Origin of the sequence: Actinomadura madurae (assembly GCF_047130825.1) — a bacterium.
Taxonomy (GTDB): Bacteria; Actinomycetota; Actinomycetes; order Streptosporangiales; family Streptosporangiaceae; genus Spirillospora; species Spirillospora madurae.
The window spans coordinates 4,026,250-4,081,522 of the sequence record NZ_CP083237.1 but is presented as its reverse complement, the minus strand read 5'-3'; the positions used below and the strand labels follow the sequence as shown (position 1 = coordinate 4,081,522).

Below are 55,273 nucleotides of genomic sequence, written 5' to 3'. Positions count from 1 at the left end.
CGGCGGGCGCGGCGCCGTCCGGGGCGGGCGCGGCGCCGAGGATCATGGCGGCGCCGTGCTTCGCCAGCGCGGCGGCGATGACCAGGACCAGCGCGAACGCCGCGGCGGCGGCCCAGCCGAGGCCCGCGCCGAAGGCGGCGCGGGCGATGCCGATCTCGGAGGCGAAGAGGCTGAACGGCGGCAGGCCGAGCAGCGCCGCCAGCCCGAGGCCGAACGCGGCGGCGAGCGCCGGCCAGCGGGCCGCGAGCCCGCGCGCGCCGGCGATCCGGCTCGTCCCGGTGGCGGCGAGGATGTGGCCGGCGCCGCAGAACAGCACCGCCTTGCCGAGGCCGTGGCCGAGCAGGTGCAGCAGGACGGCGCTGGTCGCGAGCGGGCCGCCCGCGGCGGCGCCGAGCGCGGCGAGGCCCATGTGCTCGATGGAGGAGTAGGCCAGCATCCGCTTGTAGTCGCGCTGCCCGATCAGCAGCGCGGCGGCGACGGCCAGCGAGAGCAGCGCGGCGGCCACCAGCAGCGCCCGCATGTAGCCGGGGCCGAGCGCGGCGTCGGCGATGGCCTTGTACCGCAGGATCTGGGTGAAGGCGACGGCGAGCAGCACCCCGGACATGAGCGCGGACACGGGCGCGGGCGCCTGGCTGTGCGCGTCGGGCAGCCAGGCGTGCATCGGCGCGAGCCCCGCCTTGGTGCCGAAGCCGAGGACGGCGAGCGCGGCGGCCAGGCGCAGCACGTCGTGGTCGAGGCGGGCCGCGTCCTGGCTCAGCGCGCTCCAGTCCAGGGCGGCGGACCCTTCCGCGCCCGCGTGCAGGGACGCGATGTTGAGGCAGACGGTGGCGAGGAACGCCAGCGCGATGCCGACCGAGCACAGCACCATGTACTTCCAGGCCGCCTCCGCGCCGGCCCGGTCGCGGCGGTGGCCGACGAGGAACGCGGTGACGATGGTGGTGGCCTCCAGGGCCACCCACACCAGGCCGAGGTTGTCGGCGAGGACGGCCGCGGCCATCGCGGCGAGGAACAGCTGCACCAGGACGAGATGCCGCCGGACGGCGGCCGGGTCGCCGCCGGGCGCGAGGTCGTGGGCGGCGGACCAGGTGGCGATGACGGCGACCGCGCCGATCACCAGCACCATGAACGCCGACAGCCCGTCGGCGCGCAGCGGCCCGGAGGCGAGCGGGCCGTCCTGGACGACGGCGGTGCCGAGCGCGATCCCGGCGGCGAGCTGGGCGAGTGCGGACGCCGTGCTCGACCACCGGGCGGCCCGGGCGGCCCACGCCGTCCGGCGGGGGTGCCCGGCGAGCGCGCAGAGGGCGGCCACGGCCACCGGGACGGCGATCGGGGCGTACAGGACAGGGGTCATGAGTCGCGCAGCTCCCGCAGCTCGTCGAGGTCGGCCACGCCGTGCGCGGTCCGCAGCCGGGTGGTGAGGACCTGGAGGACGAGGACGGCCAGCAGCACGTCCAGCGACACCCCGAGCTCCACGATGAGCGGCACCCCGGAGGTGGCCAGGAACGCGGTGGCGGCGATGCCGTTGTCGACCAGCAGGAACCCCGTGATCTGCGACAGCGCGCGGCGGCGGGTCGCCAGGGCGAAGAACCCGATCAGCATGACGGCGAGGCCGGCGGGCGCGGCCCGCCCGCCCGCCGGGTCCGCGAGCCGCACCAGCGGCTGCGCGGCGGCGTAGGCGAGCAGGACCAGCCCGGCGGCGGCCAGCAGCGAGGCGGCCACGTTCACCAGCGGCGCGGTCTCGCGGGGCCGCCCGTCGCCGGCGAGCGTCCGGCGCAGCAGGCGCGGCACCACGACGGCCTTCAGGGTCGCGACGACGACGGCGACGGCGGCGAGTTCGGCGTCGCGCTCGTGGGCGGCCAGCAGCGCGACCATCGCGGCGAGCGCGGCGCCCTGCGCGGCGAGCAGCCGGATCAGCGCGGTCAGCTCCCGCCGCCACAGCACCCCGACGGCGGTCAGCAGGAAGGCGCCGGCCGCGAGGTCGAGGAGCTGTTCGAACAGTGCCTGGTTCACGGGGATCGGTTCTCCGGTCAGACGAGCATGAAGGAGGCCATGACGGCCAGGAGGGCGAGCACGAACGACCCGGCCAGCAGCTCCGGGACGCGGAACAGCCGCACCTTGGCCAGCCACACCTCGGCGGCGGCGAGGCCGGCGGCCAGCAGGCCCGTTTTCGCGGCGAACGCGGCGGTGGCCGTGAGGAGCGCGAGGGGCCCGGTGCCGGTGGCGACGCCCCACGGCAGGAACAGGGTGGCGAGCAGGCCGAGCAGCAGCGTCGTGCGGGCGGCGGCCGCCCACTCCACGAGCGCGAGGTCCCGTCCGGAGTACTCCAGGGTCATCGCCTCGTGGACCATGGTCAGCTCCAGGTGCGTGGCGGGGTTGTCGACGGGCAGCCGGCCCGCCTCGGCGAGCACCGCGATGGCGAGCGCGGCGGCGGCCAGCGCCCCGGCGGGGGAGACGACCCGGGACGGGTCGTGCACGCCGGCCTCCACGATCGCGCCGAGGTTGGTCGTCCCCGCGCGGACCGACAGCGCGAGCACCGACAGCAGGAGAGTGGGCTCGACCAGCGCGGCGATGGTCATCTCGCGGCTGGCGCCCATCCCGCCGAACGCCGTCCCGGTGTCCAGCCCGGCGAGCGCGAGCGCGACGGTGCCGAGGAGCAGCAGCCCGACGACCGCGATCAGGTCGATGGAGCCGTCCAGCGGGGTGCGGGCGGACACCAGCGGGATCACCGCCGCGGCCAGCAGGCTCGTCGCGGCGAGGACGGGCGGCGCGGCGGTGAAGAAGACCCCGGAGCCGGGCGGGCTGATCGGCTCCCGGCGGGCGAGTTTGCGCAGGTCGCGCCACGGCTGCAGGACGCCCGCGCCCGCCCGCCCTTCGAGCCGGGCCCGCACCTGCCGCATCAGCCCGATCAGCAGCGGCGCCCCGGCCGCCACCAGGATCACCTGGAGCGCGAGCGCGACCGTGCCTGTCATCGGGCCTGTCATCGGACCACCCCCGCCGCCAGCACGACCAGCAGTGCGGTGAACATGTAGACGAGGTAGCGGTGGACGCTCCCGGTCGCGAGCCCCCGGGCCGCGACCCCGCACGCGCGGACGAACCGGAGGAGCGGCCGGTACAGGTGCGCCTCGATCCGGTCGGGGACGGCCCTCCTGTAGCCGACGCTCTTCACCAGGTAGTCCGATTCGACATGGTGGGTGACGTCGATGTCCTGCTCGGGGCGCATCACGTCGTCGAACACCCGCTGCAGGGGTTCCGCGAAGCTCGTCGCCGTGTACTCCATCCGGGCCGTCAGGCCTTCGTAGCCGCAGTCCCACGCCCGCCCGGCCGCCCGCCGCCGCGCGCCGAGCAGCCGCGCGCCGGTCGCGATCGCGGCGACCAGCACGGCGAGGGCCACCGCGATCCAGGCCGGGCCGAGCGTGCCCTCGATGCCGTCCAGCCGCAGCGTCGTACCGGAGCCGTCCAGCGGGTCCCCCATGCCGAGCGTCCCGCCGATCCGTTCGAGGGCGGGACCCGTCAGGGCGGGTGCGACCGCCAGGACGGCGCACGCGGCGGCGGCCAGGCCCATCCCGGCGAGCATCGGCGCCGGGGCCTCCCGGGCGGACGCGGCGGCCTCGCCGCGCGGCTTGGCGAGGAACCCGGTGCCGAGCGCCTTGACGAACGTCGCCACCGCGAGCCCCGCCGACAGCGCGATGACCGCGACCGCGACGGGCGCCGCGATCATCACCACGAGATGCCGTCCGGACAGCCCGCCCAGCAGGGACTGCAGCAGCAGCCACTCCGACACGAAGCCGTTGCCGGGCGGGAGCGCCGCCGCGGCGAGCGCCCCGGCGGCGAACAGGCCCGTGGTGGCGGGCATCCGCGCCGACAGCCCGCCGAGCCGGTCCAGGTCGCGCTCCCCGGTGCCGTGCACGACCGACCCGGCCGAGGTGAACAGCAGCGTCTTGAACGCGGCGTGGTTGAGGGCGTGCAGGAGCCCCGCACCGAGCGCGACGCCCGCGAGCGCCGGGAGGTCCAGCGCCGCGAACGTCCCGCAGGCGGCGACGCCGAGGACGATCAGCCCGGCGTTCTCGCAGGTCGAGTAGGCGAGCAGCCGTTTCAGGTCGGAGGCCAGGACGGCCTGGAGGATGCCGTAGAGGGCCGACACGGACGCGAGCGCGCCGAGGACGAGCCACCACCAGACGGGACCGCCGCCGAGCAGGTCGAGCCCGACGCGGACCAGCCCGTACACGCCGAGCTTCACCATCGCCGCGCTCATCAGCGCGGAGATGTGGCTCGGCGCCTCGCCGTGCGCCTTCGGCAGCCAGGGATGCAGCGGCACCAGCCCGGCCTTGGACGCGAACCCGGCGGCGGCCAGGAGGAACACCCCGGCCCGGACCGGTTCCGGCAGGTCCGGTGCCGCGGCGCGGATCGCGGCGAAGGACTCCCCGCCGCAGGCCGCCGCCAGCCACGCGAGACCGATCAGGATCGCGACGAACCCGGCGTGCGTCATCGCCGCGTACCAGACGCCCGCGCTCCGCACCGACGGCCTCGCGCGGTGCTCGGCCACCACCAGGACGAGGGACGCGACCGCCATCAGCTCCCAGAGCCACAGGAACGTCGACACGCTCGCCGCCAGCGGCACCGCGGCCATGGCGGCGGTGAACAGGGGCAGCACGGCGAGCTGGCCGCGCGAGGACGTCCCGTGCCCGCCCGTCCCGGCGTAGCCCGCGGTGTAGACGCCCACGGCCGCGGTGACCGCCCCGACGAGCAGCAGGAACCAGCCGGCGAGCGGGTCGGCGGCCAGCCGGGCGCCCGCGAGCGGAAGCACGTCCGGCCACCATGCCGTCCAGGACCGTCCCGGCCAGCGCCGCCGCCCCGGCGACGGCGCCCGCGGTGCCGGACAGCGCCACGGCCGCGCCCACCAGCCGGGCGCGGACGGTCCGCGGCGCCATCGCGGCGAGGACGCCGGCGGCCGCGCAGGACGCCGACACCGCCAGCGCGATCGGGACGGGGTTCAGGGCCGCGCTCACCGGCCGGTCAGGCCGCGCAGCGCGGCGATGATCCGGTCCGGCGGGGGCGGGCAGCCCGGCACCTCGGCGTCGACCGGGAGCACGTCCCCGACCGCGCCCTGGACGCCGGCCCCGCCCTTGAACACCCCGCAGTCACGCGCGCAGTCGCCGAGCGCGATCACCAGCCCCGGGCGGGGCATCGCGTCGTGGCAGGCCGTGAGCGCGTCGGCCATGTTCCGGGTCACGGGCCCGGTCACCATCAGCGCGTCGGCGTGCCGGGGCGAGGCGACCAGCCGGGCGCCGTACCGCTCCGCGTCGTAGACGGGGGAGAACGCCTGGCCGACCTCGATCTCGCAGCCGTTGCACGACCCGGCGTCCACATGCCGGACCAGTACCGAGCCGCCCAGCCGCCGGACGTCCCCGGGGACGGGCGAGGCGGGCGCGGGCGGTGCCTCCTCGGCGATCCGCCCCGCCGCCTTGATCCTGCTCCACAACCCCATCGCGCCCGCCGGCCCCCATACGTGATTCAGTACATTGACAGTTGCGAATATTAGCAAGTGCGCAGTAGTGCGACATCGGGCGCCTGCCGGGCGAGACGGGCGGTCCGGGTCAGCCGGCGGACGAGCGCAGGTCTTCCAGCAGCTCGGCCTGCCCGGACAGGACCCCGGTCAGGATCCGGCGGGCGACCGCCAGGAGCTCGGCGACATGCGGGCTGGTGAGGGAGTAGTACACGGCCGACCCCTCCTTGCGGGAGACGACCAGGTTCGCCCGGCGCAGCACGGCGAGCTGCTGGGACAGGTGCGCCGGCTCGATGCCGACCTCGGGCAGCATCTCCGAGACGGCGTGCTCGCGCTCGCTGAGCAGCTCCAGGACCCGGATCCGCGCGGGGTGGCCGAGCGTCTTGAAGAACTCGGCTTTCAGCTGGTACAGCGGGGTGCTCATGCCGGCCGACCCCCATCCGTCTGCTACTTCCGGCCGCCGCGGCGGAATCCCCGGGCGCTTGCCGATTTTAGCAATCCGTTGATCGCACCTCCCCTGCGAGCCTCTGGCAGCTTCCGACCAAGGGCGGGGGAGCGGCTGGGCAATCGGTGATATTTATCCGCTTTGCCGTAAATGTCACCGTCGCAGTGCCGCCGTTCCCGATCCCCCGCCGGGCGCCCCGCCCCGGCCGGGAACGGCCGCGGAAGGGCTCCCCCGATGCGACGCCTGCCGCTGTTCCTGCTCCCGGCCGCCCTGGGCGCGGCGCTGATCGGCGCCCTGGGCGCGCCGGCGTCCGCGACACCGCCGAACATCCCGTCCGCCGCCACGGCCGCGAGCCGCCTGGCCACCCTCACCGTCGCCGCCGAGTCGCACGCCGACTCCTACGACCGCGACCTGTTCCCGCACTGGATCACCATCTCCGGCGCGTGCAACACCCGCGAGACCGTCCTGAAACGGGACGGCACGAACGTCGTCACCAATTCGTCCTGCGCCGCGACGTCCGGCTCCTGGTACTCGCCCTTCGACGGCGCCACCTGGACCGCCGCGTCCGACCTGGACATCGACCACATGGTGCCGCTCGCCGAGGCGTGGGCGTCCGGCGCCTGGGCCTGGACGACGTCCCGCCGCCAGACCTACGCCAACGACCTCGGCGGGCCCGAGCTGTGGGCCGTCACCGACAACGTCAACCAGTCCAAGAGCGACAAGGACCCGGCCGAGTGGCAGCCGCCGCGCGCCGCGTTCCGCTGCACCTACGCCCGCGCGTGGATCCAGGTGAAGTGGTACTACGACCTCAGCGTCGACAGCGCGGAGAAGAGCGCCCTCACGTCAATGCTCAACACCTGCTGAGCCGTCAGCCGCCGGCCGCCCGGTGATCCGCCGGGCGGCCAGGTGCGCTCCGGCGACGCCGGCGGCGGCGAACGCCAGGCCCAGTGCCGCGTCCCGCGTCCGGGCGGGACGCAGCACGCCCCGGCGCCGCAGCCGGGCGCGGGCCCACACCGTGTACGGGACGACCACCAGGGCCGAGGTGACCGAGCCGGGCGTGTACCGCCGCAGCGCGGCGGCCTGCCCGAGATGGACCAGGCCGTGCAGCCCGAACCCGGCGAGCGCGGTCTGGTACGCGGCGGACCGTCCGCCGGTGCGCTGCCCGTCGACCGCCGCCCCGGCGACGAGCGCCCCCATCAGGGCGACGGCGACGGCGAACTCGCGCTCGTCGACCGACTCCATCCACCGCCACACGGCGTCGGGCGCCTGCGGGAACCGCTCGCGCAACTCGGGCAGGTGCGTCCGGATCCAGCGCGGCCCGGCCGCGATCTCCTCGGCGTCGTGTACCGCCCAGGCGATGAGCAGTCCGATCCCGCCATCTCGCATCACGCCGCCAGTCTGGCAGTTCGGTAACGGAACCGGAGAAGGTAAGTAGAGACTTGTTCTAGAGAAGCTCACTGTAAATCACTACGATGCCCCGGTATGAGCGAGGTGCGGGTCGCCGTCACCGGCGGGAACCGGGGTGTGGGACGCGCGGTGGCGGGCGAGGCCGCCCGGCGGGGGCACCGGGTGGTGATCGTGGCGCGGCGGCCGGACGCGGGGGCGGCCGCCGCGAGGGAGATCGGCGCGGAGCTGGTCGTGGGCGACCTGTCGTCCGTGCGGGCCGTGCGGGAGCTGGCCGGTGAGCTGTCCGAGGTCGACGTGCTCGTCCACAACGCGGGCGTCTGGCCCAGCCGGCGCGTGCTCACCGAGGACGGGTTCGAGCAGGCGTTCTTCACCAACCATCTCGCGCCGTTCCTGCTGAACCGGCTGCTGGAGAAGCGGCTGCGGCGGGTGGTGCAGGTCAGCGCGGGCCTGTACGTCGCCGGGCGGGTGGACGCGGACAGGACGCCGACCGGGGACGACTTCCACGCCGTCCACACCTACGCGAACACCAAGCTGGCGAACCTGATGATGGTCCCGCTGTTCGCCGAGCGGTGGAAGGGCGCTGGGGTGACGATCGACGCGGTGCATCCCGGAGTGCTGCGGACGGATCTCGGCGCCCGGACGGGCCTCTTCGGGGCCATGCTGAAGGCGGTCAAGTGGACGCTGAAGCCCGCCGCGAAGAGCGGGCCGCCCGTCGCGGACCTGATCACCGCGGAAGGGACGGGCCGGTACTTCAGCGTGAGGAAGGAGACGCCGCTGAAGGCGAAGGCCCTCGACGCGCCCTTGGCGGCCAGGCTCTGGAGCGACGCCGAGAAAGTGCTCGATGTCGCCTAAGCACCGGGGCACGGACGAGACCGTCGCGCGGATCCTGGCCGAGGCGCTCCGGGTGCACGCCGGACGCGGGCACGAGGGCTTCACGATGAAGGCGGTCATCGCGGCCACCGGGATGAGCAGCGGCAGCCTCTACCACCATTTCGGCTCGTTCGACGGCCTCGCCGCCGCCCTCTACGCGCGCTGCATGGCCGAGTTGCTCGACGCACTCCTGGACGCGCTCGACGGGGTCACCGGCCCGCGGGCAGGCGTGGAGGCGGTGACGCGCGCGTACCTGCGGTTCACCCGGGAGCGCGGCGACGCCGCCAGGTTCATCCATGCGTCGGCGTACGCGGCGTTCCTGCCGGACCATGCGGCGATGCTCGCGGAGTCGAAGGCGCCCCGCATCGCGCGCCTCACCGCGTGGATGGCCCCGCACGCGGCCGCCGGCCGCGTCGCCCGGCTGTCGCCGGTGATGACGGAGATGCTGCTCATCGGCCCCGTCGCCGAGACCGCGCGGCGCTGGCTGTCGGCGCCGGAGGCCGTCGATCTGGACGAGGCCGCGGCCGTCCTGCCGCCCCGGATCTGGCGCTCGCTCCAGCCGTGACGGCCGAAGCCGCCCCCGCCGGGGTGGCGGGGGCGGCGACGCCGGGGTCCGGAGGGGTTTAGTACAGGCCCCACAGTTCGTAGCTGGCCCAGGGAGCGGAGCGCTACCGGTTCTCGGCGCGCCGCCACATCCGCAGGTACGCCTCGGCGCCGCGGGCCATGTCGTCGACGAGCCCCTGCCCGGCGACGGTGCGCATGTCGGCGAGCCAGTCCGGGACGAGCCCGTAGTTCGCGACGCCCTCGGTGTTGAGGTCCCAGGTGCGCAGCCCGGTGCGCTGGCGGTCGAGCGTCACCGACGGGTCGATCGGCGACGTGAACGGATAGCGCAGCGGGTTCTCGCCGTTGTTCTCGCGCGGCGGTGGAAGAGCGCCCATGCCGTTCGCGTCGAGCCCGTAGCCGTAGCCGAACAGGTAGCGGGGGTCGCGGTGCTCCTTGTTGCGCCTCCATTCCGCGGCGAACCGGTCAGCGGCGGTGCCGTAGCCGGTCACCATGCCGCCGAGCGCGTAGATGCGGCTCAGGTACGTCTCGTCCGTCCAGCTGTGGGACGAGATGACGCCGGAGTAGCGCGCGTCCTCCAGGAGGCCGAGGGTCGCGTCGGCGGCCTTGACGCTCATGTGGTCGACCTCGACGATCATGTGGCGCTCCATCATGCCCCGCACCATGTGCTCGCCGAGGGCGCTGAGCCCGTGGACGTTGCAGTGCGGGCCGCTCGGATACACCGGCAGCGTGATCCCCGCCAGGCCGAGCAGGCGCAGCAGCTCCGCGAACGTGTCGCCGAGCCCGCCCGCGGGCGCGATCGTGTTGTCGTGCGCGGCGCCGGTGCACTTCTCGACCTGCCAGAACCGTCCGGTTCCGAGGAAGTTGCCGACGTTGACGAACGCCCCTGTGGTTCCGCCGTCGAAGCGCACCCCGCACAACGCGTTGTCGTACTTGTGGCAGACGAACATGGAGGCGACGCCGAGGTTCTGCATCTCGTCCAGCCCGCGGTCGATGTCCTGGCGCGTGCACTGCGGCTTCCCGCCGATCACGCGGCAGCCGAACGGCTCGGACGTCTCGACGCCGAGGACGACGGCGAGCTTCCCGTCCTCGATGACCTCACGGGCCTGCGCGGAGTCGCGCACGACCCGGAACCAGCCCTTGCCGGGGCCGCCGCTGCGCGCGTCGATGTACGCCTGCATCTCCTGGATCCGCAGCGCCTGGAGCCGGATGACGTCCATCTCGTCGCAGGCGTTCCCCTTCAGCGGGTAGATCTCGCAGAGCTGGCGGTTGGCCACCAGGTGGTTGACGAGGATGCGCTGCCCGGCGCGCCAGGACCGCTCCAGCCACGTGTGGTAGGCCTGCTGGTGGGTGCGCGAGTCCCAGGCCGGCCAGTCCTTGAACGTCGGCCAGCCGGTGGGGTCGTGGGTGCCGAACGGAGTGCCGTGCCTGGTGAAGTTCTCCCAGATGGCGAGCGCGCCGTTGCCCGCGTGGTCGGGGCAGTCGCGCAGGGCCGCCTGGATCCCGGCCGGGTCGAACGGCTTGCCGCACATCAGCCGTCCGCCGAAGGCCTCGTACGCCATCAGATGGGTGTGGGCGTCGAGGTAGCCGCGCACTTCCCCGGTCGCGGGCGCGCGTGCCGGCGCCGAAGCGCGGGCGGCGGGGGTCAGGAAGGAGAAGAGGAGGGCGAGTGCGAGCGGCACGGACGCCGCGCGCCGGAGGGCATGGCCGAAGGACATCTGGCACCTCGGGGGGCAGGTGGGAGCGGTCCAGAAGCTGAGGGAGATATGCCCCGATCTGAGGAAGAATGAACTTTTCTCACGTTAATTGCAGCGGACGATCCGGCTCCCGTCGGGGCGGGTGATCGTCGGGCACGGCGCGGGCCCGCGCGTGGTCGGCGGCGGCGCGGGCGTGGAGGTCACCGGTGCGGGCCCGGAGCCGCCGAGAACGGTGACCGCTGGCAGCGAGCCCTCCACGTAGGCGCCCACGGAGGCGGCGGAGTGCCGCTTCCCGCCCTCGCTCTGGATGTTCGTGACCGCCAGCGGGACGAACGGCGACACCAGGTACCGGCCCGGCCGCACGGTTCCGGCCGGGACGGTCGCCGTGTGAACGAGCGTCACCCTGGTGATCGTCTGGCCACCGGGCTGAGGGTCCGACTGATCGCCGGTCAGCTCCATCCGGCTGACGATGACCGTGCCGTCGCCCTCCGGCAGCTTTCCGGGAGCCGCCGGCGGCGTCGGCCAGAAGCTCATGCGCGTGTCCGTGTTGCGGTCTTCTCCCACGAAGAAGATGAGCGAGCCCGGGGCCGCGTGGGTGACCTTCACAGTGATCTTGAGGGTGGCTCCCGGGGCCACGTTCGCCGGTTCGACCGTGAGGTCGTAGGCCGCGCGCGGGTTCGGGCCGGCGCCCAGCGGCCCGGGATTGCGGAAGCCGACGCGCAACCGGCCGGTGGCCTGCCCCCCGGCGGTGGCGGTCGCCGTCGGGCTGCCGCCGCCGCCCGCGCGGGTGCTGGGGCTGACCTCGGTCGAGGTACCCGACCTCCGGTCCGCGATGACGAACCCGCCCGCGATGGCCGCCGCGGCGCCGATCGCGGCGGCCGCGGCGATGACGGTCTTCGTGCCGCCCGCGCGCCGGACGAACCCGCGCCCGTGCCGCGCGACCGCGTCGGCGGAGTGCGAGGCCGCGCTCTGCTGGATGGGGACCGCGGCGGACGTCGCCGGCGCCGCGGGCATCGCGCCCTCGGCCGCGAACGAGCCCAGCATCGCGAGCGGGACGGCGGACGCGAGCGCGGCCACCGCCGCGGCCAGTGCCCGGACGCCCCGCCGTTCCCAGTCCGGGCCGTAGGCGGCGATGGCGTGCCGCTCCAGCTCGGCGACGAACTCGCCGGCGTTCCACAGCCGCCGGCCGGGGTCCTTGGCCAGGCCGCGCGCCAGCAGCGGGCGCAGCGGCTCCGGCGCGTCCTGGAACGGGACGGGGGCGTTGAGGTGCTGCGTCATGAGCTGGGCGATGGTGCCGCCGCGGTACGGCTTCGCGCCGGTGAGGCACTCGTAAAAGACGCAGCTCGCGGCGTAGAGGTCGGTGGCGGGGGAGGCCGGGCCGCCCTGCCACTGCTCCGGCGCCATGTAGGCGGGCGTGCCCGCGCGGGAGCCCTGGCCCGTCAGGACGGCGATGCCGAAGTCGATGAGCTTGCTGGCGCCGTCCGGCTGGACGACCACGTTCGCCGGCTTGTAGTCACGGTGCACCACCCCGACGGCATGCGCCGCGGCCAGGCCCAGCAGCGAGCCCTTGAGGACGGTCAGCGCCGCCTCGGGAGCCAGCCCCTGGCCGTCCTGCTGGTCCAGGACCTCGCGCAGTGACGCGCCCGCGACGGCCTCCATGACGATCGCGGCGCCCTGCGGATTCTCCACGTACTGGTATAAGCGGGCCACGTTCGGGTCGCCGACCCGGGCGAGCGTCTCGGCCTCGCGCCGGAAGACCGCGAGGCTCCGCTCGTCCGCCAGCAGCGCGGGCGCCAGGTACTTGATCGCGACCCGCGCGTTCCCGGCGCCGTGCGGGACGGCGAGCACCACGCGCCCCTGCGCCCCCGCGCCCAGCTCCCTGACCTCGTCGAACCCGTCGACCCGCCACCCGTTCACTGGCACCTCCGGCCCCCGCGCCGCGGTCCTGTGTTGCACAACCCCCTAGAAAGTAAAGGCGCGGGCATCGAAAATCCACGGGGTTATCAGCCTTCGCCCGCGAGACCGTGTACCGGTCACCGGGACCGTCCGGCCCGGCGCCGGTGCGGATCGGGATGATGGGCTCTCATGAGCGAGCTGACGATTCCGGGTTTGCTGGCGCGCGCGGCGGAGGAGTTTCCCGACGCGGAGGCGGTCGTGGACGGGGACGTCCGGGTCACCTACGCGCGGCTGCGGGAGCGCGTCCGCGAGGCGGCGGGCGCGTTCATCGGCGCCGGGGTCGCGCCGGGGGACCGGATCGCGATCTGGGCGCCCAACGGACTGTCCTGGATCGTCACCGTGCTCGGCGCCATGGGCGCGGGTGCGACGCTCGTGCCGCTCAACACGCGCTTCAAGGGGGACGAGGCCCGCTGGCCGCTCTCCAAGGCCGAGGTGAAGGTCCTCTTCGTCGAGGACGGCTTCCTCGGCATCGACTATCCCGGCATGCTCGGCCTGGACGAGGCCGGTGCGGTCCCCGGGCTGCCCGCGCTGGAGACGGTCGTCACGTTCAACGGGGCGGCGCGTCCGGGGGTCGTCACCTGGGACGAGTTCGCGGGCAAAGCCGTGTCCGGCGAGGAGGCCGACGCGCGGGCCGCGGCCGTCCGGCCGGGCGACATCGCCGACATCCTGTTCACGTCCGGGACGACGGGCAAGCCCAAGGGCGTCATGTGCACGCACGAGCAGAACGTCCGCACCTACGAGGCGTGGACGGGCCGCACGGGCGTGAAGGCCGGCGACCGGTACCTCATCGTCAACCCGATGTTCCACTCGTTCGGCTACAAGGCGGGCGTGCTCGCGTGCGTGCTGAAGGGCGCCACGATGGTCCTGCAGCGCACGTTCGACGTCCCGGAGACGCTGCGGCTGATCGAGCAGGTGAAGGTCACCGTCCTGCCGGGCCCGCCGACCATCTACACCTCGCTGCTGGACGCCCCGGGCCGGGACGAACACGACCTCTCCTCGCTCCGGCTGGCCGTGACGGGCGCGGCGGACGTGCCGGTCGCGCTCGTCCGGCGCATCAGGGCCGAGCTGTTCCCACAGGTCGTGACCGCGTACGGGCTGACCGAGTCGTCCGGCACGGTGACCGCGTGCTCGGTGGACGACGATGACGAGACGATCGCGACCACCTGCGGCCGGGCCATCGCCGACGTCGAGGTCGCCATCGTCGGCGCCGCGGGCGAGCCCGTGCCGCCGGGGACGGACGGCGAGGTCATGGTCCGCGGCTACAACGTGATGAAGGGCTACCTGGGCGACCCCGAGGAGACCGCGCGGACGATCCGCGACGGGTGGCTCGACACCGGTGACCGCGGGCGCCTGGACGAGCGCGGCAACCTCACCATCACCGGCCGGACGAAGGAGATGTTCGTCGTCGGCGGCTTCAACGTGTACCCGGCCGAGGTCGAGGACGTCCTCGCCCGCCACGACGCCGTCGCCGAGTCGGGCGTGGTCGGCGTGCCGGACGCGCGCATGGGCGAGGTCGGGCGCGCCCACGTGCGGCTGCGCCCCGGACGGGAGGCGACGGCGGACGAGCTGATCGCGCACTGCCGTGAGCGGCTCGCGAACTTCAAGGTCCCCCGGGAGGTCGTCTTCGTGGACGACCTCCCGAAGACCGCGTCCGGCAAGGTCCGCCGCGTCGACCTCAAAGACGTCAGCTGACCAAGCCGGCTTTCAATGCACGTCGTGCGGCTTCGCTGAGCACGCCGACGTCAACGCAGCCCGCAATATCGCCGCACGCGGCGCCGCGAGCTGGGCAGTGAGTCACGCTGCCGACGACGCGGCCTGACCCATCACATCCAGCGGTGGCGAAGAGCTGCGAGCTCGGTCCCTTCAAGGCCGAGAAGCTGACAGCGCGGACATGACCCGCGCCCGGTGCCCGGCGACCGTCCCCCAGGCCGAGTACAGGGCGCGCGCCTTGCGGATCCACAGCGACGGGTCGTACTCGTCGGTGTAGCCGATCGCGCCGTGCACCTGGAGCGCGGTCTTGGCCAGCCCGTAGCACGCCTCGGACGCGGCCACCTTCGCGGCGGACACGTCCCGCGCGAAATCGGGCGTCCCGTAGGACAGCGCCGCCCCGTAGACGAGCGGGCGGGCGAACTCCAGCTCGACCATCGCGTCCGCCAGGTGGTGCTTGACGGCCTGGTACTCGCCGATCGGGCGCCCGAACTGCCGCCGCGTCCTGGCGTACTCCACGGACACGTCCAGCAGCGCCTGCCCGAGCCCGATCTGCTGGGCCGCGCACAGCAGCGCGCCGAGGTCGGTGAACCCCGCGCCGCCGGGCACCCGGAACAGCCGCCGCGCCGGGTCGAGCGAGGCGACCGGCTCCCCGGCGGCCTCGCGCCCGGCGCCGTCGGCGGTGAGCACCAGGTCGGCGACGTCGGCGTCCAGCGCGTGCGGGACGGCGAGCGACACGATCGCGTCGCCCTCCGCGATCCGGGACGGCCACGGCGTCCCGGCCAGCAGCTCGGCCGCGGCGAGCGTCTCGACGTAGGGCCCCGGCGCGGCGGCGCGCCCCAGCTCCTCCATCGCGACGGCCAGCTCGACCGGCAGCGGCCCGGCGCCGCCGGCCTCCTCCGGCACGCCCACCGCGAACACCCCGGCCTCCGCCACCGCCGACCACAGCGCCCGTCCCGGCCCGTGGTCGCCGGCCGCCCACGCGCGGGCGGCCCGCGCGGTCCCGGTGTCGGCCAGCAGCTTGCGCAGCGTCTCGCCGAACATCCGCTGCTCGGCGTCCAGGACGAACCTCACCGCGACCCCCTCGGCAGGCCGAGCAGCCGCTCGGCGATCACGTTGCGCTGGATCTCGTTGGTGCCCGCGTAGATCGGCCCGGCGAGGGAGAACACGTAGTTCTCCAGCCACTCCGACTCCAGCTCGCCGTCCGGGCCGAGCAGGTCGAGGGCCGTCTCGTGCAGCGCCACGTCCAGCTCCGACCAGAACACCTTGTTCAGGCTGGACTCGGCCCCGATGTCGTCGCTGCGCGAGATCGTCTCGAAGCCCTTGAGCCGGTACGCCCGCGACCTGATCCACACGTCCGCGACCCGGTCCCGCAGGGCCGTGTCGGACGGGTCGCCGCGCTCCTTCCACAGCTCCACGAGCCGTTCCGCCGCGGCCGTGAACCGTCCGGGGCTGCGCAGGGTGAGGCCGCGCTCGTTGCCGGCCGTGGCCATCGCGACGCGCCATCCGTCCCCGGCGGTCCCGATGACGTCCTCGTCCGGGACGAACACCCGGTCGAGGAACAGCTCTGCGAACGCGGGCTTGCCGTCCAGCCGCCCGATCGGGCGGACGGTGACGCCCTCCGCGTCCAGCGGGAACATGAGGTACGTCAGGCCCTTGTGCCGCGCCGACTCCGGATCCGACCGGAACAGCCCGAACCCGCGGTCGGCGAAGGCGGCACGGGAGCTCCACGTCTTCTGGCCGTCCAGCAGCCAGCCGCCGTCCGTGCGCGTCGCGGTCGACCGCAGCGCGGCGAGGTCGCTGCCCGCGCCCGGCTCCGACCACGCCTGCGCCCAGATCACCTCGCCGGCCGCCATCGGCGGCAGGATCCGGGCGAGCTGCCCGGGGGTGCCGTGCTTCATCAGCGTCGGCGCCAGCAGGTTGATGCCGTTCTGGCTGACCCGGCCCGGCGCGCCGGCCGCGTAGTACTCCTCCTCGAAGATCAGCCACTGGAGGACGGAGGCGCCGCGCCCGCCGTACTCCTCGGGCCACGAGACCACCCCGAGCCGGGCGCCGCCGAGCGTCCGCTCCCACTCCCGATGGGCCGCGAACCCCGCCTCGGTCTCCAGCGAGGGCAGCGGCTCCGCCGGGACGTGCCCGCGCAGCCACTCCCGCACCTCGGCGCGGAACGCCTCGTCCGCCGCCCCGACCTCAAGATCCATGCGATGCCGCCTCGGCCGCCATTGTCGCCACCCCATTTTCTAACAACTGTTTGGTAGGGTAGCGGCCCCGGTCGCGCCCGGCCGCCGCCTCCCGGACAGTGGGACGCGGGCGGGCACGAGTCAGGCGGGGGAGAGCAGACCGTCGTCGCGGATGCCGCGCAGGACGTCCCGGGCGGCGTCGAGCGTCCGGTCGACGTCCTCCCGGGTGTGCGCGGCGGAGATGTGGTTGCGCTTGAGCGAGAGCGGGAGCATCAGGAAGCCGCGGTCGGTCATGCGGCGGTGGAACGCGACGTAGGCGTCGTCGTTGTTGCGCATCAGGTCGCGGTACCCGCGGACGGGGCCCGCGGCGAAGTACAGGCTGAACACGCCCCCGAAGCCCGCGGCGGTGGCCTCGATGCCGAGTTCCTCGCAGATCCCGGCCAGCCCGGCGCGCATCCGCTCGCCGAGCGCGTGCGTCCGCCGGTAGAAGTCCGGATGGTCGAGCAGGTACCGGATGGTGGCGATCGCGGCGGCGGACGAGACCGGGTTGCCGTTGAACGTGCCGGCCAGCAGGACGTCGCCGCCCGCGGAGCTGAAGCGCTCCATCAGCCGGCGGGGCCCGGCGAGCCCGGCGATCGGGTAGCCGTTGCCCATCGCCTTGCCGAACGTGGTGAGGTCCGGCCGGACGCCGCAGACCTCCTGGTAGCCCCCCGGCGCGTGCCGGAACCCGGTGATCACCTCGTCGAAGATCAGCAGTGAGCCCTGCTCCTGCGTCAGGGCGCGCAGCCCCTCGACGAACTCCGCGGACGGCACCAGCGCGCCGACGTTGTGCGGGATCGGCTCCATGATCACGGCGGCGATCCGCTCCGGGTGCGCCTCGTACAGCGCGCGCACCGAGTCCAGGTCGTTGAACTCGGCGATCAGCGTCGCGCCGAGCGCCTCGGGCAGGATGCCCTCCGACAGCGGGTCGGCGCCGTAGGCGCGCTCCGGCGCGGAGATCACGTTGCGGGCGACGGCGTCGTGCCAGCCGTGGAAGCCGCCCTGGAACTTGACGATCAGCGGCCGGCCGGTGACGGCGCGCGCCAGCCGGATCGCCTGGGCGGTGGCCTCGCTGCCCGACATCGCCGAGATCATCTGCTCGGCGGACGGGATCGTGTCGGCGACCAGCCGGGCCAGCTCGATCTCGGGCTCGGTGACGCCCCAGCCGACGAGGTCGATGCCGCCGATGGCTGCGCGGACCGCGTCGTCCACCTCGGGCGCGGCGTGGCCGAGCAGGATCGCGCCGAACGCCGCGTGGTAGTCGAGGTAGCGGCGCCCGTCGGCGTCGGTGACGTAGGCGCCGGACGCGGCGGTCAGCGCGTGCGGCCGCCCCACCAGGCGGGTGGCGGAGTTGACGCCGCCGGGGATCACGGCGCGGGCGGCGGCGAGCAGCCGCGCGCCGCCGGAGGTCTGCCCGGCCAGCTCGGCGGTGGTCATTCTGATGGCCCCCAAGGTCCTTGACGACTTTCGGCCGAATAGTTCATGGAAAGGTGTTCCATGTCAAGGTCGAACTTGAATGAAAGGTGTCTGAGCAGCCACGAGTCGAGATTTTTCTTGAACACCCCTTGACACATGAATGACCGGTCGCTCAGGATCCGTCGACATGGAATCCGATTCCGTGCCGATGCCGACGCTGGTCGTCGGCACCGGCTTCATCGCCGCGCAGCACGCCGCCGCGATCCATGCCGAGCCGCGGCTGGCACTCGCCGGGGTGGTCGACATCGACCCCGGCCGGGCCGCCGCCGCGTCCCGCGCGAACGACGGCGTGCCGTGGTTCACCGACCTCGCCGCCGCGCTGGCCGAGTCCGGGGCGTCCGGCTGCGTGGTGTGCACTCCGAACGACACCCACGCGGACCTCACCGTCCAGATCGCCGAGGCGGGCGCGCACCTGCTGATCGAGAAGCCGCTCGCCGTCGACGTCGCCGGCGCCCGGCGCGCCGTGGAGGCGTTCGCCGCGGCCGGGCGGGTGCTGATGCCGGCGCACAGCCACCGCCACTACGACTACGCGCGGACGGTCAGGGACGTCGTCCGGTCCGGCGAGCTCGGGACGGTGGAGCTCGTCCGGCTGTCCATCCTCGGCGGGTGGATCTGGCCGGACTGGCGCGGCTGGATGCTCGACCCCGCCCGCTCCGGCGGGCACGCGCTGCACAACGGCGTCCACCTGCTGGACCTCGTCACCTGGTGGACGGGCGGCACCCCCGAGACCGTGTACGCGCGGGGCCGCCGCCAGACCGCCGCCGAACTCGGCATCCACGACTACCTGGAGATGACGGTCGGGTTCGCGGACGGCACGGCCGCCGTGTGCGAGATGAGCCGCGGGCACCGCCCCGCCTCCTTCGCCCGCCGCGACGTCATGGTCGCCGGCACCGGAGGGATCCTCACGATCCCGTGGGACGCCGAGGCCGGAACGGTCACCGACGAGTCCGGCACCGCGCTGCTCCCGCCCGGCGGCACCGACGGGTTCGCCGCCCAGATCGCGGCCTGGGCCGACGCGGTCACCGGCGCGCCGCCCGCGGTGACCGGCGCGGACGGCCTGCTCGCCGTGGCGATGGGCGTCGCCGCCGAGCGTTCGATCGCGAGCGGCCTGCCCGTGCGCGTGACCGACGTCCTCAAGGAGGCGCCGTGAGGAACGGGCGTGCCATGCGCGTGCTGAAAGTGCTGCCCTGGGGGTCCAGCGGGTTCGGGACCCAGGACCACCAGCACGACATGTACCTCCCCGCGTTCCACGAGCATCCAGGGTTCACGGTCGTGGACTCCGCCGCGTCGAGCCTCACGGCCGCCGCCCGCGAGACGGGCGCCGACGTCGTCTGCGTGTGCGCGCCGCCCGCCGAACGGGCCGCGCGCGTCATCGAAGCCCTGCGCGCCGGCTGCCACGTCCTCGCCGACAAACCCCTCGCCCTGGAGACGGCGGACGTCGAGGAGATCGCGGCGGTCGCCGCCGAGACCGGGCTGGTCTGCATGCCCGCGCACCACCACCGCTTCGGCGCCGCCGTCCAGTCCGCCCGGGACGCGCTCGCCTCGGGACGGATCGGGCTCCCCTGGAACGTCCAGGCCGACTTCCTCGTCGACGGCGGCGACCCGTGCCCGGACGGCGAGCTGGTCAACTTCGGCCTCTACCCGGTGGACGTGGTGCGCGCCCTCACCGGGCAGGCCGTCCGCCGCGTGCACGCCCTGCCGGGCCGCGACCGCGCCCGGCTGACCGTCCTGCTGCTCGACCACGAGCACGGCCTGACCAGCACGATCACGGTCGGCCGGCTGCGCGGCACCGCGGACGCGCCGGGCATGGCGCTGCACCGCTACCGCGTCAGCGGATCCGGCGGCGTCATGGACGTCGACGCCGCCCGCCCCGGCGCGTCCGTCCGGACGGTGGCCGGGAACCGGCACGCCTGGCACGGCCCCGGCACCGTCGGCCGCATGCTCACGGCGCTGCACGCCGCGATCGTCACCGGGCGCCCGCCCGAGGCCGGTCCCGCCGACGCCCTCGCCGCGCTGCGCGTCACCGCTGCCGCGGCCCGCTCGCTCGCCCTCGGCACGCCCGTGCCGCTCGACTCCCCGGAGGTCTGAACGATGAAGCTCGCCACCTACCGCCTGCCGGACGGCGAGGTCCGGCACGGCGAGGTCACCGGCGACCGGGTCACCGACCTCGGCCCCGGCGACCTCGGCGCGGTGATCGGCGCGCTCGGCGCGATCCCGTCCGGGACCGGCACCGCCCACCCCCTCGACGAGGTGACCCTGCTCGCGCCGCTGCGGCGGCCCGGCAAGATCCTCGCGGTCGCGGCCAACTACCAGGAGCACGTGACCGAGACCGGCGGCGACCGGCTCGACAAGTCGCGGATCTCGCCGCGGCTGTTCATCAAGCCGGTGACCGCCGTCAGTGGCCCCGGCGAGGAGATCGCGCTCCCGTCCGTGAGCCCGAGCGTCGACTGGGAGGCCGAGTTGGTCGCGGTGATCGGGCGCGGCGGCAAGGACATCCTGGTCGGGGACGCGCTCGGCCACGTCGGCGGCTACACGATCGGCAACGACGTGTCCGCCCGGAAGATGGACTACGGCCACGAACGCGACACCGAGGACCCCGCGGTCGCGTTCTTCGACTGGCTGAACGGCAAGTGGCTCGACGGGTTCGCCGCGCTCGGCCCCTGCCTCGTCACGGCGGACGAGGTGCCCGACCCGCAGAAGCTCGAGGTGGCCCTGGAGGTCAACGGGCGGGTCCGGCAGCGCGGCGACACCGGTCAGATGATCTTCAACGTCGCGGAGCTGGTGGCGTTCGCGTCCCGGCTGATGACGCTGGAGCCCGGCGACGTGCTGTACACCGGCACGCCGTCCGGGGTGGGGCTGGCATCGGGGGAGTTCCTGTCCGCAGGCGACGAGATGACGGTCCGCGTGACCGGGCTCGGAAGCCTGGTGAACCGCGTCCGCTGAGCGGACCAGTGGCCGGGCGGCGTCCCGGCCACCGCCGAGAAGAGGCAAGTCATGACCATTCGTTCCGGCACAGCGAGGGCCGGCGGGGCCGGCAGAGCCAGGGCCGGCCGGGGGGCCGCGCGGCGGGGCGCCGCGGCCGTGCTGGGCGGCGTGCTCGCGGCGGGCGCGCTCGCCGCCTGCAGTTCCGACCCCACGCAGAAGTCCTCCGGCGGGGACGCCGGCGTGCTGAACATGTACCTGTACCAGAAGCCGAAGACCTTCAGCCCGCTCGCGCCCAACAACGGGCCCGACCAGCTCGTCATGTCGTTCGTCTTCGACTCGCTGTACGGCGCGGACGCGTCCTACGGCCTGAAGCCGCACCTGGCCGCCGCCGCGCCGCAGGTCTCCGGCGACGCCAAGACGATCACGATCTCGCTGAAGCCCGGCCTGAAGTGGAGCGACGGGACGCCGCTCACGGCGAAGGACGTGGTGTTCACCTACACGGCCCTCGCCAACCCCGCGACGGGCAGCGCCCAGGCGGGCAAGTTCGCCGCCGTGACGGGCGCGAAGGACCTCGCGGACGGCAAGGCCGACGCGCTCAAGGGCGTCACCGCGCCGGACGCGACCACCGTGAAGATCACGACGAGCCGGCCGGCGGCGGGGCTGCCCGGCCTGATCGGGAACACGCCGATCCTGCCCGAGCACGTCCTCGGCAAGGTCCCGGCCAAGGGGCTCGGCGACAACGCGTTCTTCACCAAGCCCACCGTCGGCGCGGGCGCGTTCACGTTCGTCGACTACAAGACCGACCAGTACGTCGAGCTGAAGGCCAACCCGAACTTCCGGGACCCCGTCTCGATCAAGAAGGTGTTCCTGAAGCCGGTCACCTCGGACGTCGCCACCGCCCAGCTGCGCACCGGGGAGATGGACCTCACCCAGGTCTCCCCGACCGACCTGCCGACCGTCCGGACGATGGACGGCGTCAAGGTCGTCTCGGCCAAGAGCCCCGGCTTCACCCGGATCGCCGTCAACCAGTCGCGGAGCCGGTTCAAGGACGTGCGGGTCCGGCAGGCCCTGCTGACCGCGATCGACAGGAAGGGCCTGGTCGGCAAGGTGCTCGGCGGCGCCGGGACGGTCGTGAACACGAGCTTCTACGGCGATCTCGCCTCGTCCGCGGGGGAGCAGTACGCCTACGACCCGGCGAAGGCCAAGAGCCTGCTCTCCGCGGCCGGCTGGGACGCCTCCGAACCCGTGACGCTGTCGTGGATCCCCGGGCAGCGCGACCGCGACACCGCCGCGACGGTGATCCAGAGCCAGCTCAAGGCCGTCGGCGTGAACGTCGAGCTCAAGCAGGTGCAGGCGGACGAGCTGCTCTCGTCCTACGAGAAGAAGAGCTTCGACCTGGCGCTGTTCGGCGGCGGCAACTACGCGACCGAGCCGTCCACCGTGGCCACCATCGACGCCTGCGACCAGGCCTACCCGGCCGGCGGGAACATCGGCCGCTTCTGCGACAAGGGGCTGGACGGCCTGCTGGCCAAGGCCGACTCGGTCGCCGCGCCGGCCGAGCGCACGAGCCTGTTCCAGCAGGCGGCCAAGACCGAGAACGCGCAGGTCCCCTACCTGTGGCTGTACAACCCGGACACGGTCTGGGCCTACCGGACCCGGCTGTCGGGCTTCGAGCCGTCCGGCATCCCGACGAACGAGGTCGGGTTCTGGGACTTCGCGAACTGGAAGCTGAGCTGACCCGCCCGGCGGCCGGGGGCGCGCGCCCCCGGCCGCCGGCCGGTACGGACGGAAGGAGGTGAGGCGTGGCGGCCTACGTCATCCGGCGCCTGCTGGTGAACGTGCTGGTGTTCGTGCTGATCAGCATCGGCATCTTCGTCCTGGTGCGGGTCGCTCCCGGCGATCCGGTCCGCATGATGGTCGACCCCGAGCAGATGCGCGGCGGCGGCGCGGCGTTCATCGAGGCGAAGCGGCACGAGCTCGGCCTGGACCGGTCGGTCGTCGTCCAGTACTGGCACTGGCTGTCGGGCGCGCTGCACGGCGACTTCGGGTACTCCTACGTCGGGCACCGCCCCGTCTCGGCGGTGCTCGGCGAGCGGCTCGGCCCGACGCTGCAGCTCATGGGCGCCGCCCTGGCGGTCGCCCTGGTCGTGTCGGTCGCGCTCGGCGTGGCCGCGGCGCTGCGCCGCAACACCGCCGTCGACTACGGCGCGACCGTGCTGGGCCTGGCCGCGGTGTCGGTGCCGCCGTTCTTCCTCGGCATCGTCGGGATCTACCTGTTCTCGCTGAAGTGGCAGCTGCTCCCGTCCGCCGGGATGACCACGCCGGGCGGGGGCGGGCCCGCCGACCAGCTACGGCACCTGGTCCTGCCGGGGCTGATCCTGGCTTTCGTCACCGCGGGGCCGTTCACCCGGTACGTGCGCGGCGGCCTCGTGGACGAGCTCGGCGCCGACTACGTCCGGACGGCCGAGGCCAAGGGCGCGTCCCCGGCCCGGGTCGTGCTGCGGCACGCGCTGCGCAACTCCCTCATCCCGCTGATCACCGTGGTGATGTACCAGATCCCGCAGATGCTGGCGGGCGCGGTGGTGATCGAGCAGGTCTTCGCCTGGCCCGGCATGGGCCAGCTCGCGGTCAGCTCGATCGGCCAGCACGACTACCCGGTCATCGTCGGCTTCGCGCTGTACGTGGCCGTCCTGGTGCTGCTCTGCAACCTGATCGCGGACGTCCTGTACGCCGTCGTCGACCCGAGAGTGAGCCTGCGATGAGCGCGACACCCGCCGGCACGGCGATGCGGAAGACCGGCGATCCGGGCGCGTCCGCGTCGCCGCGGGCGCGGGCGGTGCGCCGGTTCCGGCGCAACCGGCTCGCCGTCGCCGGGAGCGCCGTGCTCGCGGCGGTGGTGCTGCTGACGCTGCTGGCGCCGCTGATCGCGGGCCATCCGCCGAACGCCGTGGACCTGGACGCCGTCCGGCAGGGGCCGTCCGGCGCGCACTGGTTCGGCACCGACGCCTCCGGCCGCGACGTGTTCGCCCGGACCCTGTACGCGGGTCGGGTCTCGCTGCTGGTCGGGCTGACCGCGGCCATCGGCGCGATGGTGGCCGGGACGCTGCTCGGCGCGGTCGCGGGCCTGTTCGGCGGCATCGTCGACAACGCGATCATGCGGATCGCCGACATCGTGATGTCGTTCCCGACCGTGGTGGTGATCCTCGTCCTCGCCGGGATCGTCGGGCCGAGCGTGCCGGTGCTGATCGCCGCGATCGGGGTGACGCAGTGGCCGGTCGCCGGGCGGGTGGTGCGCGGCGTGACGCTGTCGCTGCGCGACCGCGAGTACATCCAGGCCGCCGAGGCGGCCGGGGCGAACGGGTGGTGGCTGATCCGCAGGCACATCGTCCCCGCGGCGCTGGCGCCGGTCACGGTGACCGGCACGCTGGCGGTCGCGCAGGCGATCATGCTGGAGACCACCGCGTCGTTCCTCGGCCTCGGCGTCCGGCCGCCCCGGGCGAGCTGGGGGAACATGCTGAACGACGCGCAGAACCTGACGCTGATCCAGACGATGCCATGGCTGTGGATACCGCCGGGCGTCGCGATCGCGGTGACGGTCCTCGCCGTCAACTTCGTCGGGGACGGCCTGCGCGACGCCGTCACGCCGGGAGGCCGGACATGACCCGGCCGCTGCTGGAGATCGAGGACCTGGTCGTCGAGTTCGACGGCGACGAGGAGACCGTCCGGGCCGTGGACGGCGCCGGCTACAGCGTCGCGCCGGGCGAGACGCTCGGCGTCGTCGGCGAGTCCGGGTCGGGCAAGAGCGTCACCGCGATGTCGGCGCTCGGGCTGATCAAGCCGCCCGGCCGGGTGGTGTCGGGGCGGGTCGTGTTCGACGGCTCCGACCTGCGCGCGATGCCCCCGCGCGAGCTGCGCGGCCTGCGCGGCGGCCGGATCGCGATGATCTTCCAGGATCCGATGACCGCGCTGAACCCGGTCGTGCCGATCGGCGCGCAGATCCGCGAGGCGCTGCGGCTGCACCAGCCGGGCATGTCGCGGGGCGCGGCCCGCAAGCGGGCCGCCGAGCTGCTGGAACTCGTCGGGGTGCCGGGGGCCGCGCGGCGGCTGAAGCAGTACCCGCACGAGTTCTCCGGCGGGATGCGGCAGCGCGCGATGATCGCGATGGCCATCGCCAACGACCCCGACCTGCTGATCGCGGACGAGCCCACGACCGCGCTGGACGTGACCGTCCAGGCCCAGGTGCTGGACCTGCTGCGGCTGACGCGGCGGGAGACCGGCGCCGCGACCGTGCTGATCACCCACGACCTCGGGGTGGTCGCCGAGCTGGCCGACCGGGTCGTGGTGATGTACGCCGGGCGCGTCGTCGAGCACGGCCCGGTCGCCGCGATCTTCGAGGCGCCCCGGCACCCGTACACGCGGGGCCTGCTGGAGAGCCTGCCCACGCTGGACGGCGACGCCGGCGACCTGACCCCCATCCCCGGCTCCCCGCCGACGCCCGGAGAGATCCCGCGGGGGTGCGCGTTCGCGCCGCGCTGCCCGCTGGCCCGCGACCGGTGCCGCGTGGAACGCCCCGACCCGACCCCGGCCGGGACGGGACGCGCGAGCGCCTGCCACTTCCACCATGAGCTGGCCGAGGAGGACATCGATGGCCGAGCCTGACGAGATCCTCGCCGTCTCCGGCCTGGTGAAGCACTACCCGGTGCGGTCGGGTCCGCTGCGCCTGCGGACCGGCGCCGTCCACGCGGTCGACGGCGTCGACTTCTCCCTGCGCGCGGGGCGCACGCTCGGGCTCGTCGGAGAGTCCGGCTGTGGCAAGACGACCACGGGACGCATGGTGGTGCGGCTGCTGGAGCCGACCGCCGGGCGGATCGTCGTCGCCGGGCGGGACGTCACCCGCGCCCGCGGCGCCGAGCTGCGCGCCCTGCGCCGCGACCTGCAGCTGGTCTTCCAGGATCCGTACGCGTCGCTGTCGCCGCGGATGACCGTCCACGACATCGTCGCCGAGCCGCTGCGCGTGCAGGGCCGCTACGCCGAGGGCGGTGAGAAGCGCGTCGCCGAGCTGCTCGACATGGTGCGGCTCGCGCCGTCGCACGCCCGCCGGTACGCGCACGAGTTCTCCGGCGGGCAGCGGCAGCGGATCGGCATCGCCCGCGCGCTCGCCCTCGGCCCGAAGGTCCTGGTGCTGGACGAGCCGGTCAGCGCGCTGGACGTGTCGATCCAGGCGCAGGTCGTCAACATGCTGCGGGAGCTCCAGCGCGAGCTGGGCGTGGCGTACCTGTTCATCTCGCACGACCTGTCGGTGGTGCGGCACGTCTCGCACGAGATCGCCGTCATGTACCTCGGGACGATCGTCGAGCAGGGCACCCGGGACGAGATCTTCCGGAGCCCGGCGCACCCGTACACGCAGGCGCTGCTGTCGGCGGTCCCGTCGCCGCGTCCGGGCGGGCGCGGCGGCCGGGAGCGGATCACGCTGACCGGCGACGTGCCGAGCCCGATCGACCCGCCGTCCGGCTGCCGCTTCCGCACCCGCTGCTGGAAAGCGCGGGACGTCTGTGCGACCGAGGCGCCGCCGCTGGTCGCGCGCCCCGGCGCCGGGCATCCCGTCGCCTGCCACTTCGCCGAGGCCGACGTCCCAGCCACGGCCTGACCGCTCTCACCCGGAGGAGATCCGTGCACCACGACGCAGACCGACGCCTGGCCGCCGCCCCCGCGGAACCGGGGCCCGCGGGTGAGCGGCCGCCCGTCGCCGCCGTCCGCCGCACCGGCGCGACCCTGATCGCCTCGGGGCAGGTCGCCGCCCGCGACGGGAAGCTGCTCGCCGAGGGCCGCGTGGGGGAGGACGTCACCCTCGACACGGCGCGGTCCTGCGCCTGGCAGTGCGCCCGGAACGTCCTGACCGCCGTCCGGGACGAGCTGGCCGGCGACGGCGGCCTCGGCGCGGTCGAGCACGTGGAGGCGGTGTCGGTCTGGGTGGCGTCCGCGCCCGGGTTCACCGACCAGCACCTGGTGGCCGACGCGGCGACGGTGCTGTTCACCGAGGTCCTGGGCGAGTCCGCCGGGCGGCACGCGCGGGTCGCGCTCGGGGTGGCGGCGCTGCCGACCGGGAGCCCGGTCGAGGTGCAGGCGACGTTCCGGCTGCGGACGCAGGCGCCGTGACGGACCTGCTCATCGCCGGCGGGACGGTCGTCGACGGCACCGGGGCCGCCCCGCGCCGCGCCGACGTCGCGGTCGCGGGCGGGCGGGTGGAGGCGATCGGCGACCTCGCGGAACGTCCTGCGGCGCGGACGGTGGACGCGTCCGGGCACGTCGTGTCGCCGGGGTTCGTGGACGTCCACACCCACTCCGACCTGACGCTGCTGTCGTCCCCCGAGGCCCGCAGCGCGGTCCGGCAGGGGATCACGACGGTCGTGGTCGGCAACTGCGGCCTCGGCGTGACGCCCGTCGCCGACGCGTCCCGGGACCACCTGGAAGCCCTGCGCGCGGCAGTGGGCTACCTGGACCTGGACCCGGCCGTCCGCTGGGACTGGACGGACCTGCCCGGCTACCTCGACGCGCTCGGCGCCGCCCGCCCGGCGGTGAACGTGGCCGCGCTCGTCGCGCACACGCCGCTGCGCGCGGCGGCGGCCGGCTTCGGCGACCGTCCCGCCGACGCCGCCGCGCTCGACCGGATGCGCGGCCTGCTCGGCGACGCGCTCGCCGCGGGCGCCGCCGGCGTCTCCACCGGCCTCGTCTACGCGCCCGTGTGCTACGCCCGGGACGACGAGCTGGAGGCGCTCGGCCGCACGGCCGCCGCACACGGCAGGCTGTTCGCCTGGCACGTCCGCGACTACGCCGACGGGCTGCTCGACTCCGTCCGGCAGGCGCTGCGGGTCGCGGCGGCGACCGGCTGCCGCACCCAGATCTCGCACCTGGTCGCCGTCGGCCGCCGCAACCACGGCTCGGTCGCGCGGGCGCTGGAGCTGATCGACGCCGCCCGCGACGAGGGCCTGGACGTCGCCTTCGACATCTATCCCTACCTGGCCGGGAACGCGCCGCTGTCGCAGCTCCTGCCCGCCTGGGCGCAGGACGGCGGCGAGGGCGCGATGCGGGCCAGGCTCACCGACCGCACCGTCCGCGCGCGGATCGCGGACGAGTGGCGCGACATGCCGAACACCTGGGACCAGATCGCCGTGGGCGGGCGGGCGCTCACCGACCTCGCCGCCGACGCCGGCACCGAACCGCCGCAAGTCGCGCTGGACCTCGTCGCCGAGCACGGCAACGGCGTGCAGATGGTGGCGGGCGGGCGCGGCGAGCGCGACCTGCTCGACGCGCTCACCCACCCGGCCGGGGTGATCGGCTCGGACGGCCAGGCCCTCGACCCGGACGGGCCCACCGGGAGCGGCACCCCGCACCCGCGCTCGTACGGCTGCTACCCGCGGCTGTTCGCCGAGTACGTCCGGGGCGCGGGGGGCCGTCCCGCGGCGGACCGGCTCGGGCTCGCCGAGGCCGTCCGCAAGTGCACGTCGGCGCCGGCCGAGCGGGCCGGGCTCGCCGGGCGCGGCGTGCTCCGCGCGGGGGCGGCGGCGGACATCGTCGTTTTCGACCCCGCCGGGATCGCCGACCGGGCTACGTTCGCAGCACCCCAGCAGTATCCGGACGGGATCCGCGCGGTCGTCGTCAACGGCCGCGCCGTGGTCGAGGACGGCGCGCACCGCGGCGCGCGGCCCGGCGAGATCCTGCGCACCCCCTGATCGGAGACGAGGCACCCACCCATGGAGAGAACCACAGGGGCACCGAGCCCGCGGGCACCGAGCAAGCCGGCACGGCCCCGCGGCGGCACCGTGGACGACGACCGCCCGGCCGCGGCCAACTACCACGCGAACGCGCTCGCCCGCGGCCTGGCCCTGCTGGAGCGGCTGGCCGAGCGGGGCGGCACGCTCACCCTCAACGACTTCAACGCGGGCACCGGCCTGCCGAAGAGCACCCTCGTGCGGCTTCTCGGCGTGCTGGAGGAGATGGGCTACGTGGTCCGCGCCGACGAGCGCCCCGCCTACCGGCTCGGGCACAAGACGCTGATGCTGTCGACCGCGTACCTCACCGGCCTCGACCTGTCGCAGGTCGCGGGCGGGCACCTCGCCGGTGTCGCCGAGGACACCGGGCAGACCGCCAACCTCGGGGTGCTGGACGGGCGGGAGGTCCTGCACGTGTGCGTCCGCGAACCCGACCGGCCGATCCGCTTCCACACCACGCCCGGCACCCGCGATGCCGCCTACTGCACCGGGCTCGGCAAGATGCTGCTCGCCCACCTCGACCCGTCCGAGCTCGGCCCGCACCTGCCGCCCGAGCCGTTCCCGGCCCGCACCGAGCACACCCTCACCTCGACCGAGGCGCTGGTCCGCGACCTGCGCGAGACGGCCCGGCGCGGGCACGCCGTCGACGACAACGAGGGCAGCGTCGGCCTGCGCTGCGTCGCCGCGCCCGTCGAGGTGGACGGGGTCTGCGTCGCCGCCGTCAGCGTGTCGGGGCCGTCCGCCGAGTTCGACGACGCGCGGCGGGCCGGTTACCTGGACCGGCTGCGCGCCGCCGCGGCCGGCCTCGCCGCCGACGCCGACGTCGTCGCCGCGCTGGACTACCTCCGCTCGTCCCTGCGCCCCGGCGCGCCCCGACCCCGGGAGGATGCTTGATCGACTTCCACACCCACTGCCAGCGTCCCGAGCACTGGGGCCACGAGTGGGACGACCACTGGCGTCCCGTCTACGGGCGGGGCGCTCACGAGTTCGGCCGGGCCGACTACGACCGCGCGATGGCGCCGGTGACCGCCGCCTGCGTGTTCGGCATCCGCGCGACCGCGGCCGGCGTCCTCACCCCGAACTCCCACACCGAGGAGTTCTGCGCGGGCACCGAGACGGAGACGATCGGGTTCATGGCGCTGGACCCCACCGACCCGGACGTCCTCGACCAGCTCGCCGACGGCGTCGCCCGCGGTCTGCGCGGCATCAAGCTGTACCCGGTGCTGGCGCTGTTCGACCCGCGCGAGGCGAAGTACGACGCGTTCTACCGGGCGGCGGCCGACGCGGGCCTCGTCGTGCTGTGGCACATGGGGGCGACGCCGAGCCCGGCGGGCGACCTGTCGGTCAGCAACCCGCTCGTCGTGGACGAGGTGGCGCGGCGGCATCCCGGCCTCGTCCAGATCATCGCCCATCTCGGGCATCCCTGGCAGCGGGAGACGATCGTGACGCTGCGCAAGAACCGCCGCGTGTACTCCGACGTGTCCGCGTCGTGGGCGCGCCCGATGGACGGCTACCTCGCGCTCGCGCGGGCGCAGGAATGGGACGTCGTCGGCAAGCTCGTCTTCGGCTCGGACTTCCCGCTCTGGACGCCCGACGAGGCCGTCGCGGGGCTGCGCGAGATGGTCGGGCAGCGCCCGTCCGGCTTCCCGGAGATCAGGAAGGAGACCGTCGAATGGCTGCTGGACGGCGACCCGCGCCCGGAGATGGGGCTGGCGTGACCCCGCTGGAGGAGCTGGCCACTCCCGCGCTGCTCGTGGACCGCGCCCGCATGGAGGCCAACCTCGCCGCGATGGCCGCCGCGATCGGCGCGGCCGGGGTGGCGCTGCGCCCGCACTTCAAGACGTCCAAGTGCCTCGCCGTCGCCCGCCGCCAGCTCGCGCACGGCGCGTCCGGCTTCACGTGCGCGACCCCGGCGGAGGTCGCGCTGCTCCAGGACGAGGGCGTCGGCGACGTGCTGTGGGCGCACCAGCCGGTGGGGCCGGCCAAGATCGCGTTCGCGGTCGAGGCCCTCGCCCGGGGCGGGCTGACCGTCGCGCTCGACTCGGCGGAGGTCGCGGGCCCGCTCTCGGAGGCCGCCGCGGCGGCCGGGGTCGCCGTCCCGTTCGTCCTGGAGGTGGACACCGGCCTTCACCGCGCGGGAGTCGACCCGGACAACGCCGTCCGCACCGCCGCCGACCTGGCCGCGTTGCCCGCCCTCGAACTCCGGGGCGTCCTCACCCACGAGGGGCACCTCGCCGCGCACGGGCAGGACCGTCCGGCGCTGGAGGCGGCCGGAGACCTCGCGGGGCGGACGCTCGCGGAGGTCGCCGAGGCCCTGCGCGCGGACGGCCACGCGTGCCCGCTGGTGTCGGTCGGCTCGACGCCCGGCGCGACCTCCGCGCCGTTCGCCCCGGGGGTGACCGAGGCGCGCCCCGGCACCTACGCCTACTTCGACGCCAACCAGGTCGGGCTCGGCAGCGCCGGTGTGCATCAGTGCGCGCAAACCGTCCTGACCAGGGTCGTCAGCGTCCAGCGCCCCGGCACGGCGATCATCGACGCGGGCATCAAGGCGATGAGCTCCGACTCGCTCGCGAACGCCGGCGGCCTCGGCATCGTCTGCGACGTGTCGGGCGCGCCCGTCGAGGACGTCGCCTTCCCCACCGGCAACGAGGAGCACGGCTACCTGACCGGCCCGGGAACCGCGTCCCTGCGCGTCGGGGACCTGCTGCGCGTCATCCCCAACCACGCGTGCGGCACGACGAACATGTGGAGCGCCGTCCATTTCGTGGCGGACGGCGCCGCCGTCGACCGGCATCCGATCCAGGCCCGCCACTGACGGCGGTCGGCGGGCGGACGCGTCCGACCTCTGATCTACTGGACACCTACGGCTCCGTCTGGGGGAGTGTGACGCGTGGTCAGCGAGAACGCCGACAGGCTGGCGGTCCTCATCGACGCCGACAACGCCCAGGCCGCCATCGTCGAGGGGCTGCTGGCGGAGGTCGCGAAGTACGGCACGGCCCACGTCAAGCGGGCCTACGGCGACTGGACCGGCACGAGCCTCCGAAGCTGGAAGGAGCAGCTGCTCGCCCAGTCGATCCAGCCCATCCAGCAGTTCGCCTACACCACCGGCAAGAACGCCACGGACGCGGCGATGGTCATCGACGCCATGGACCTGCTGTACTCCGACCGCTTCGACGGGTTCTGCCTGGTCTCCAGCGACAGCGACTTCACGCGCCTGGCCGCGAGGATCCGCGAGTCGGGACTCACCGTCTACGGGTTCGGCGAGCGCAAGACGCCCAAGCCGTTCGTGGCGGCGTGCGACAAGTTCATCTACATCGAGAACCTGGCCTACGACCAGGACCCGGCCACCCCTGCCGCCGCGACGCTCAAGGCGGCGCCCCCGACCCCGGCCGCGAAGCTCAAGCAGGACACCGCGCTCGTCAACCTCCTCCGCAACGCCGTCGAGGCGGCCTCCGACGAGGACGGCTGGGCTCCCCTGGCGTCCGTCGGCCACATCATCACCAAGCAGCGCCCCGAGTTCGACTCCCGCAACTACGGCTACGCCAAGCTCAGCGAGCTGATCACCGCGACGACCCTGTTCGTCCTGGACCGCCGCAGCCCCGGCGACGGGAAGGCCGGCATTCTCTACGTCCGCGACAAACGCCGGAAGCCGTCCTGACTCAGCGGAAGACGCCGACGCCGTTGGCGACAGCGCGCTCCGTCCCATCCGACGGCGCGTTCCGGACGGTCACCGCGGTCGCACCAGGAGCACGCGTGACAAACGTCGAGGAACCGCCGCCGTCGAGGTTGACGCCGTCGTCCACACCGGCCTTGTCCAGGAGGGACGCCAGTTCGGCGACGGTCAGACCGGCGCTCTGCAGCGACCGTCCGTCCGCCACCACGAGGTACATGCGCCGCCCGTCGCGGCTGACACCGGCGGCCGTCCGCGGCGCCGGGCCGATGGCGCTCAGACCGTCCAGCGGCCGTCCGTTCCTCAGAATCGGGAACCCGCCGACGGCGAACCGGAACCGTGGACCCGCGAACCGGTAGGACACCCGCACCCGCTCCCCAACCCGCAGCCGGCGCAGCGCGTCGGCCCCCTTCTCCCGCCCGACCAGCACGGTCGTACCCTGGGGAATCGCCCCCGCCCCCACCGCGTCGGACACCCCCGTCACCACACCCCGCCGGACGGTCACCTCGGCGGTGTTCGTGCTGCACGGGTCGCCGCGCACCTCGTCCGTCCCGCAGACCGCACGCTGCCGCGAGACCTCACCCCACCGGGAATCGAACACCCCGGCGCTCCCCACCGGCAGCGCGTACTGGTTGAGCCCCCGGAGAGCGATGGACGTCCGTCCCGCCCGGATGCTCCCCGTCAGGTGCAGCCGCCCGACACGCCCGCGCCGGTCGGTCCCGATGCCGATCACGTCCTCGGCCGACGTGCCCGGCGGCAGCGCGGGCCCGAACCGCTGCCCGTCCGGCACCGCCCCCTTGATCGGCCGTCCGCCGTCCACCTCGGGCCCGGACGACGCCCCGGTCGGCACCACCCCGGGATGCGTCTCGCTGATGTTGAAGAAGTCGCCGTTCACCCCGGCCACCGCCTGCCGCGCGTCCGCCATCTCCGACACCGTCCGCCTCGCGGCGACCACCGGCGGACGCAGCAGCCCCACCGAGACACCGGGCTTGCGCAGGTCGACGTCCAGCAGATCACCCACCACCCGCCCCCCGACCCCGGACGTCTCAAAGGTCTTGAAGATCACCCCGGGCGCCGTCCGCTCCACCGAAGTGAACCGAACCTCCCCGACCTCGACCGACGGCGCCCCCCTCCGCGCCCACCCATCCCCCCGCTCCCCAGACCCGGCCCCGTCGATCCCCGGCGGCGCCTCCGCGAATGCGGGCAAGGAACCGACCACCAAGCCCACAACGACCACCCCAGCCACGATCCCGCGCATGCGCAACGCCCCTCTCAGCGAACAGCCCGCTGATCATGACGCGCGCCCGGTGAACCCCCTCACCCGCCGAAACCAACATCCGCGCAAGATCACGTAATGCCCCGCGGAACAAACCCGCTCCCGAACACACGAGCGCCCCGCCAAAGACGAGACCGCTGCGCTACTCGGGGCTACAGGACTACAAGCGCAACTCTCCCCACTTCACTGCGGTGATGAACGATCAACGAGTGGCGGCGACCGTGCGGCTGTCCAGATCCCGAGTGATCGTCCCCAATGCCCTCACTGCCGACGATCCCCGCGTTGTTGACGAGCACGTCCAGCCGTCCATACGACTCCGTGACGGATGTCCCGCATCGAGCCCTCCATGCGGGCATCCTCAAACCCTGCCGCCAACGACAAGGTCAACCCACCCAACGCCACCGACCACACAAGCCCAAGCTGGACGCGACAGGACTACGAGTGCAGCTCTCCCCGCTTCATAGCGGCGATGAGCTGAGCAAAGCTCTCGGGGGAGAGTGTGAGATGCCCGGCGTCAGGAGCCTTGCTGTCACGCACACCGATCGAGTCAGCAAGAGCGGCCAGCTCCACACACCCATCGCCACCGCCGGCGCTGCCCCCGCTCCGGCTGGACTTACGCCATACAGGGGGGTTCATTTCATGGCCTCCATCAGCTCACGCAGGAGACTCCGAGTCGAGTCTCGGGACAGGGCATCGTCCCCGATAAGGTCCCACCGTAGCCGGTATCCCCTTAGCTTTGCCGGGTCGGATACGAGCCGCCCACCGTTCACAGCAGGCGACCAGGCGTGTTCCGCCTGTCCTATTCGCAAGATCGCGAACGAGCCGTCGACTCCCGCATGCGTGGCTTTGGTCTTCGGAAGAGCCCTGACCACGACCCTCTTGCGCTGGCTCAACTGCAATAAATGATCAAGTTGCGCCCGCATCACATCGGGTCCGCCTACCGGGTCCTCTAGGACCGATTGCCGCACGAGCAGCCGCAACTCTGGCGCTTCGTCGGCGTCCACGATCTGGCGCCGCGCCATGCGCGCTGCAAGAGTCCCTTCAACGTCGTCGACGACCTGTGCTCCCTCGATCAGCGCCCGCGCGTAGTCCTCCGTTTGGAAAAGCGCGTTGATGACGAGCGCGGAGTAGGCGTTGATCGCTTCGGCCTTCTGCTCGTACCGCGTGTACTGGTCGAACCAGTTCGGATCGTGAGCACTCTCCGCATATCGGCGAAGCCGGGCGAAGTGGCCCCGAGTGCGCCAAAGCTGGTCCAAAGTTTCGGCCGTACGTTCGGGGACTTTTGTGGTGCCTGATTCGTAGTTCGAAACCGTGGAATCATCAATCCCCAAGATCTCGGCTAGCCGGGCCTGTGACAGGTTGCGTTCGACGCGCCATATCCGCAGGTCAACGGCCAGCCAGTGCCATGGGTTGTTATCTGGATCGAGTCGATCCGCCTTTGCCATCCAAGATCCCCAAACTTGATATTCCTGAACGAAGGAAGAAAAGAATAGCCGGGGGTGTCAGTCTGTGGCCAGAGTCACAGAGTGTGAGAGGCAAATGCGATGTCCGCGACACCCATAATGGACATAGATCCACAAAACATATTCAGTGAGAACTTCCGGGCCTACCCCGAAACCGTTTATCTGGCACGCGAACTCGTGAAGAGCGCGCTCGCCTCCTGGGGGCTCGGCGCCTTCGAGGGCGACGCCGTGCTGATCATGAGCGAGCTCGCGTCCAACGCCGCCCGGCTCTGCGAGGGCAGGATCATCCGCGTGTGGATCAGCCGGATCGACCAAGGCGTCGAGCTGTGCGTGTGGGACGACCACCCCGGCCGGCCCGTCATGCAACAGCCCCACCAGTCGTGCACCTCCGGACGCGGGCTGATCCTCGTCCAGGCCTTCGCGACCGGCGGCTGCGGATGGTTCGAGCTGGGCGAGGGCAAGGCCGTCTGGTCGCGGATCGCGATCGACCACGGATACATGCTGGGCGCCGCACGCAGAGCGGGCTCTCCGATCGTCAGCCCCCTGCTCCACGTGGACAGACCGCTGCACTCATAGACCGGCCCCCGCCCTGCGGCAGCGCACCCACCAAACCGCCCCCGGCTGGTGGTTCCCCACAACGCCCCCAGGGCGGGCGGCCACCAACCCGCCCAACGTGCAACAAGCCTGCCGCTAACTACCAAGGTTTGAGCAGGGCGGTCCAACGTGCGCCCGTGGGGCAGGTTCAGTGATCTTGCAGCGTGGCCAGCGTGCGGGCTGCCGGTGTGAGCGCGGCGGCCAGGCGTCGGCGGTCGGATTCGGGTAGGCCACCCAGATCGTCATCAAGGTCGGCGAGCAGGTCGGCCACCACCTCGGCGGCCAACTCGACGGTGTCGGCGGCTGGGCCGAGTTTGCTGCGGGCCGCGTCCACTCGCGGTGGGGTGAGCCGCTCGACCGCAGCGGCCAACAGCCATGCCGCTACTCCCGTCACTCCGCCGGGCGGCGGCACGAACGGCCGGGCACCGTTGTAGCGGGCGTCCTCGGCGAAGTCGGGATGCTTGACCTTCAGGACCGGCCGTGGTCCCCGTTCGCTCGTATCCCAAGCTCCGGCGGGTTTGAGGACGTAGCCTTCGGCGCGGTTGCCGGGCAGTTCGGGAAGACCCAGCGCGCCGGGCACCAGCGTCGGGAAGTCGACCGACAGCTCCCTCAGCTCCTGCCGACGGCCTTGACCCACCAGCGGCACGCACTCCAAGCCGACACTGGTCACCAGGTCCGCCAGTTCGGCGCGGCTCATCCAGCGCGGTCCCGAGGAGGTGCTGACGGCGCCGTCGAACGCCAGCCATACCAGGTCAGGGCAGTACCACACGCCGGTCTGCACTGGGCCGATGTCCTCGACCGTCGGTACCTGCGGGTGCGGATAGCCCCCGCCGGCCAGTTCCCCGTACAAGACCACGTCCTGTCCGACAGCCCGGGCCGCTGCCGCCGCCGCTGTCGCCAGGACAGGCCACAGACGCGTCACCCCGAAGAACGCCTCAAGCCGATCCTCGTCCAGCAGCCCGCGCCGCCCGGCGGCCCGCGCCGCCCGGCCATTGCTGACCAACGCGAAGTGGGCGCCGTGCACCTTTTCCTCGGCCACCCAGCCCCCGCCGGGCAATGGCCCGTCGCCGAACCGCTGCGGGATTTTCGGATACCACACGGCCTGACCTCCGTTCGGCCCCGGAAGCCCTGCAGCCCGGCCAGGACACCCTGGCGGGTACCCTCTCCGACGCCCATCTGAAGATCAACCCATTTCCCAACGACCAGCTCAGTGGGATCCCCACCGCAGGCATCCAGCTCGGCGCAAGCCCGAACTCGGCGCTCAGGGGCGGCCAGTTCGGGGTTGCGGAGGTGTGCCTCCGCCTGGACGTCCTGCCACCGGCGTCCGATGCTCATCGGTCGGTGTCCTTGGGGTGGCGAGGGGACGCGTAGACGATCCAGACTGTTCGGCCGTCGTCGTTGATGACGTAGCGGACGCGCCCACCGCTCGTGACCTCGTACTCCCAACGCTCAAGGTCTTGACCGTTGTGTCGGTGTGTTGCGAGGTCTCCGCGGAGTCGGTGCTGCCGCTCGTGGTTGGAGCGGGACCGCGGCTCGGAGCGTCAGGCCTCCAGGCAACGGCGAGTATTCGACACGGCGAGGCGGCATAGCTCTTCCCAGCCTCGTACCGCCTCGCTGGTGCCGAACCTGACATTCGCCGTCCGGCGGTGGGACGGTGACCCCGTCTCCTCGTTTGGGGCTCAAGGCGTCACCTTGACGGGACCGAAGTCGCCGGAGGTCGGCCGGAGGGCTTCCTCGTGCTGGGTGCCGTCTGCCTTGATGCGTGCTGTAGCGCGCCAGCCGGTGATCACCTCTTGAGCGTTCGTGTCCAGATCAAGTCCGGCGGCGTCGGACAGAGCGTCGACCAGTTCCACGGTGAAGGCGCGGACCTCTTCGGTGCTCAGGTGACGGATCCAGGGGAACACGTCGGGCATGGCAAGGAGCAATGCCCGAGCGCTCAGATTATGTTCTGAATTCGCGGGCTGACCTGGTCAGCTGTGGCCTGCTTCGGAGCCGGGCTCGCGCACTGGCATCTCGGTTTTCCGGGGTTGTGTCTTGTCGTCGGTGGTGGTCCGGTGGGAGGACGGGACCGCGGCCGCGATGATGGCGGCGGCGAGGGCGATCAGGGCCGAGACGGTGAACGCGGTTGTGTAGCCGGATTCCGTTGGTGGCGTGGTGCCGTCGCTGGTCGAGGCGGCGACGATGGCCACGGCGATCACGCTGCCCATCGCGCCGCCGATGGTTCGCAGGATGGTGTTGATCCCGGTGGCCGCGCCGGTGTGCTCGGGAGGTGTGGCGGCGATGACGAGCGAGCCGAGGCTGCCGAACGCGAATCCGTAGGCGAGTCCCAGGACGGCTCCGCTGCCCGCGACGGTCGCGGGTTCGTCGTGGAAGTACGCGAGGCCGAGCAGCCCGGCGGTGGCAAGGACGGCGCCGACCTGGAACACGCCGCGCGCGCCGATCCGGCGAGTGAGGTGGGGCGTCATCGGTGCGGCGATGACCATGAAGAGCCCGATCGGGGCGATCAGGAGTCCGGTGCGGGACGCGCTGTACCCGAAGCCGTAGCCGAGTTCTGCCGGTGTCTGCGCGAACAGCGGTAGGAGCGTGACCGCGGCGAACATGCCCACAGCGATGACGACGGTGGCGACGTTGAGGGCGAGCAGGCGCCTGCCGACGAGGAGTTGCGGGGCGATCAGCGGTGCGGTCGCGCGACGTTCGGCGATCAGGAACAGGGAGGCGAAGGTGATCGTGGCAGTCGCGAGGCCGAGGATCCGCGGCGATGACCAACCCCAGCCGCGTCCTTGGCTGACGGCGAGCAGGAGTGCGACCAGCGTCGCCGCCAGCAGAACTGCCCCTCGGACGTCCACAGCTTGGCGTGCCACACGCGGCGCCCGGGGCTCGGGGAAGAGGAAGGTTCCCGCGAGCGCGAGGACCGCGAGCCCGCCCACCAGCCAGAACACCGCGGTGAGTCCGGCGAGGTCGACGAGAGGGCCCGCCGCGACCAGGCCGAACGCTCCGCCAACGCCGAACATGGCGCTCAGGGCCACGATCAACCCAGGGAGCCGCGCGGCGGGGACGAGTCGGCGCGCGAGACCGAAGGCGCAGGGGAAGATCCCGCCGGCCAGACCTTGGACGATCCGTCCGGCCAGGGTGCCGCCGTACCACCCGTTGGTGGTGCTGATCGCGGCGATCACGCTGCCGAGGATCAGGAGCACAAGGCCGGCGAGGATGATCCGACGGTGGCCGTAGTGGTCCCCGAGCCTTCCCGCGATGGGGGTGGCGACGGCGGACGCGAGCATGAACGAGGTGAGCAGCCACGTCGCCCCGGTCGCGTCGGTGCCGAGTTCTCGGGCGAACCCTGCGAGCACCCCGACCACGATGGTCTGGGCCAGGGCGACCGCGAGCGCGGCGATGAGCAGGACCGGCGCGAGGACGCGGTCCGCCCGAGGTGCCGTGTCGCCCCCGGTCTCACGAAGGCCGAACCTGCGTGCGAGGTAGGCCGCGGTCGCGGCGAGTACGGCGACTACCCACATCAGGCATCCCCCTCGGCGGAGGCTCCCGCGAGCTGAGCCTGGGCCCATGCGGTCGCGGCTGCGACGTCGTCGGTGGCGAACGTCGGGCAGCCCCACATCTTGGCTCCGGCCCGGATCGCTTTCGCGTTGGTCGCCTGAGTCTCGGCCGAAACCACGAACGCCAGGCCACGGCACGTCTCTTTCAGCCTGGGGCGGAGTTGCTTGAGCATCCGGATCCGCTCGCTCACACCCCCGATGCCCCTGGGACGTTCGGTGGTCGAAGGCATCTGGACCACAGCGGCGAACGCCTCGTGGCGGCCGCTCGCCTCGGTGAGGACGTCGGCGACGACGCGGGCGCCCTCCGCGGGCGCGAGGTCGCTCACGTCCAGGTGCACCAGAGGCCACTGTTCCTCGGATGCCAGGTCGGGTTCGTGCACGGCTCACTCCTCACACCGCTCGACGGTACTTAGGGGAGCCTAACCTATTTATTACCAGTGGTCACTAAGTTCGGTGGCCTACGATCGGTGCGTGCAGAGGAGGACCCGACCGCTGGGTCGGCCGGCGAAGCTGAGCCGTGAGGCGATCGTGGCCGCGGCCCTGGAGTGCGACCTGCGCACGGTGACGATGCGCGATCTCGCGGCACGCTTGGGCGTCTCGCATGCGGCGCTTTATCGATGGGTCGCCGACCGTGCCGAGCTGTTCGACCTCATCAGCGAGGTCATGGTCGAGCGGGTCCTGCCCACCTCGGAACCGACCCCCGAAACCTGGCGGGGCTGGTTGAGCGACCTGGCCTGGAAGATGCACGACGAGTTCCTCGCCGTGCCGGGATACGCCGCCCACGTCGCGGCACCCCACCGGCACAACCCGGAGGCGTTCGCGCGCTTGCACGACAGCGTCGTCCGCGCCTTCACCGTCGCCGGGGCCTCGCCAGAAATGGCCCAGCAAAGCTGGTTCGTCTTCGGCCTGGGGGTGGTGCAATGGCTCGGCGCCCAACAGGCAGGCCACGACCTCGGCCCCGACAAGCCGCGCTTCGACCTGTTCCTGGACGTACTCCTGCGCGGCCTACCCGCCCAAGACCCCTCAAGCTAAGCCTGTCTCGTAACGATGGAGTGGAGGCCTGTCCACGGGCCTGTGACCCGGTGGTCGGGTGCTGCGGAGCTCGTTCCTCCGCCTCTCGGTTCCAGCCGGCGGCTGGTGGATCATGGCTACTCGTCGGCCTGGCACGCTGTGGCAATGAGTCGGACGACAGGCACCAAACCCGCCGAGATTGGCCCCGCGACGGTCGATGACCTCCCACAGATCGTCGAGATCCTGAACTACACGGCGGCGCACTCGGTCGCCAACCTCGTCAGCGAACCGACCAGCGTCGAGGAGCGCCGGGCTTGGTTTTCGCAGTTCTCCTCGGCCGGGCCCTATCGCCTGCTCGTCGCTCGGCGCGAAGGGCAGGTGCTGGGGTTCGCTGCCAGCCAGCGCTACCGGGAGCTCGACGCCTTTCGGGAGACCGTCGAGGTGAGCATCTCGCTGCGGGCAGAATGCCGGGGCCAGGGCATCGGCACCGCCCTCTACCGTGCCCTGTTCGACTCCGTCGACCATGAGCCGGTGCACGTTCTTCTCGCCGGGATCGCCCTGCCCAACGACGCGTCGGTCGCGCTGCACCGCAAGTTCGGCTTCGCCGAGATCGGTGTGTTCCGCGAGTACGCCGTCAAGAACGGGCAGTACATCAGCTCGCTGTGGATGCAGCGCGTGGCCAGTCAGACGTCTGGCTGACGATCGGCGGCCCGACCCGATGACCTTGCCATGGAGCAGGCGATCAGTGTGGAGCGAGTCGAGTGGGTGCCGGTGTTCACGGGCCTGCCGGTCCGCCAGTTCCGCAAGCTGGTGCGGTCGTCGCAGGGCGGGGCGGTGAACAGACCGGCACGGTACGCCGATGGGGGATGCCGCTGGCCGACCGGGTGCTGCTGATCGCGGTGTACTACCGCACGAACCTGACGCTCAGGCAGGTGGCGCTGCTGTTAGGGGTGTCGAAATCGGCCGCGCACCGGGTGGTCGACCACCTGGCCCCTGCTGGCACCGGCACCGGTCGCCCGGCCGCGAACGTTGGCGTCCTGCACGCCAGCGGCGGGTTGTGTCGCTGGCGTCTGATCTACTCCTTGCCAGGAAATCTGGCGCACTAGAGGAGAAGCCGGTGGGTGTGCTGACTGACTACTTTCGCGCGGCCGATGCGGAAGTAGTGGTGCAAGCGATGAAACGCTTGGATGGCGGTCCCCTTGTGGGCACCGGGTCGCCTGCCTTCGACGGAGTTGAGGCCAAGGGTGTGGATCCGGCCGTTGTCCTGGGGAAACTGATCGGGGCCATCAAACAGGTGCCGTGGAGCGTACGCCTCGTCGAGGACTCAGTTGTCTGGCCGACCACCCCGGCTCCTGGCCCGGAAGGCCCTTGGGAAGAAGACGACCCTTGGGCAACCGGGCCGTGGGTATCGGAGCTCGATAATGCGGCGCGGGATGCACTGGCGGGAGTGCGCGATGCAGATGTATCGAAAGTGGTCGCCGAGTGGGTGCAAGCCGAGGAACTCCACGGAGCGCACGCCGATGACATGGAGCCACTGGCCACGGAGCTGATCCAACTAGCCAGACGAGCCCGAGACGCAGGAGACCACCTCTATTCCTGGGTATGCCTTTAGGCTGTCACTCCGCTGATAACCGTGGTCATCTCGGCGCACCTTGCCGAGTCAGACGCCCTTCGCCCTGTCGACCACGCGGCGGAGACCGGACCGTGCGTGGACGTTCCGCCAGGTGATGTACCAGCCGCGACGGTCGCGGGTTCGTCGTCGGAACGCGCTCCATTCGTGTCCCGTGCAGACCTGCGCCTCCGGATGTGGCCGTTGTCACTGGTCGGGCACTGTCGCGGTGCCGAGCAGCGTGGACCGGATCAACAGCGGCCAGATTCGCTCAGCAGACTTCGATCGTGCCGCCACCGGCGTACTCGATGATCTCGATCGAATTGATCGGGGTGGCGTCGAATCCGCTCTCGCCGAGGTAATCGTTCGCGAACTGCGCGCCGCCGGTTTCATTCTTTTCATGGTCTTCCCTTTCGCAGACGCTGGTATCAACCCCAGCAGACGGTGGCCTCATGTCTGCTTCACACCAGCTTCATTGGCCGGCAGGGAACCCACGGCAGGAGAGTAGGCGCAGGTCGGCGATTCGCGTCCGCGATGTCGGTCGGCCTCCTTTCGAGGGCTCTGTCACGGGCTTGACGGGGAAACGGAGTCGGTGACGTCCCAGATCTGCCCTGTGGCCTCGCCTGGAAGCCGGTCGAGCAGCGACCTCGCCGACTGTTCCGGGGTGATCAGAGAGCCTTCCGCGTGCAAGCGGCTGAACCGTTGGTGCAGGCCCGCGCCGATCTCGTCCGGATCCTGACCGCGGATCCAGGACTGCATCGCGGTGTCGACCGTTCCGGGACGGAAGGTGTTGGCGGTGACACCGCTGCCGGCCAACTCGGCGGCGAGATTCACGGTGTGCGCCTCAAGAGCCGCCTTGCCGGTGACATAGGCGTTACCGCCGATCATGGATGCCGGGCGCGCGACGACGCCGCTGGAGACGTTGACGATACGACCCCAGCTGTGCTCGATCATGGCGGGTAGCAGGGCGAACGTCAGCGAGGCGACGGCGACCACGTTGACGCCGATCGCGGCCGCCCACTCGGCGGAATCGACCTTGGAGCTCGGGCCGAGCGGCCACACGACGGCGGCGTTGTTGATGAGAACGTCCACGACCCCGAACTCGTCACGGGCACGTGCCGCGCACCGGGCGAGCTGGTCTGGATCCGCGACGTCCGCCGGGATCACCGCGGCCGTGCCGCCGAGTTCGCGGATGGACGCGGCGCAGTCGGTGAGTTCGTCGTGCGAGCGCGCGACCAGTGCCACGCTGACGCCCGTCCTGGCCAGTTCGAGCGCGATCGCCCGTCCGATGCCGCGTCCCGCGCCCGTCACCAGCGCTGTGCGGCCTTTCAGCGAAGTAGTCATGAATGGTTGGCGGCGGCGCCACGCCTCCGTCTTACCGTCCGATCGGATCGGAGTCGCGGCACGTCGGCCGTGGTGACCGGGGCACACGGCCGGATGCGGGTGGAAATCGGGCGTTGTGCCGCGTTTCCGCCTGCTGGGGGCCGTGTGCCGCCGGGGTGGCTAACCGGCCGCGTGCTCCCGGATGTAACGGATCATGCCGGTCACGTCTTCGGGGACGAGCCGGCCGATGGCTCCGCTGGAGTACACGCTGACGACGACCTTGCCGTCGCCGTCGAGTACGAAGCCCGTCGACTGAAGGTACTTCGGGTCCTGATTGACGAACGCGCCGGTCGCCGCGGCGATCTCGTCCGCGTCGACGCTGTGCCCGAGCGGGAAGGTCAGGCCGTGTTTGTCGGCCAAGGACCGCGTAGTGGCCTCATCCTCGACGGTGAGCGCCACGACCTTGGCGTCCAGTCCGTTGAGGGTTTCCTGGGCACGCTGGAAGGCGCGCAACTGCGCATTGCAGTACGGGCACCAGTGCCCGCGGTAGTACAGGATGATGCCGAAGTGGCCCTGCAGGGCGTCGGGCAGCGCCAGCGAACCGCCACCGAGAGACGGAACCGTCAGTGACGGGAACCGGTCGCCCGGGTTGAGGAGCGGCATGCGAGGTGTCCTTTCAGTAGCGATGAACCTGCCGTCCGGGAACGTCGCCGTGCCCGTGTGCCGCCGGCCGGCAAAGATCGGGCGGTGACGGGTCCCTCCTCACCGGAGGCACCACGAGACGGTCCTCCGATCCAGTCGCCGCGATCACTTCGCGGATCGCGGCACGGACGGTGGTCCTCATGGCGCTCCTCGGCCTTCGGACGGCAGTGAGCCGAACGAATGCTTAGCGCAGCCGAAGCGGGCCCGGCTTACGTGACATCCGCCAGATTTCTCCCACGTTCGCGTTTCGTAAGATCAGTCGGCCTCCCTACCAGGGAGGGGCCGAGGAGAGCCGGTCCGCACCTGGCGCCGTAGGCTCGGATCATGTCGCCATCGGAGCCGGCTGATACCGCAGAACGTGAGCCCGCGCGCCGGCGGGCCGCGTGCCGGGACTCACACGACTGGGTGAGCGCGTTGACCGGCACGGGATCGGTGCGTGAACAGGCGGTCGCGGATCTCCACGCTCTGCTGTTGCGCGTCGCCCGGCGGGAGGCGTTCAGGCGGCGGGCGGCCCTCGGCGTCGACGGGCCCGAGCTCGACGACCTGGCCTACCAGGCCGCGGCGGACGCGGTGGTCGCGATCATCGCGAAGGTTCGCGAGTTCCGAGAGGAGAGCCGGTTCACGACATGGGCCTACAAGTTCGTCCTGCTCGAACTGGCCAACAAGATCGGACGTCATTTCTGGCGGCGGCGGACATGGCAGATGGAGCAAGAGGACTGGGACCGGCTGCCCGACCGGTTCGGACTCCGGCCGGAGGACCAGGCCGAGTGGCGGGATCTGGTCGCGGCTCTGCGCCGCGCGGTGGACGACGAACTGACCGAACACCAGCGCACGATCTTCTCGGCCCTCGTGCTGGGCGGCGTGCCGGTGGACGCCTTGGCCGACAAGCTGGGAACGACCCGCAACGCTCTCTACAAGGCTCTGTTCGACGCACGGCGTAAACTGCGCGCGAACCTGGTCGCCAACGGGTATCTGACGCTCGACGAGGTGGAGCGATCATGAGCGACTGGTCATCTCTGGAGCGGTTCCTGCGAACGGATCCGCTCGACGCGGGCTGCGCGGGTACCTTCGCTCTGCTCGACCTGTACGTGGAAGAACGCCTCGCTGGCGGCGATCCCGAAGAACGCTTCCCCGGCGTCGCCGTTCACCTGCGAAGCTGTGACCCTTGCCTGGACGACTACGAAGGCCTGCTCGCCGCCGTCGAGACCTGACACCACCGGCCCGCCTCGCCGCCGTCAACGCCGAGATCGCCGCGACCGGCAGGTCACCCCGCCGCATCCGCGCCTTCCTCTTGCGGACCCGCCCAGCCACAGGCTTCGGCGATGGCAGCCGGGTCCCAATAAAAGGGACGGCATTCGAGCATGCGCCCATCCCGAACGCTGATCAGCTGCAAGATCAACGTCTCCACCTCGCGGCCCGTGGCCCGGGCACGGAACCGCACCCGATTGCGCACCACGACGGTGTCCCCATCGTCCCAGTGCCGCTGCTCCAGGAACTCCATCGACTCCCAGACCTCACTGAACCGGGCCAGGAACCGCTCCATGCCGTCCCGGCCCCGCCACGTCCCGCTTCCCGTGAACGGCAGGCCCGGAGCCTGATGCAGCACCACCTCCGGATCCAGACACGCGGCAGCCTGGTCATAGCTCGCCTTGCCCTGCCCGCCTGCGGCTACGTACGCCGCCTCAGCCGCGTAGAACTTCTCCATCACCGCCCACGCATCGCCTGACACCCGTCCGTCTTCCGTCGAAGATTCCGTGGTCATCACCCGCTCCTCTCACCGGCAACATCCTGGAAACCCCGCCCCAACGGACTCGGTTGCACCCACCCGACGCCCAACCGCTCCAACGGCCGCTCTACACGTAAAGCCGGGCGGGGACAGATCATCTGTCCCCGCCCGGCTCGAACTCGGTCCGCTTGACCGAGGGTCAAGTCATGTGAACTTGACCCCTCTGCGTCTGGGACGGCGACGCCGTCGTCGTGCTCGCGGATCCGGTCGCGGTAGCCGATGCGGCCCAGGCCTAGATGGCCAGTGCCCTCCACAGTCAGGTGAGGCTCCCCGCAGCCCCACCTGACGCTGCGACCAGGTGGCTCAGACGCGGTGCGCCGAGGTCATATGCACAGGCGGCTTGGCCGCTACCGACCTGTCTGCGGGGGCCGCGCCGAACCCGGTCATGTGCACCAGCAGCCCCGCCAGCGCCGTTGTCACGGTGAGTGCCGCGGCGGAGGCGTATGCGGCTTTCTTCCAATTTCGAATCATGCGTTTCCTTGTTGGATGGTCGCGCGCGGGCAGTTCATGGTCAATCTACAGGCGACGCACGGGGTGCGTCCGAAAAAGCTAGAAATTTCAGGCAATCAACTTTGCTGACGTTTGTGACATTTGTCCGATTGGTGGAGAGTGGTCGACCAGTGTTCGCAGAACAGATTCTAGAACACGATACTGTTGGCGCCGTGGGCTGAACCGAAGTCTAGAAGTCATCAGCGGGGTGCGCTCACGCGAAACAGAATGAGTTCTAGAGCCGGGGTCAGGTGCCGGTGGCTTTGTCCAGGTCGTGGAGGCGGGTTCGGAGGGCCTCGACTTCGGGTGACTTGCCCAGCCTGGTGTACAGGTGGATGGCCTCTTGCCAGGGGTGGCGGGCGGCTTCGCTGCCCTGGACGTGGAGGAGGGCCGTGCCCAGGCTTTCCAGGGCCTTCGCCGTTTCGTCCGGGACGCCTATCTCGGTGGACAGGGCATGGGCTTGCTGGAGGTGTTCCACGGCGGCGGGGTAGCGGCCGGAGGCGGTGAGGGTTTCGCCCAAGTGGCGGAGGGCGAGAGTTTCCTCGTAGCGCTCGCTGATTGAGCGCGAGATTGTCAGGGCGCGCTCATGGTGAATGAGTGCCTCGCCGTAGCGGCCGGTATTGTGGAAAGTGGCGCCGATGCCGATGAGGGTTTCCACCTGGTTTCGGCGGTCGCCCAATTCCATCGCTATTGCCAGGGCCGCACGGTAATTGGCCAGCGCGGTATCGTGGGATCCGGTGCGGCGGTGGACGTTGGCCATATTGATGAGTGCGATGGCCTCGTGCTGGCGGCTCAGCTCGGCGTCGGCGGCGGTCTGCTCGTAGTACTCCGCGGCTCGGTCGACGTCGCCCATGCGGATCATTAGGTCCCCCATGTTGTTAAGCGCCATGGTGCGGCCGTGCGCGTCGTCGATCTCCGTGAAGATCGTGAGCGCCTCCTGGCGGAGACGTTCGGCCTCGCGGTAGTCGCCCGTGAACTCCAAGTAGATCGCCATGCGATCGAGGCTCGTGGCCTCGCCCTGCCGGTCTTTCAGGGAACGGTGAATGTCGAGCGCCTCCTGGCAGCGGGCCAGCGCCTCGGGAAATCGGGACCGGTGCCAATGGACGAGGCTTATGCGTCCGAGAGCGTCCGCCTCTCCTCGACGGTCGCCGATTGATCGGTAGATTGTCAGCGCCTTTTCCGCTTCTTCCATTGCCGCGTCGTACTCGCCGCTGCGGAAACGGATATGGCTGAGATCTGCCAGCGCGCGGGCGATGCCGGGGGGGTCGTCCAGGCTCCGCAGGGCTTCGACCGCCTGGGTGTGCAGGCGTGCGGCGGCGTCCCAGTGGCCGCGCGACTCCAGATGCCCGGCGAGCACGCGGGCGAACCGGGCGACGCGTTCCGGCGAGCCGATCCGGACGGCTTCGGCGGCGGCGTTCAGCAGGCAGTCGTGCTCGGCCGCGAACCACCCGGCGGCCTGCGTGTCGTCCTCCAGCGGTGGAAGCTCGGGCGGGGGGTGGACGAGTGGGACGCCGTTCTCCGGCCGGTGCGGGGACAGCAGGCGGTCCGCGCGGTCGGCCGCAGCGGCGTAGAAGTCGAGGATCCGGTGGACGGTCCGGTGCCGCTCCTCCTCCGGGTCGGTCTCGCGGGCGAGGCGGCGGGCGTAGTCCTGGACGAGGCCGTGGAAGCGGTACCGGCCGCGGGCGGGCTCGGTGATCAGGTGCCGGTCGAGGAGGTCCTCCAGGATCCGCTCGGCCTCCCGGACGGGACGTGCCAGCGCCGCCGCGGCCGCGTGCGCCGTCAGGTCGGGGCCGGGGTGCAGGCCGAAGGCGCGGAACGCGTCCCGAAGCGGCGGCGGGAGGCCGCGGTAGGAGAGCTCGAAGACGGTCGCGATCCCGCGTTCCTCGTCGCGCAGCTCGTCCAGCAGCCGGTCGCCGGGGGTCAGCCGGGCGAGCAGGTCGCGGGTCTCCCAGGTGCGGCGGTGGCGCAGCCGGCTCGCCGCCATGCTCACCGCGAGCGGCAGGCGTTCGCAGCGTTCCACCACCGCGGCCACGTCGGCGCCGGGCTCCGCGCGACCGGCCCCCGCGATGCCGGAGAAGAGGACCATCGCGTCCCGGACGGGCAGGACGTCCAGCGACAGCGGCCAGGCGTCGTGCAGCCCGGTCAGCCGGCGCCGACTGGTCACGATCACCAGGCATCCGGCGGAGGCCGGCAACAGTGGCCTCACCTGGTCGTGGCCGGCGGCGTCGTCCAGCACGAGGAGTGCGCGGCTGCCCGCCAGCTCCGATCGCCAGAGCGCAGCCCGCTCGTCCAGCGCGCGCGGCACCCGCGTCGCAGGGACGCCGATCATGCGGAACAGCTTGTCGAGCGCGTCCGCGGGGGTGATCGGCTCGCGCCGAGCGTCGTGCGCGTGCAACTCCAGGAACATGTGGCCGTCGGGGTAGTGCTCGGCCAGCCGGTGCGCGAGGTGGACGGCGAGCGTCGTCTTCCCGACGCCTCCCATGCCGTTGACGGCCAGTACGGTCACCGCGGATCCGGCAGGCGGGCCGGAGATGCCCGGCACCATGTCCGTGAGCTGCCGCAACTCGTCGTCGCGTCCGACGAAGACTCGTGCGTCACCCGGCAGATTGTGCGGACGACGGTCGACGCTCAGTTGGGTTCCGGGGACCCGCAGCAGTTCCGGGTCGCCCCGGAGGATCTGCTGCTGGAGCCGCCGCAGCCCCGGGCCCGGGTCGGTCCCGGACTCGGCCACGAAAAGATCGTGGGTGCGCCGGTAGACCTCCAGGGCCTCGGCCTGGCGCCCGCAGCGGTAGAGCGCCACCATGAGCCGCTCGACGGGCCGCTCGTCCTGGGGATGGCGTTCGGTGAGGTGGGAGAGTTCGCGGAGGAGGTCCGCGTGGTTTCCGGCCTGCAGTTCCAGGTCGATACGGAGAAACGCGGCGGTCAGCAATTCCTGTTCGAGAATGTGCCGGGTGCGCTCGGCCCAGCCCCCGGTGAGGTCGGCGAGCGGTTCGGCCCGCCACAGCTCCGCCGCCCGGCGATGGTGGTCCAGGGCGTATTCGTCGTCGCCGCTTTCGGAGATGGCGCGGGCCTGGTCGCGCAGCCGCCGGAACCGGTGGAGGTCGACCGCATCGTCGTCGACCTCGATCAGGTAAGAACCCTGACGGGACACCAGCGAGACGCCCTCGACGTCGTCGAGGTGGCGGCGTAACCGGGTGATGTAGGAATAGAGGCTCTGCCGCGCCTTGGCCGGCGCCGGATCGTCCCAGACGCGGCGGATGATGGTCTCGGCGGGCACCGGCTGCCGGGGGCTGAGCAGCAGCACGGCCAGCACGCAGCGTTCCTTGGGCGTTCCGAGGTCGCGCCGCCGGCCGTTGATCCACAGCTCGACGGGGCCTATGACGCGGAACTCCACCGGTTCCCCTTTGTGGAAATCTCCTCCTGAGCCGATTTTGGCATCGCGTGCACCGAATGGCCAGAGCGCAGCGCGTTTCACTCGACCGCCCAGGGATCCCGCTACTCGTCATGTCAGGAGGATTGCAAGTTTTCGTCAAGGTGCCCGATCGACACTCGATTGTGGAGGGCAGGTCTATTCGACCTGCGACGGAGGAACGGATGTCAGCATCCGAGGTCAAAGGGGGTTCGTTGACAAGGATGACCGGCTTCGAATGGCGTCGGGCCCTGACCGGGTTCGACCCTGGCTGGTGGGGGCGCCTGGGGGACCGGCGCACCGTGCTGGTGGTCGTGGGCTCGCCCGTACCGGGGCAGCCCGCACTGGACGTGGCGCGCCTCGCGGGAACCGACCCGCGGCTGCGCGTGCTCTTCACGGCGGCCCCCGGGCCGTCCTCGGCCGCCGTGGAGGTGATGCTCAGAGACGCGGGCGCAGCCCCGCTGCCCTGGTCTGAACTAGAGGACGGTGACGCCGACCTCGTCGTCACCGCTTCCCGGGTCCCGGCGCGCCTGCCGAACACGCCGCTCATCGTCCTGCCCGGCGCGATCCCGGAGGACGTTGCGCACAGGCGTGCGCCGACCGTGTTCACCTACGCCCACCGCCTGGACCGTCCTCCCGATGCCGAGGACGGCCATGGGACGGTGACCGGCTGCTCAGACCATGATCGAATCCTTGCGAGCCTCCCGCTGCGCGACTTCTACCGGCGCGCCCTGGGGGTGGACGGGCAGCGCCGCCTCGTCGTGGTGTCCCTGTCCCCGGCCGTCGCGTGCACTCGGTGCCGGTCGCTGGACATCGTGGGCCGCATGCTCACCGAGCTGCCGCCCGACCGCTACTCCGTTCTCGGGATTCCGGAAGCGGGCGGCTGCTCGGGTCCCGGGCTCGCGGCCCACCTGCGGGACGGGCTCGGGCTCATGCCGCCGGAGGCGGACTGGCGCGCCGCCCTCGTCGCCGCCGACTGGATCGTCGGGCCGCCGGGACCGGTCACCCGCTACGGGACGATCATCGGTGTGCCCGTCCTCGTCACCGGCCCGGCGCCGGGGGACGCCCTGCGCCTCCTCGCCGTCCGGCCGGCGGCGCACCGGCCCGTGCGCCCGCAGCTGACCGAGGCGGCGGCGCGATGGCGGCCGGAGCGGGTCCGGCCGGTCCTCGGGCGGATCACGTCCGAGCCCGGACGGTTCGACCGCACCATGCGCAGCCTGATGTACGGGCTGCTGCGGCTGCCGCAGCCCGCCACCATCCCGGTGGCGGACCCGGTGTCGCCGCCCTTCCGCATCGGCTGCCAGGACGGGGAGCCGCTCGGCCACGCCGCTCGGGGAGGTTGAGATGAACTTCTCGGGAGACGCGTGGGTGCCGGGCCCGTTCGGCCTGGACGCCTTGAAGGGCTCGACGGTGCAGGCGCGGCGGACGGTCCTCGCCGTCGCGCACCATCTGGCGGCGGCGACACGCCTCGCCGACGTCATGCCGCTGCTGGAGAGCGACCAGCGGGTCGCGGTCGCGTACACGGCCTCGCCCGCATCGGCGTACACGGGCGGTCTGGACGCGCATCTGCGCGGCCTCGACGGGCTGGTAGTGCCCTGGCGGCAGGCCATGAGCACCAAGTGGGATCTCGTCGTGGCGGCCGGGCACGGGATGCTGGAGAAGCTGCACGGGCCGGTCATGACCCTGCTGCACGGAGCGGGTCCCGGCAAGCTGGTCGCCCGCGGCGACGGCGCCGGGCCGCCCGCCGCGCGTCCGGTCAGCGGCCTGATCAGGGAGCGCCTCGTCGTCGCCGGCCGGGTCGTGCCGTCGTCGATCGTCCTGGCGCACGACCGGCATCTGGACATGCTGGAACGCGAGTGTCCGGAAGCACGTCCCGTGGGGTTCACCGCAGGCGACCCATGCCTGGATCGCCTGATGGCGAGCCTGCGCTACCGGAACGTGTACCGGCGGGCGCTCGGCGTGCGGCCGGGCCGGCGGCTCGTCTTCGTCAGCTCCACCTGGAGAGGGGACTCGCTGCTCGGCCGGCATCCCGATCTGCTGCTGCGCCTCGCGGTGGAGCTCCCGCGCGACAGGTACCAGATCGTCGCCGCTTTGCACCCGAACGTGTGGTCCTACCACGGAAAACGCCAGGTCCTCGCCTGGCATGCGGACTGCCTGCGGCTCGGTGTCCGGCTGTTCCCGCCCGAGGAGGGCTGGCGCGCGGGCCTGGTCGCCGCCGACGTTCTCATCGGCGATCACGGATCGGTCACCTGCTATGGCGCCGCGATCGGCGTGCCGGTGGCGCTCGGCACCTTCCCGGAGGACCGCGTGGCGCCCGGAACCCATGTCGCCGGGCTCGGCGCGCTCGCGCCGCGCGTCGACTGGGACCGGCCGCTGGCCCCGCAACTGGAGGAGGCAGCGCACGCCTTCTCCGGACGGGTCCATGCCGCGATGCGGAACGCCATCAGTTCCCGGCCGGGCGAGGCGGCCGGCCTCATCCGCAGGGAGATGTACCGGCTGCTGCGGCTGCCCGACCGGGAGTGCCCGCCGGACGTCGAGCCCGTCCCGCTCCCCGTCCACGGCCTGCCCAGGGCGGCGTGATGCTCACGCTGGTACGGGTCTGGGACGACCCGACAGGGCCGGACCAGGTGCTCATCGGCGGGCGGACGCTGACGCTGCGGCGTTCGCCCGCAGGTGCGCCCGAGTCCCCACCGTGCGACGAGCACCTCGTGGCCGGGCCGGAGGAGGTCTCGCGCGCCTGGCTGGCGTGCGCGGACGTGATCGTCGGCCAGGCCGCCGACCCTGACCGGCTCCGGGCGTCCTCGCCGGGCTGCCTCGTCGCGGTGGCCGTCAACCCTCGGGCCTGCCTGGTGTCGGCCGGGGATCTGGAGGCGCGGCTCGACCCGGTCCTCGGCGGGACGTGCCAGGCCGGTGACGCGGCCCTGTACGCGTCCGCCCTGCACGCCTGGCTCGTGACGGGCGGGGTGCCGGGCGCGCTCACCCGGCTCACCCTCGTCCGCGGCACCACGGTCACGATGGTCAGGATGCGGGATCGCCGGGTGGCGCGCCCGGCAGCTCGGCGAGCCGCTCTCTGACCGGCGCCTCGAGAGGCGAACCCAGCCGGATGTAGATGGCCAGCGCCTGTTCCAGAAGCAGGCGCTCGGCCGCCGGGTCGCCCTGGTGTTCCGCCACCCGGGCCAGCTCGCGCAGTGCCCCGGCCTCCACGTGCGGCGCGTCCATCTCCCGGCCGGCGTCCAGCGCCTCGCGGAGGACGGTGGCGGCGTCATGAGGGCGCCCGGCCCGGAGCCGGGCCTGGCCGAGGCAGGTGAGCGTCCGCGCGACGTGGTACGGCTCGTCGAGCCGCCTGAAGATCTCCAGGGCGCCGGTGAGCGTCTCGTCGGCCTCGGCGTGCCGGTCCACCGCGCTGAGCGCCTCGCCGATGTGCCGGTCCATCAGCGCGATCCCGCGCGGACGTCCCAGATCGACGTGCACGTCCCGAGCCTGGGCGAACAGCTCGACCGCGCGGGACGGGGCGCCGGTGCCGAGCGCCGCGACGCCGAGGCCTTCGAGCGCAGAGGCCTCGCCGAGCCGGTGGCCGGCCTGCCGCTCCAGGGCGAGCGCGGCCTCGAACCGGCCGGCCGCCGCGCCGAAATCCCGGAGGTTGTTGTAGGCGATCCCGAGGCCCTCCAGCATCCGTGCCTGGGCCCGCGGGTCGCCGCAGGCCTCGGCTGCGGCGAGCCCCAGCTCGTACGTCCGGATCCAGGACGGGTAGTGCTTGCGCTGCAGGAAGTGCGGCCACATCGCCTCGGCGAGCTGCCAGGTGACGGCGTGCAGCCCGGTGTCGTGCGCCTCCTGTGCGACCGCCGCCAGGTTCGGCCGCTCGCGTCCGAGCCACTCCAGCGCCGCCGCCCGGGACGCGAAGGTGCCCTCCGGCGGGTCGGCGTACCGGTCGCCGAGGTGCCATCGTCCCGGCATCACGGCGAGGTCGGCGGCGACGGCGGTCGTCAGGTACCAGCCGGCGAGCCGGGCGAACGCCGCCGCCCGCTCCGAGACCGGCCCGAGGGACGGGTCCCGCGCGTGCAGGCGGACCAGGTCATGGAAGCCGAACCGGTCGCCGGGTCCTTCGAGCAGCAGGTTGGCGTCGACGAGGCCGTGCAGCAGGTCGGCGGCGCCCTCCTCGCCCGTCCCGATGAGGGCCGCCGCGGCGGCGACGCCGAGGTCGGGCCCCGGATGGACGCCGAGCAGCCGGTAGGCCGCCGCGCGCTCCTCGTCGAGGGCCTGGTAGGACGTGTTGAAGACGGCGCTCACCGAGATGTCGCCCTCGCCGCTGCGCAGCGCGGCGAGCCGGCGCGCCTCGTCGCCGAGTTCGGCGACCGCGCGGGCGATCGGCCAGCGCCGCCGGGCGGCGAGGCGGGCGCCGGACGCGCAGAGCGCGAGCGGGAGCGTCCCGCACAGCGCGACCAGGGACCGGGCGTCCTCGCGCTCCGCCCGGATCCGGTCCTCCCCGATCAGGTGCTCCAGCAGCTCCAGCGCCCCCGGTTCGCCGAGCGGATCGACGTCCAGGAAGCGCGCGCCGTTCACCACGAGCCCGGTGAGGCGGTGCCGCGAGGTGACCACGACCAGGGACGCCCCGGCCCCGGGCAGCAGCGGCCGGACCTGCGCCGCCGAGACGGCGTTGTCCAGCATGACGACCAGCCGGCGACCGGTCGTCATGGACCGGAAGAGCGCGGACTGCTCGTCGGCGCCGGGCGGGATGCTCTCCGGGCCCGCGCCGAGGGCCCGCAGGAAGCGTTCCAGGGGCTCGTCGGGCGGGAGGGGCTCCGTCCCGGAGAAGCCGCGCAGGTCCACGAACAGCTGGCCCTCGTAGCCGTCCTTGATCCGGTGCAGCCAGTGCAGGGCGAGCGTGGTCTTCCCGACGCCGCCGGGCCCGGTGACGACCACGAGCCCCGGGCTCTCGGCCAGGGCCTCCAGTTCGTCCAGCTCGCTGAGCCGGTTGGCGAACAGCCCGGGCGGCGGCAGCTGCGCCGGAGCGGGAAGGGACGGTCCGCCGGGCGCGGTGATGTGCACGCCGCCGGCGATGGATCCGGCCTGGACACTGGACCCCGCGATCCTCCCCGTCAGTTCGTTGGTCCACCGGCCCCGGTCGTCGGGAGACTGCACGTGCTGTCCATCCATTGCTTCGGTGGCGCGTTGATCGCCCGCTTTACGGCTAAAGTACCTGGACGTCTGGCTCATTAATAATGCCAACAGTATTTGCAATTTTGGTCATGCTGAGAGAGAAGAACTGGTCAGAATGGCGATTGGCTTCCGCCGCCGGGCGTGATGAACTGGGACGGTGACAGATCCGATGACCGTCGCCATCGCCACCGCCATGGCGGGCAAGGCCGTGGAAGTCGCCGGGGAACCGGTCCGGGCCGCCGTCGCCGAGCTGTCCCGGCGGGTCCGCACGCGCCTGCGGGGCCGTCCGTCGGACGAGGAGGCCCTGGCGAGGGCCGCTGAGGATCCGGCGCCCGGGAGGATCACGACCCTCGCCTCCGCCATCGAGCACCTCATGGCCGAGGATCCCGAGTTCGGCGCCGAGGCGCGCACCCTCTGGAACCAGGCGCAGACCAACGCCGCCGCCACGAACGACGGCGTGGTCAACGTCCTCAACGGCCAGGCGGGGAGGGTCGTTCAGCTCCGGGACGTGCACGGCGACGTGAACATCGGATGACGCTCGCGCCCGGCGCGGGCGCCGGGCGGTGGTGGAGATGCCGGACGGCCACGTCGGCGTGGCCGCACCCGCGCATCAGCGGGAAGGTCATGCCCCGCATCCTGGCCGGAAAGCCCAGGTCCGCGCAGGGTTTCCGGTCGAGTCGGTGGTCCACTAGAACTGGTCT

General features: G+C 72.5%; 55 protein-coding genes and 1 pseudogene (1 of these 56 cut by a window edge). 31 read left to right on the top strand and 25 right to left on the bottom strand.

Annotated features, from left to right (window positions below; genetic code table 11):
- The 4 genes in view from K8Z49_RS18440 to K8Z49_RS18425 are tightly spaced (at most 17 nt apart) and all read right to left on the bottom strand, a layout consistent with a single transcriptional unit that may run on beyond the window.
- Positions 1-1,351: the 5' portion of a proton-conducting transporter membrane subunit gene (locus tag K8Z49_RS18440; RefSeq protein WP_412519973.1), read on the bottom strand. Its footprint begins 140 nt before the window's first position; only the first 1,351 of its 1,491 coding nucleotides appear in the window; it begins with the start codon at positions 1,349-1,351; the stop codon falls past the left edge of the window.
- On the bottom strand, positions 1,348-2,010 hold the full coding sequence (locus K8Z49_RS18435; protein WP_021600052.1) for a hypothetical protein: 663 nt from the start codon (positions 2,008-2,010) through the stop codon (positions 1,348-1,350). Before K8Z49_RS18435 ends, K8Z49_RS18440 begins: the two co-directional genes overlap by 4 nt.
- A 17-nt stretch (positions 2,011-2,027) precedes the next feature.
- Positions 2,028-2,969 carry a respiratory chain complex I subunit 1 family protein gene (locus K8Z49_RS18430; protein ID WP_412519971.1) on the bottom strand — a complete coding sequence of 314 codons (942 nt, stop codon included), beginning with the start codon at positions 2,967-2,969 and terminating at the stop codon, positions 2,028-2,030.
- Positions 2,970-2,977: 8 nt separating this feature from the next.
- Positions 2,978-4,804 (bottom strand): proton-conducting transporter membrane subunit, encoded by a 1,827-nt coding sequence (locus K8Z49_RS18425; protein ID WP_412519969.1) that lies wholly within the window; start codon positions 4,802-4,804, stop codon positions 2,978-2,980.
- An 11-nt stretch (positions 4,805-4,815) separates the two neighbouring features.
- Between K8Z49_RS18425 and K8Z49_RS18420 the strand changes: the two genes are divergently transcribed.
- Positions 4,816-5,037, top strand: coding sequence for a hypothetical protein (locus K8Z49_RS18420; RefSeq protein WP_412519967.1), 222 nt, complete (start codon positions 4,816-4,818; stop codon positions 5,035-5,037).
- On the opposite strand, the gene K8Z49_RS18415 is transcribed toward K8Z49_RS18420, so the two are convergent.
- On the bottom strand, positions 5,003-5,485 hold the full coding sequence (locus tag K8Z49_RS18415) for an NADH-quinone oxidoreductase subunit B family protein (RefSeq protein ID WP_412519965.1): 483 nt from the start codon (positions 5,483-5,485) through the stop codon (positions 5,003-5,005). The two genes, K8Z49_RS18420 and K8Z49_RS18415, sit on opposite strands and share 35 nt — an antisense overlap.
- Positions 5,486-5,594: 109 nt before the next feature.
- Positions 5,595-5,927: an ArsR/SmtB family transcription factor gene (locus K8Z49_RS18410; RefSeq protein ID WP_021599418.1), complete on the bottom strand. Its 333-nt coding sequence runs from the start codon at positions 5,925-5,927 to the stop codon at positions 5,595-5,597.
- A gap of 255 nt (positions 5,928-6,182) precedes the next feature.
- On the opposite strand from K8Z49_RS18410, the gene K8Z49_RS18405 reads away from it, so the two are divergent.
- On the top strand, positions 6,183-6,812 hold the full coding sequence (locus K8Z49_RS18405) for an HNH endonuclease family protein (protein ID WP_021599417.1): 630 nt from the start codon (positions 6,183-6,185) through the stop codon (positions 6,810-6,812).
- Here K8Z49_RS18405 and K8Z49_RS18400 read toward each other — a convergent pair.
- Complete coding sequence (locus K8Z49_RS18400; RefSeq protein ID WP_111830064.1) at positions 6,792-7,334, bottom strand: HXXEE domain-containing protein; 543 nt, start codon at positions 7,332-7,334, stop codon at positions 6,792-6,794. The genes K8Z49_RS18405 and K8Z49_RS18400 overlap by 21 nt on opposite strands.
- Before the next feature lie 96 nt (positions 7,335-7,430).
- Here K8Z49_RS18400 and K8Z49_RS18395 point away from each other — a divergent pair, with 96 nt between their 5' ends.
- Together K8Z49_RS18395 and K8Z49_RS18390 are read left to right on the top strand one after the other, a co-directional pair.
- Positions 7,431-8,207 carry an SDR family NAD(P)-dependent oxidoreductase gene (locus tag K8Z49_RS18395; protein ID WP_412519962.1) on the top strand — a complete coding sequence of 259 codons (777 nt, stop codon included), beginning with the start codon at positions 7,431-7,433 and terminating at the stop codon, positions 8,205-8,207.
- Entirely contained in the window at positions 8,197-8,790 is a 594-nt protein-coding gene (locus K8Z49_RS18390) for a TetR/AcrR family transcriptional regulator (protein ID WP_021599414.1), read from the top strand. Before K8Z49_RS18395 ends, K8Z49_RS18390 begins: the two co-directional genes overlap by 11 nt.
- Before the next feature lie 103 nt (positions 8,791-8,893).
- Here the strand turns inward: K8Z49_RS18390 and K8Z49_RS18385 are convergent, their stop codons facing one another.
- Both K8Z49_RS18385 and K8Z49_RS18380 read right to left on the bottom strand, forming a co-directional pair.
- Complete coding sequence (locus tag K8Z49_RS18385) at positions 8,894-10,504, bottom strand: Coagulation factor 5/8 type domain-containing protein (protein ID WP_412519960.1); 1,611 nt, start codon at positions 10,502-10,504, stop codon at positions 8,894-8,896.
- Positions 10,505-10,588: 84 nt separating this feature from the next.
- Positions 10,589-12,400 carry a serine/threonine-protein kinase gene (locus K8Z49_RS18380; protein ID WP_412519958.1) on the bottom strand — a complete coding sequence of 604 codons (1,812 nt, stop codon included), beginning with the start codon at positions 12,398-12,400 and terminating at the stop codon, positions 10,589-10,591.
- Positions 12,401-12,568: 168 nt separating this feature from the next.
- Here K8Z49_RS18380 and K8Z49_RS18375 point away from each other — a divergent pair, with 168 nt between their 5' ends.
- Together K8Z49_RS18375 and K8Z49_RS18370 are read left to right on the top strand one after the other, a co-directional pair.
- Positions 12,569-14,131, top strand: coding sequence for a FadD3 family acyl-CoA ligase (locus K8Z49_RS18375; protein ID WP_412519956.1), 1,563 nt, complete (start codon positions 12,569-12,571; stop codon positions 14,129-14,131).
- Complete coding sequence (locus K8Z49_RS18370; RefSeq protein ID WP_412519954.1) at positions 14,022-14,258, top strand: zinc ribbon domain-containing protein; 237 nt, start codon at positions 14,022-14,024, stop codon at positions 14,256-14,258. Before K8Z49_RS18375 ends, K8Z49_RS18370 begins: the two co-directional genes overlap by 110 nt.
- A gap of 44 nt (positions 14,259-14,302) precedes the next feature.
- On the opposite strand, the gene K8Z49_RS18365 is transcribed toward K8Z49_RS18370, so the two are convergent.
- The 3 genes from K8Z49_RS18365 to K8Z49_RS18355 all read right to left on the bottom strand — a co-directional run bounded on the left by K8Z49_RS18365 (position 14,303) and on the right by K8Z49_RS18355 (position 17,802).
- Positions 14,303-15,220 carry an acyl-CoA dehydrogenase family protein gene (locus K8Z49_RS18365; RefSeq protein WP_024934092.1) on the bottom strand — a complete coding sequence of 306 codons (918 nt, stop codon included), beginning with the start codon at positions 15,218-15,220 and terminating at the stop codon, positions 14,303-14,305.
- A complete protein-coding gene (locus K8Z49_RS18360) occupies positions 15,217-16,347 on the bottom strand; it encodes an acyl-CoA dehydrogenase family protein (RefSeq protein WP_021600282.1) in 1,131 nt (376 codons plus the stop codon). The genes K8Z49_RS18365 and K8Z49_RS18360 overlap by 4 nt, the downstream gene beginning before the upstream one ends.
- 120 nt (positions 16,348-16,467) lie before the next feature.
- Positions 16,468-17,802 (bottom strand): aspartate aminotransferase family protein, encoded by a 1,335-nt coding sequence (locus tag K8Z49_RS18355; protein WP_024934091.1) that lies wholly within the window; start codon positions 17,800-17,802, stop codon positions 16,468-16,470.
- 166 nt (positions 17,803-17,968) lie between these two features.
- Between K8Z49_RS18355 and K8Z49_RS18350 the strand changes: the two genes are divergently transcribed.
- From K8Z49_RS18350 to K8Z49_RS18285, 14 genes are all read left to right on the top strand, one after another.
- Positions 17,969-18,991, top strand: a complete 1,023-nt coding sequence (locus tag K8Z49_RS18350; protein ID WP_075023008.1) for a Gfo/Idh/MocA family protein — start codon at positions 17,969-17,971, stop codon at positions 18,989-18,991.
- Positions 18,988-19,929: a Gfo/Idh/MocA family protein gene (locus K8Z49_RS18345; RefSeq protein WP_146877266.1), complete on the top strand. Its 942-nt coding sequence runs from the start codon at positions 18,988-18,990 to the stop codon at positions 19,927-19,929. The genes K8Z49_RS18350 and K8Z49_RS18345 overlap by 4 nt, the downstream gene beginning before the upstream one ends.
- 3 nt (positions 19,930-19,932) lie before the next feature.
- The gene (locus K8Z49_RS18340) at positions 19,933-20,784 is read left to right on the top strand and encodes a fumarylacetoacetate hydrolase family protein (RefSeq protein WP_111830056.1); all 852 of its coding nucleotides are present in this window, start codon (positions 19,933-19,935) and stop codon (positions 20,782-20,784) included.
- A 51-nt stretch (positions 20,785-20,835) separates the two neighbouring features.
- Positions 20,836-22,503: an ABC transporter substrate-binding protein gene (locus tag K8Z49_RS18335; RefSeq protein WP_412519950.1), complete on the top strand. Its 1,668-nt coding sequence runs from the start codon at positions 20,836-20,838 to the stop codon at positions 22,501-22,503.
- A 65-nt stretch (positions 22,504-22,568) separates the two neighbouring features.
- On the top strand, positions 22,569-23,528 hold the full coding sequence (locus K8Z49_RS18330; protein ID WP_083598088.1) for an ABC transporter permease: 960 nt from the start codon (positions 22,569-22,571) through the stop codon (positions 23,526-23,528).
- Positions 23,525-24,427 carry an ABC transporter permease gene (locus tag K8Z49_RS18325; RefSeq protein ID WP_412519948.1) on the top strand — a complete coding sequence of 301 codons (903 nt, stop codon included), beginning with the start codon at positions 23,525-23,527 and terminating at the stop codon, positions 24,425-24,427. The genes K8Z49_RS18330 and K8Z49_RS18325 overlap by 4 nt, the downstream gene beginning before the upstream one ends.
- Positions 24,424-25,425 (top strand): ABC transporter ATP-binding protein, encoded by a 1,002-nt coding sequence (locus K8Z49_RS18320; protein ID WP_021599313.1) that lies wholly within the window; start codon positions 24,424-24,426, stop codon positions 25,423-25,425. Before K8Z49_RS18325 ends, K8Z49_RS18320 begins: the two co-directional genes overlap by 4 nt.
- Positions 25,412-26,413 (top strand): ABC transporter ATP-binding protein, encoded by a 1,002-nt coding sequence (locus tag K8Z49_RS18315; protein WP_021599312.1) that lies wholly within the window; start codon positions 25,412-25,414, stop codon positions 26,411-26,413. Before K8Z49_RS18320 ends, K8Z49_RS18315 begins: the two co-directional genes overlap by 14 nt.
- Positions 26,414-26,436: 23 nt before the next feature.
- Positions 26,437-26,922: a RidA family protein gene (locus K8Z49_RS18310; RefSeq protein WP_412519945.1), complete on the top strand. Its 486-nt coding sequence runs from the start codon at positions 26,437-26,439 to the stop codon at positions 26,920-26,922.
- Entirely contained in the window at positions 26,919-28,496 is a 1,578-nt protein-coding gene (locus K8Z49_RS18305) for an N-acyl-D-amino-acid deacylase family protein (protein ID WP_412519943.1), read from the top strand. The genes K8Z49_RS18310 and K8Z49_RS18305 overlap by 4 nt, the downstream gene beginning before the upstream one ends.
- Positions 28,497-28,517: 21 nt before the next feature.
- A complete protein-coding gene (locus K8Z49_RS18300; protein WP_083598092.1) occupies positions 28,518-29,429 on the top strand; it encodes an IclR family transcriptional regulator in 912 nt (303 codons plus the stop codon).
- Positions 29,426-30,253: an amidohydrolase family protein gene (locus K8Z49_RS18295; protein WP_412519941.1), complete on the top strand. Its 828-nt coding sequence runs from the start codon at positions 29,426-29,428 to the stop codon at positions 30,251-30,253. Before K8Z49_RS18300 ends, K8Z49_RS18295 begins: the two co-directional genes overlap by 4 nt.
- On the top strand, positions 30,250-31,350 hold the full coding sequence (locus K8Z49_RS18290; protein WP_412519939.1) for an alanine racemase: 1,101 nt from the start codon (positions 30,250-30,252) through the stop codon (positions 31,348-31,350). The genes K8Z49_RS18295 and K8Z49_RS18290 overlap by 4 nt, the downstream gene beginning before the upstream one ends.
- A 75-nt stretch (positions 31,351-31,425) precedes the next feature.
- Complete coding sequence (locus K8Z49_RS18285; RefSeq protein WP_021591824.1) at positions 31,426-32,193, top strand: NYN domain-containing protein; 768 nt, start codon at positions 31,426-31,428, stop codon at positions 32,191-32,193.
- Between the two features lies 1 nt (position 32,194).
- Here K8Z49_RS18285 and K8Z49_RS18280 read toward each other — a convergent pair whose 3' ends face one another.
- From K8Z49_RS18280 to K8Z49_RS18270, 3 genes are all read right to left on the bottom strand, one after another.
- Positions 32,195-33,226 (bottom strand): phosphodiester glycosidase family protein, encoded by a 1,032-nt coding sequence (locus K8Z49_RS18280; RefSeq protein ID WP_412519937.1) that lies wholly within the window; start codon positions 33,224-33,226, stop codon positions 32,195-32,197.
- Between the two features lie 690 nt (positions 33,227-33,916).
- A complete protein-coding gene (locus K8Z49_RS18275) occupies positions 33,917-34,117 on the bottom strand; it encodes a DUF397 domain-containing protein (protein ID WP_412519935.1) in 201 nt (66 codons plus the stop codon).
- Positions 34,114-34,926 carry a helix-turn-helix domain-containing protein gene (locus tag K8Z49_RS18270; protein ID WP_412519933.1) on the bottom strand — a complete coding sequence of 271 codons (813 nt, stop codon included), beginning with the start codon at positions 34,924-34,926 and terminating at the stop codon, positions 34,114-34,116. The genes K8Z49_RS18275 and K8Z49_RS18270 overlap by 4 nt, the downstream gene beginning before the upstream one ends.
- Positions 34,927-35,025: 99 nt before the next feature.
- Between K8Z49_RS18270 and K8Z49_RS18265 the strand changes: the two genes are divergently transcribed.
- Entirely contained in the window at positions 35,026-35,520 is a 495-nt protein-coding gene (locus tag K8Z49_RS18265) for an ATP-binding protein (RefSeq protein WP_412519931.1), read from the top strand.
- Positions 35,521-35,686: 166 nt separating this feature from the next.
- On the opposite strand, the gene K8Z49_RS18260 is transcribed toward K8Z49_RS18265, so the two are convergent.
- From K8Z49_RS18260 to K8Z49_RS18245, 4 genes are all read right to left on the bottom strand, one after another.
- Positions 35,687-36,637, bottom strand: coding sequence for an RNA ligase family protein (locus K8Z49_RS18260; RefSeq protein WP_021591829.1), 951 nt, complete (start codon positions 36,635-36,637; stop codon positions 35,687-35,689).
- 580 nt (positions 36,638-37,217) lie between these two features.
- Positions 37,218-37,451, bottom strand: a complete 234-nt coding sequence (locus K8Z49_RS18255; RefSeq protein WP_412519929.1) for a hypothetical protein — start codon at positions 37,449-37,451, stop codon at positions 37,218-37,220.
- A gap of 57 nt (positions 37,452-37,508) precedes the next feature.
- Positions 37,509-39,050, bottom strand: coding sequence for an MFS transporter (locus K8Z49_RS18250; RefSeq protein WP_412519927.1), 1,542 nt, complete (start codon positions 39,048-39,050; stop codon positions 37,509-37,511).
- On the bottom strand, positions 39,050-39,466 hold the full coding sequence (locus K8Z49_RS18245) for a hypothetical protein (RefSeq protein ID WP_083598102.1): 417 nt from the start codon (positions 39,464-39,466) through the stop codon (positions 39,050-39,052). The genes K8Z49_RS18250 and K8Z49_RS18245 overlap by 1 nt, the downstream gene beginning before the upstream one ends.
- Before the next feature lie 91 nt (positions 39,467-39,557).
- Here K8Z49_RS18245 and K8Z49_RS18240 point away from each other — a divergent pair, with 91 nt between their 5' ends.
- The 4 genes and pseudogenes from K8Z49_RS18240 to K8Z49_RS18225 all read left to right on the top strand — a co-directional run bounded on the left by K8Z49_RS18240 (position 39,558) and on the right by K8Z49_RS18225 (position 41,709).
- Positions 39,558-40,118 (top strand): TetR/AcrR family transcriptional regulator, encoded by a 561-nt coding sequence (locus tag K8Z49_RS18240; protein WP_024934083.1) that lies wholly within the window; start codon positions 39,558-39,560, stop codon positions 40,116-40,118.
- Between the two features lie 144 nt (positions 40,119-40,262).
- A complete protein-coding gene (locus K8Z49_RS18235; RefSeq protein ID WP_021591834.1) occupies positions 40,263-40,796 on the top strand; it encodes a GNAT family N-acetyltransferase in 534 nt (177 codons plus the stop codon).
- A gap of 30 nt (positions 40,797-40,826) precedes the next feature.
- Positions 40,827-41,123, top strand: a pseudogene (locus tag K8Z49_RS18230) (helix-turn-helix domain-containing protein); the annotation flags it as partial.
- A 91-nt stretch (positions 41,124-41,214) separates the two neighbouring features.
- Positions 41,215-41,709 (top strand): hypothetical protein, encoded by a 495-nt coding sequence (locus tag K8Z49_RS18225; RefSeq protein ID WP_111830948.1) that lies wholly within the window; start codon positions 41,215-41,217, stop codon positions 41,707-41,709.
- A gap of 268 nt (positions 41,710-41,977) precedes the next feature.
- Here the strand turns inward: K8Z49_RS18225 and K8Z49_RS18220 are convergent, their stop codons facing one another.
- The 3 genes from K8Z49_RS18220 to K8Z49_RS18210 all read right to left on the bottom strand — a co-directional run bounded on the left by K8Z49_RS18220 (position 41,978) and on the right by K8Z49_RS18210 (position 43,692).
- Complete coding sequence (locus K8Z49_RS18220; RefSeq protein ID WP_111830048.1) at positions 41,978-42,160, bottom strand: hypothetical protein; 183 nt, start codon at positions 42,158-42,160, stop codon at positions 41,978-41,980.
- Between the two features lie 110 nt (positions 42,161-42,270).
- Positions 42,271-43,050 (bottom strand): SDR family NAD(P)-dependent oxidoreductase, encoded by a 780-nt coding sequence (locus tag K8Z49_RS18215; protein ID WP_412519924.1) that lies wholly within the window; start codon positions 43,048-43,050, stop codon positions 42,271-42,273.
- A 159-nt stretch (positions 43,051-43,209) separates the two neighbouring features.
- On the bottom strand, positions 43,210-43,692 hold the full coding sequence (locus K8Z49_RS18210; protein ID WP_412519922.1) for a peroxiredoxin family protein: 483 nt from the start codon (positions 43,690-43,692) through the stop codon (positions 43,210-43,212).
- 453 nt (positions 43,693-44,145) lie between these two features.
- Between K8Z49_RS18210 and K8Z49_RS18205 the strand changes: the two genes are divergently transcribed.
- Positions 44,146-44,733, top strand: a complete 588-nt coding sequence (locus K8Z49_RS18205) for a sigma-70 family RNA polymerase sigma factor (protein WP_412519920.1) — start codon at positions 44,146-44,148, stop codon at positions 44,731-44,733.
- Positions 44,730-44,942 (top strand): hypothetical protein, encoded by a 213-nt coding sequence (locus tag K8Z49_RS18200; RefSeq protein ID WP_021591839.1) that lies wholly within the window; start codon positions 44,730-44,732, stop codon positions 44,940-44,942. The genes K8Z49_RS18205 and K8Z49_RS18200 overlap by 4 nt, the downstream gene beginning before the upstream one ends.
- 53 nt (positions 44,943-44,995) lie before the next feature.
- On the opposite strand, the gene K8Z49_RS18195 is transcribed toward K8Z49_RS18200, so the two are convergent.
- Together K8Z49_RS18195 and K8Z49_RS18190 are read right to left on the bottom strand one after the other, a co-directional pair.
- Positions 44,996-45,493, bottom strand: a complete 498-nt coding sequence (locus K8Z49_RS18195) for a nuclear transport factor 2 family protein (protein WP_220126514.1) — start codon at positions 45,491-45,493, stop codon at positions 44,996-44,998.
- A 760-nt stretch (positions 45,494-46,253) separates the two neighbouring features.
- Positions 46,254-49,400, bottom strand: coding sequence for a tetratricopeptide repeat protein (locus tag K8Z49_RS18190; protein WP_412519917.1), 3,147 nt, complete (start codon positions 49,398-49,400; stop codon positions 46,254-46,256).
- 239 nt (positions 49,401-49,639) lie between these two features.
- Here K8Z49_RS18190 and K8Z49_RS18185 point away from each other — a divergent pair, with 239 nt between their 5' ends.
- From K8Z49_RS18185 to K8Z49_RS18175, 3 genes are read left to right on the top strand one after another with little or no spacing between them, the layout of a single operon-like run.
- Positions 49,640-50,758 carry a hypothetical protein gene (locus K8Z49_RS18185; protein ID WP_412519916.1) on the top strand — a complete coding sequence of 373 codons (1,119 nt, stop codon included), beginning with the start codon at positions 49,640-49,642 and terminating at the stop codon, positions 50,756-50,758.
- Between the two features lies 1 nt (position 50,759).
- On the top strand, positions 50,760-51,995 hold the full coding sequence (locus K8Z49_RS18180) for a hypothetical protein (RefSeq protein ID WP_412519914.1): 1,236 nt from the start codon (positions 50,760-50,762) through the stop codon (positions 51,993-51,995).
- The gene (locus K8Z49_RS18175) at positions 51,995-52,489 is read left to right on the top strand and encodes a hypothetical protein (protein WP_412519912.1); all 495 of its coding nucleotides are present in this window, start codon (positions 51,995-51,997) and stop codon (positions 52,487-52,489) included. The genes K8Z49_RS18180 and K8Z49_RS18175 overlap by 1 nt, the downstream gene beginning before the upstream one ends.
- Here the strand turns inward: K8Z49_RS18175 and K8Z49_RS18170 are convergent.
- The gene (locus tag K8Z49_RS18170) at positions 52,434-54,554 is read right to left on the bottom strand and encodes a tetratricopeptide repeat protein (RefSeq protein WP_412519910.1); all 2,121 of its coding nucleotides are present in this window, start codon (positions 54,552-54,554) and stop codon (positions 52,434-52,436) included. The two genes, K8Z49_RS18175 and K8Z49_RS18170, sit on opposite strands and share 56 nt — an antisense overlap.
- A 175-nt stretch (positions 54,555-54,729) precedes the next feature.
- On the opposite strand from K8Z49_RS18170, the gene K8Z49_RS18165 reads away from it, so the two are divergent.
- Positions 54,730-55,107: a hypothetical protein gene (locus tag K8Z49_RS18165; protein ID WP_024934079.1), complete on the top strand. Its 378-nt coding sequence runs from the start codon at positions 54,730-54,732 to the stop codon at positions 55,105-55,107.
- Positions 55,108-55,273: the final 166 nt, after the last annotated feature.

Excerpts from the sequence above, each read along its gene's own strand:
- K8Z49_RS18415 (WP_412519965.1), bottom strand. The coding sequence starts at position 5,485 with ATGGGGTTGTGGAGCAGGATCAAGGCGGCGGGGCGGATCGCCGAGGAG.
- K8Z49_RS18395 (WP_412519962.1), top strand. The coding sequence starts at position 7,431 with ATGAGCGAGGTGCGGGTCGCCGTCACCGGCGGGAACCGGGGTGTGGGA.
- K8Z49_RS18315 (WP_021599312.1), top strand. The coding sequence starts at position 25,412 with ATGGCCGAGCCTGACGAGATCCTCGCCGTCTCCGGCCTGGTGAAGCAC.
- K8Z49_RS18340 (WP_111830056.1), top strand. The coding sequence starts at position 19,933 with ATGAAGCTCGCCACCTACCGCCTGCCGGACGGCGAGGTCCGGCACGGC.
- K8Z49_RS18320 (WP_021599313.1), top strand. The coding sequence starts at position 24,424 with ATGACCCGGCCGCTGCTGGAGATCGAGGACCTGGTCGTCGAGTTCGAC.
- K8Z49_RS18195 (WP_220126514.1), bottom strand. The coding sequence starts at position 45,493 with ATGACCACGGAATCTTCGACGGAAGACGGACGGGTGTCAGGCGATGCG.
- K8Z49_RS18430 (WP_412519971.1), bottom strand. The coding sequence starts at position 2,969 with ATGACAGGCACGGTCGCGCTCGCGCTCCAGGTGATCCTGGTGGCGGCC.
- K8Z49_RS18200 (WP_021591839.1), top strand. The coding sequence starts at position 44,730 with ATGAGCGACTGGTCATCTCTGGAGCGGTTCCTGCGAACGGATCCGCTC.
- K8Z49_RS18255 (WP_412519929.1), bottom strand. The coding sequence starts at position 37,451 with ATGCCCGACGTGTTCCCCTGGATCCGTCACCTGAGCACCGAAGAGGTC.
- K8Z49_RS18250 (WP_412519927.1), bottom strand. The coding sequence starts at position 39,050 with ATGTGGGTAGTCGCCGTACTCGCCGCGACCGCGGCCTACCTCGCACGC.
- K8Z49_RS18335 (WP_412519950.1), top strand. The coding sequence starts at position 20,836 with ATGACCATTCGTTCCGGCACAGCGAGGGCCGGCGGGGCCGGCAGAGCC.
- K8Z49_RS18275 (WP_412519935.1), bottom strand. The coding sequence starts at position 34,117 with ATGAACCCCCCTGTATGGCGTAAGTCCAGCCGGAGCGGGGGCAGCGCC.
- K8Z49_RS18325 (WP_412519948.1), top strand. The coding sequence starts at position 23,525 with ATGAGCGCGACACCCGCCGGCACGGCGATGCGGAAGACCGGCGATCCG.
- K8Z49_RS18360 (WP_021600282.1), bottom strand. The coding sequence starts at position 16,347 with ATGGATCTTGAGGTCGGGGCGGCGGACGAGGCGTTCCGCGCCGAGGTG.
- K8Z49_RS18265 (WP_412519931.1), top strand. The coding sequence starts at position 35,026 with ATGTCCGCGACACCCATAATGGACATAGATCCACAAAACATATTCAGT.
- K8Z49_RS18215 (WP_412519924.1), bottom strand. The coding sequence starts at position 43,050 with ATGACTACTTCGCTGAAAGGCCGCACAGCGCTGGTGACGGGCGCGGGA.
- K8Z49_RS18385 (WP_412519960.1), bottom strand. The coding sequence starts at position 10,504 with ATGTCCTTCGGCCATGCCCTCCGGCGCGCGGCGTCCGTGCCGCTCGCA.
- K8Z49_RS18390 (WP_021599414.1), top strand. The coding sequence starts at position 8,197 with ATGTCGCCTAAGCACCGGGGCACGGACGAGACCGTCGCGCGGATCCTG.
- K8Z49_RS18350 (WP_075023008.1), top strand. The coding sequence starts at position 17,969 with ATGGAATCCGATTCCGTGCCGATGCCGACGCTGGTCGTCGGCACCGGC.
- K8Z49_RS18180 (WP_412519914.1), top strand. The coding sequence starts at position 50,760 with ATGAACTTCTCGGGAGACGCGTGGGTGCCGGGCCCGTTCGGCCTGGAC.
- K8Z49_RS18235 (WP_021591834.1), top strand. The coding sequence starts at position 40,263 with ATGAGTCGGACGACAGGCACCAAACCCGCCGAGATTGGCCCCGCGACG.
- K8Z49_RS18355 (WP_024934091.1), bottom strand. The coding sequence starts at position 17,802 with ATGACCACCGCCGAGCTGGCCGGGCAGACCTCCGGCGGCGCGCGGCTG.
- K8Z49_RS18220 (WP_111830048.1), bottom strand. The coding sequence starts at position 42,160 with ATGAGGCCACCGTCTGCTGGGGTTGATACCAGCGTCTGCGAAAGGGAA.
- K8Z49_RS18185 (WP_412519916.1), top strand. The coding sequence starts at position 49,640 with ATGACCGGCTTCGAATGGCGTCGGGCCCTGACCGGGTTCGACCCTGGC.
- K8Z49_RS18175 (WP_412519912.1), top strand. The coding sequence starts at position 51,995 with ATGCTCACGCTGGTACGGGTCTGGGACGACCCGACAGGGCCGGACCAG.
- K8Z49_RS18405 (WP_021599417.1), top strand. The coding sequence starts at position 6,183 with ATGCGACGCCTGCCGCTGTTCCTGCTCCCGGCCGCCCTGGGCGCGGCG.
- K8Z49_RS18375 (WP_412519956.1), top strand. The coding sequence starts at position 12,569 with ATGAGCGAGCTGACGATTCCGGGTTTGCTGGCGCGCGCGGCGGAGGAG.
- K8Z49_RS18210 (WP_412519922.1), bottom strand. The coding sequence starts at position 43,692 with ATGCCGCTCCTCAACCCGGGCGACCGGTTCCCGTCACTGACGGTTCCG.
- K8Z49_RS18300 (WP_083598092.1), top strand. The coding sequence starts at position 28,518 with ATGGAGAGAACCACAGGGGCACCGAGCCCGCGGGCACCGAGCAAGCCG.
- K8Z49_RS18400 (WP_111830064.1), bottom strand. The coding sequence starts at position 7,334 with ATGCGAGATGGCGGGATCGGACTGCTCATCGCCTGGGCGGTACACGAC.
- K8Z49_RS18420 (WP_412519967.1), top strand. The coding sequence starts at position 4,816 with ATGCCGTCCAGGACCGTCCCGGCCAGCGCCGCCGCCCCGGCGACGGCG.
- K8Z49_RS18270 (WP_412519933.1), bottom strand. The coding sequence starts at position 34,926 with ATGGCAAAGGCGGATCGACTCGATCCAGATAACAACCCATGGCACTGG.
- K8Z49_RS18410 (WP_021599418.1), bottom strand. The coding sequence starts at position 5,927 with ATGAGCACCCCGCTGTACCAGCTGAAAGCCGAGTTCTTCAAGACGCTC.